Source organism: Nesterenkonia sp. DZ6 (assembly GCF_022565835.1).
Taxonomy (GTDB): Bacteria; Actinomycetota; Actinomycetes; order Actinomycetales; family Micrococcaceae; genus Nesterenkonia.
This window is the reverse complement of the sequence record NZ_JAJOYW010000003.1, coordinates 281896-339566: the sequence shown is the minus strand read 5'-3', so window position 1 is coordinate 339566 and position 57671 is coordinate 281896. Positions and strand designations below refer to the sequence as shown.

The 57671-nt window shown below is 67.8% G+C and carries 52 protein-coding genes (2 of these 52 only partly in view); 12 read left to right on the top strand and 40 right to left on the bottom strand.

All coding sequences use genetic code 11. The features are described 5' to 3' along the window. The 23 genes from LTH93_RS10100 to LTH93_RS09990 all read right to left on the bottom strand — a co-directional run. Nucleotides 1–1829, bottom strand: partial view of an ATP-dependent Clp protease ATP-binding subunit gene (locus LTH93_RS10100; protein WP_241466342.1) — the 5' portion only. It extends 688 nt beyond the left edge of the window; only the first 1829 of its 2517 coding nucleotides appear in the window; it begins with the start codon at nt 1827–1829; its stop codon lies off the left edge, out of view. 225 nt (nt 1830–2054) lie between these two features. Then, entirely contained in the window at nt 2055–2357 is a 303-nt protein-coding gene (locus LTH93_RS10095; protein ID WP_036474614.1) for a histone-like nucleoid-structuring protein Lsr2, read from the bottom strand. Nucleotides 2358–2610: 253 nt separating this feature from the next. Continuing rightward, nucleotides 2611–2799, bottom strand: coding sequence for a hypothetical protein (locus LTH93_RS10090; protein WP_241466343.1), 189 nt, complete (start codon nt 2797–2799; stop codon nt 2611–2613). Nucleotides 2800–2878: 79 nt separating this feature from the next. Further along, entirely contained in the window at nt 2879–4408 is a 1530-nt protein-coding gene (gene lysS, locus LTH93_RS10085) for a lysine--tRNA ligase (RefSeq protein ID WP_241466344.1), read from the bottom strand. 109 nt (nt 4409–4517) lie between these two features. Then, complete coding sequence (locus LTH93_RS10080; protein ID WP_241470878.1) at nt 4518–6518, bottom strand: M13 family metallopeptidase; 2001 nt, start codon at nt 6516–6518, stop codon at nt 4518–4520. A gap of 9 nt (nt 6519–6527) precedes the next feature. After that, nucleotides 6528–7469, bottom strand: a complete 942-nt coding sequence (gene panC, locus LTH93_RS10075; RefSeq protein WP_241470877.1) for a pantoate--beta-alanine ligase — start codon at nt 7467–7469, stop codon at nt 6528–6530. Between the two features lie 93 nt (nt 7470–7562). Further along, the gene (locus LTH93_RS10070) at nt 7563–8489 is read right to left on the bottom strand and encodes a Rossmann-like and DUF2520 domain-containing protein (protein WP_241466347.1); all 927 of its coding nucleotides are present in this window, start codon (nt 8487–8489) and stop codon (nt 7563–7565) included. Continuing rightward, entirely contained in the window at nt 8479–10272 is a 1794-nt protein-coding gene (locus LTH93_RS10065; RefSeq protein WP_241470876.1) for a PH domain-containing protein, read from the bottom strand. Before LTH93_RS10065 ends, LTH93_RS10070 begins: the two co-directional genes overlap by 11 nt. Nucleotides 10273–10280: 8 nt before the next feature. Next, nucleotides 10281–10793: a PH domain-containing protein gene (locus tag LTH93_RS10060; RefSeq protein ID WP_241466349.1), complete on the bottom strand. Its 513-nt coding sequence runs from the start codon at nt 10791–10793 to the stop codon at nt 10281–10283. Then, nucleotides 10774–11322 (bottom strand): DUF3180 domain-containing protein, encoded by a 549-nt coding sequence (locus LTH93_RS10055; protein ID WP_241466350.1) that lies wholly within the window; start codon nt 11320–11322, stop codon nt 10774–10776. Before LTH93_RS10055 ends, LTH93_RS10060 begins: the two co-directional genes overlap by 20 nt. Next, entirely contained in the window at nt 11319–12248 is a 930-nt protein-coding gene (folK, locus tag LTH93_RS10050; protein WP_241470875.1) for a 2-amino-4-hydroxy-6-hydroxymethyldihydropteridine diphosphokinase, read from the bottom strand. The genes LTH93_RS10055 and folK overlap by 4 nt, the downstream gene beginning before the upstream one ends. 4 nt (nt 12249–12252) lie before the next feature. Continuing rightward, nucleotides 12253–13077: a dihydropteroate synthase gene (gene folP / locus LTH93_RS10045; protein WP_241470874.1), complete on the bottom strand. Its 825-nt coding sequence runs from the start codon at nt 13075–13077 to the stop codon at nt 12253–12255. 29 nt (nt 13078–13106) lie between these two features. Continuing rightward, entirely contained in the window at nt 13107–13766 is a 660-nt protein-coding gene (gene folE, locus LTH93_RS10040) for a GTP cyclohydrolase I FolE (RefSeq protein WP_241470873.1), read from the bottom strand. Further along, a complete protein-coding gene (ftsH, locus tag LTH93_RS10035) occupies nt 13759–15720 on the bottom strand; it encodes an ATP-dependent zinc metalloprotease FtsH (RefSeq protein WP_241466354.1) in 1962 nt (653 codons plus the stop codon). Before ftsH ends, folE begins: the two co-directional genes overlap by 8 nt. A gap of 146 nt (nt 15721–15866) precedes the next feature. Further along, nucleotides 15867–17219 carry a 2-hydroxycarboxylate transporter family protein gene (locus tag LTH93_RS10030; protein WP_241466355.1) on the bottom strand — a complete coding sequence of 451 codons (1353 nt, stop codon included), beginning with the start codon at nt 17217–17219 and terminating at the stop codon, nt 15867–15869. Nucleotides 17220–17590: 371 nt separating this feature from the next. Further along, entirely contained in the window at nt 17591–18235 is a 645-nt protein-coding gene (locus LTH93_RS10025) for a GntR family transcriptional regulator (RefSeq protein ID WP_241466356.1), read from the bottom strand. Nucleotides 18236–18275: 40 nt separating this feature from the next. Then, nucleotides 18276–18827 (bottom strand): hypoxanthine phosphoribosyltransferase, encoded by a 552-nt coding sequence (hpt, locus tag LTH93_RS10020; protein WP_241466357.1) that lies wholly within the window; start codon nt 18825–18827, stop codon nt 18276–18278. Between the two features lie 38 nt (nt 18828–18865). Next, a complete protein-coding gene (gene tilS, locus LTH93_RS10015) occupies nt 18866–19942 on the bottom strand; it encodes a tRNA lysidine(34) synthetase TilS (protein ID WP_241470872.1) in 1077 nt (358 codons plus the stop codon). Next, complete coding sequence (locus LTH93_RS10010) at nt 19939–21009, bottom strand: zinc-dependent metalloprotease (protein ID WP_241470871.1); 1071 nt, start codon at nt 21007–21009, stop codon at nt 19939–19941. The genes tilS and LTH93_RS10010 overlap by 4 nt, the downstream gene beginning before the upstream one ends. Nucleotides 21010–21090: 81 nt before the next feature. Further along, on the bottom strand, nt 21091–21228 hold the full coding sequence (locus tag LTH93_RS10005; RefSeq protein WP_241470870.1) for a hypothetical protein: 138 nt from the start codon (nt 21226–21228) through the stop codon (nt 21091–21093). Between the two features lie 97 nt (nt 21229–21325). Then, a complete protein-coding gene (locus tag LTH93_RS10000) occupies nt 21326–21805 on the bottom strand; it encodes an inorganic diphosphatase (RefSeq protein ID WP_241465779.1) in 480 nt (159 codons plus the stop codon). 119 nt (nt 21806–21924) lie between these two features. Further along, nucleotides 21925–23214, bottom strand: a complete 1290-nt coding sequence (locus LTH93_RS09995) for a DNA glycosylase AlkZ-like family protein (RefSeq protein WP_241470869.1) — start codon at nt 23212–23214, stop codon at nt 21925–21927. Then, nucleotides 23207–23932: a GNAT family N-acetyltransferase gene (locus tag LTH93_RS09990; RefSeq protein ID WP_241470868.1), complete on the bottom strand. Its 726-nt coding sequence runs from the start codon at nt 23930–23932 to the stop codon at nt 23207–23209. Before LTH93_RS09990 ends, LTH93_RS09995 begins: the two co-directional genes overlap by 8 nt. A gap of 135 nt (nt 23933–24067) precedes the next feature. On the opposite strand from LTH93_RS09990, the gene LTH93_RS09985 reads away from it, so the two are divergent. Then, nucleotides 24068–25783, top strand: coding sequence for a carbon starvation CstA family protein (locus LTH93_RS09985; protein ID WP_241465583.1), 1716 nt, complete (start codon nt 24068–24070; stop codon nt 25781–25783). Nucleotides 25784–25923: 140 nt separating this feature from the next. On the opposite strand, the gene LTH93_RS09980 is transcribed toward LTH93_RS09985, so the two are convergent. Next, on the bottom strand, nt 25924–26712 hold the full coding sequence (locus tag LTH93_RS09980) for an HAD family hydrolase (protein ID WP_241470918.1): 789 nt from the start codon (nt 26710–26712) through the stop codon (nt 25924–25926). 320 nt (nt 26713–27032) lie between these two features. On the opposite strand from LTH93_RS09980, the gene LTH93_RS09975 reads away from it, so the two are divergent. Then, nucleotides 27033–28403, top strand: coding sequence for an aldose epimerase family protein (locus tag LTH93_RS09975; RefSeq protein WP_241470867.1), 1371 nt, complete (start codon nt 27033–27035; stop codon nt 28401–28403). 77 nt (nt 28404–28480) lie between these two features. On the opposite strand, the gene LTH93_RS09970 is transcribed toward LTH93_RS09975, so the two are convergent. Beyond that, on the bottom strand, nt 28481–29860 hold the full coding sequence (locus tag LTH93_RS09970) for an ROK family protein (RefSeq protein WP_241470866.1): 1380 nt from the start codon (nt 29858–29860) through the stop codon (nt 28481–28483). Nucleotides 29861–29974: 114 nt separating this feature from the next. Here LTH93_RS09970 and xylA point away from each other — a divergent pair, with 114 nt between their 5' ends. Together xylA and xylB are read left to right on the top strand one after the other, a co-directional pair. Beyond that, nucleotides 29975–31156 (top strand): xylose isomerase, encoded by a 1182-nt coding sequence (gene xylA / locus LTH93_RS09965; protein ID WP_241465586.1) that lies wholly within the window; start codon nt 29975–29977, stop codon nt 31154–31156. Between the two features lie 204 nt (nt 31157–31360). After that, nucleotides 31361–32806: a xylulokinase gene (gene xylB, locus LTH93_RS09960; RefSeq protein WP_241470865.1), complete on the top strand. Its 1446-nt coding sequence runs from the start codon at nt 31361–31363 to the stop codon at nt 32804–32806. Nucleotides 32807–32988: 182 nt separating this feature from the next. Here xylB and LTH93_RS09955 read toward each other — a convergent pair whose 3' ends face one another. From LTH93_RS09955 to serS, 6 genes are all read right to left on the bottom strand, one after another. After that, complete coding sequence (locus LTH93_RS09955; protein ID WP_241470864.1) at nt 32989–35355, bottom strand: glycoside hydrolase family 3 N-terminal domain-containing protein; 2367 nt, start codon at nt 35353–35355, stop codon at nt 32989–32991. Between the two features lie 120 nt (nt 35356–35475). Continuing rightward, the gene (locus LTH93_RS09950; RefSeq protein ID WP_241465589.1) at nt 35476–36417 is read right to left on the bottom strand and encodes a carbohydrate ABC transporter permease; all 942 of its coding nucleotides are present in this window, start codon (nt 36415–36417) and stop codon (nt 35476–35478) included. Continuing rightward, nucleotides 36414–37325 (bottom strand): carbohydrate ABC transporter permease, encoded by a 912-nt coding sequence (locus LTH93_RS09945; protein ID WP_241465590.1) that lies wholly within the window; start codon nt 37323–37325, stop codon nt 36414–36416. Before LTH93_RS09945 ends, LTH93_RS09950 begins: the two co-directional genes overlap by 4 nt. An 87-nt stretch (nt 37326–37412) precedes the next feature. After that, nucleotides 37413–38705, bottom strand: a complete 1293-nt coding sequence (locus tag LTH93_RS09940) for an extracellular solute-binding protein (RefSeq protein ID WP_241470863.1) — start codon at nt 38703–38705, stop codon at nt 37413–37415. A 452-nt stretch (nt 38706–39157) separates the two neighbouring features. Further along, the gene (locus tag LTH93_RS09935; RefSeq protein ID WP_241465592.1) at nt 39158–39661 is read right to left on the bottom strand and encodes a Dps family protein; all 504 of its coding nucleotides are present in this window, start codon (nt 39659–39661) and stop codon (nt 39158–39160) included. A 115-nt stretch (nt 39662–39776) separates the two neighbouring features. Beyond that, nucleotides 39777–41066, bottom strand: coding sequence for a serine--tRNA ligase (serS, locus tag LTH93_RS09930; RefSeq protein WP_241470862.1), 1290 nt, complete (start codon nt 41064–41066; stop codon nt 39777–39779). A gap of 124 nt (nt 41067–41190) precedes the next feature. Here serS and LTH93_RS09925 point away from each other — a divergent pair, with 124 nt between their 5' ends. Next, nucleotides 41191–42399 carry a diacylglycerol/lipid kinase family protein gene (locus tag LTH93_RS09925; RefSeq protein ID WP_241465594.1) on the top strand — a complete coding sequence of 403 codons (1209 nt, stop codon included), beginning with the start codon at nt 41191–41193 and terminating at the stop codon, nt 42397–42399. A gap of 126 nt (nt 42400–42525) precedes the next feature. Here the strand turns inward: LTH93_RS09925 and pheA are convergent, their stop codons facing one another. Together pheA and LTH93_RS09915 are read right to left on the bottom strand one after the other, a co-directional pair. Continuing rightward, on the bottom strand, nt 42526–43488 hold the full coding sequence (gene pheA, locus LTH93_RS09920) for a prephenate dehydratase (protein WP_241465595.1): 963 nt from the start codon (nt 43486–43488) through the stop codon (nt 42526–42528). Next, a complete protein-coding gene (locus LTH93_RS09915; protein ID WP_241465596.1) occupies nt 43485–43814 on the bottom strand; it encodes a rhodanese-like domain-containing protein in 330 nt (109 codons plus the stop codon). Before LTH93_RS09915 ends, pheA begins: the two co-directional genes overlap by 4 nt. Before the next feature lie 87 nt (nt 43815–43901). Here LTH93_RS09915 and LTH93_RS09910 point away from each other — a divergent pair, with 87 nt between their 5' ends. Next, on the top strand, nt 43902–45428 hold the full coding sequence (locus LTH93_RS09910; protein WP_241470861.1) for an amidase: 1527 nt from the start codon (nt 43902–43904) through the stop codon (nt 45426–45428). 135 nt (nt 45429–45563) lie between these two features. Here the strand turns inward: LTH93_RS09910 and LTH93_RS09905 are convergent, their stop codons facing one another. Further along, nucleotides 45564–45764: a CsbD family protein gene (locus LTH93_RS09905; protein ID WP_241465598.1), complete on the bottom strand. Its 201-nt coding sequence runs from the start codon at nt 45762–45764 to the stop codon at nt 45564–45566. A 118-nt stretch (nt 45765–45882) separates the two neighbouring features. Next, the gene (locus LTH93_RS09900; protein WP_241470860.1) at nt 45883–47280 is read right to left on the bottom strand and encodes a uracil-xanthine permease family protein; all 1398 of its coding nucleotides are present in this window, start codon (nt 47278–47280) and stop codon (nt 45883–45885) included. A 287-nt stretch (nt 47281–47567) separates the two neighbouring features. Between LTH93_RS09900 and ectA the strand changes: the two genes are divergently transcribed. The 5 genes from ectA to LTH93_RS09875 all read left to right on the top strand — a co-directional run bounded on the left by ectA (nt 47568) and on the right by LTH93_RS09875 (nt 51687). Further along, nucleotides 47568–48113, top strand: coding sequence for a diaminobutyrate acetyltransferase (gene ectA, locus LTH93_RS09895; RefSeq protein WP_241470859.1), 546 nt, complete (start codon nt 47568–47570; stop codon nt 48111–48113). A gap of 119 nt (nt 48114–48232) precedes the next feature. After that, a complete protein-coding gene (gene ectB / locus LTH93_RS09890; protein ID WP_241465601.1) occupies nt 48233–49519 on the top strand; it encodes a diaminobutyrate--2-oxoglutarate transaminase in 1287 nt (428 codons plus the stop codon). Nucleotides 49520–49564: 45 nt separating this feature from the next. Next, a complete protein-coding gene (locus LTH93_RS09885) occupies nt 49565–49963 on the top strand; it encodes an ectoine synthase (RefSeq protein ID WP_241465602.1) in 399 nt (132 codons plus the stop codon). Between the two features lie 296 nt (nt 49964–50259). After that, a complete protein-coding gene (locus LTH93_RS09880; RefSeq protein ID WP_241470858.1) occupies nt 50260–51408 on the top strand; it encodes an ABC transporter ATP-binding protein in 1149 nt (382 codons plus the stop codon). 108 nt (nt 51409–51516) lie between these two features. Continuing rightward, nucleotides 51517–51687 carry a hypothetical protein gene (locus LTH93_RS09875; RefSeq protein ID WP_241465604.1) on the top strand — a complete coding sequence of 57 codons (171 nt, stop codon included), beginning with the start codon at nt 51517–51519 and terminating at the stop codon, nt 51685–51687. Between the two features lie 250 nt (nt 51688–51937). On the opposite strand, the gene LTH93_RS09870 is transcribed toward LTH93_RS09875, so the two are convergent. Then, a complete protein-coding gene (locus LTH93_RS09870; protein ID WP_241465605.1) occupies nt 51938–52324 on the bottom strand; it encodes a PLD nuclease N-terminal domain-containing protein in 387 nt (128 codons plus the stop codon). Between the two features lie 200 nt (nt 52325–52524). Between LTH93_RS09870 and LTH93_RS09865 the strand changes: the two genes are divergently transcribed. After that, complete coding sequence (locus LTH93_RS09865) at nt 52525–54348, top strand: alpha/beta-hydrolase family protein (protein WP_241470857.1); 1824 nt, start codon at nt 52525–52527, stop codon at nt 54346–54348. A gap of 30 nt (nt 54349–54378) precedes the next feature. Here the strand turns inward: LTH93_RS09865 and LTH93_RS09860 are convergent, their stop codons facing one another. The 4 genes in view from LTH93_RS09860 to moeB are tightly spaced (at most 28 nt apart) and all read right to left on the bottom strand, a layout consistent with a single transcriptional unit that may run on beyond the window. Further along, nucleotides 54379–55212, bottom strand: coding sequence for a glycerophosphodiester phosphodiesterase family protein (locus tag LTH93_RS09860; RefSeq protein ID WP_241470856.1), 834 nt, complete (start codon nt 55210–55212; stop codon nt 54379–54381). Continuing rightward, the gene (locus LTH93_RS09855) at nt 55213–56169 is read right to left on the bottom strand and encodes an HAD family hydrolase (RefSeq protein WP_241470855.1); all 957 of its coding nucleotides are present in this window, start codon (nt 56167–56169) and stop codon (nt 55213–55215) included. It lies immediately after the preceding gene. Between the two features lie 4 nt (nt 56170–56173). After that, on the bottom strand, nt 56174–57160 hold the full coding sequence (locus LTH93_RS09850; protein ID WP_241465609.1) for a carbohydrate kinase family protein: 987 nt from the start codon (nt 57158–57160) through the stop codon (nt 56174–56176). 28 nt (nt 57161–57188) lie between these two features. After that, nucleotides 57189–57671, bottom strand: partial view of a molybdopterin-synthase adenylyltransferase MoeB gene (moeB, locus tag LTH93_RS09845; protein WP_241470854.1) — the 3' end only. The gene runs 771 nt beyond the window's last position; only the last 483 of its 1254 coding nucleotides appear in the window; its start codon lies beyond the right edge, outside the window; the stop codon is at nt 57189–57191.

Sequence of the window (57671 nt, the reverse complement as noted above, 5' to 3'; positions counted from 1 at the left end):
CCGCCCTCCTCGTAGCCCACATAGCCTGGAGGGGCGCCGAAGAGCCGGGAGACCGTGTGCTTCTCGGAGAACTCGGACATGTCCAAGGTGATGAGGGCGTCTTCGTCGCCGAAGAGGAACTCGGCCAGGGACTTGGCCAGCTCGGTCTTGCCGACGCCGGTGGGCCCGGCGAAGATGAACGAGCCCGAGGGCCGGTTGGGGTCCTTGAGCCCGGCGCGGGTGCGGCGGATCGCCCGGGAGAGCGACTTCACCGCCTCGTCCTGACCGATGACCCGCTTGTGCAGCTCCTCCTCCATGCGGCGGAGGCGATCGGACTCCTGCTCGGTGAGCTTGAAGACCGGGATGCCGGTTGAGAACGCGAGGACCTCGGCGATCAGATCGGCGTCGACCTCGGCGATCTCGTCGATCTGGCCCGACTTCCAGGCGTCTTCCTTGGCCTGGCGCTCTTCGACGAGCTTCTGCTCCTTGTCACGCAGGCTGGCAGCACCCTCGAAGTCCTGGGCGTCGATGGCGGATTCCTTCTCCCGCCGGACGTCTTCGATCTTGCCGTCGAACTCCTTGAGCTCCGGCGGCGCGGTCATCTTCTGGATCCGCAGCCGGGCGCCGGCCTCATCGATCAGGTCGATGGCCTTGTCCGGGAGGAAGCGGTCGTTGATGTACCGGTTCGCCAGCGAGGCGGCGGCTTCAAGCGCCTCCTCGGTGATGGAGACCTTGTGGTGGGCCTCGTAGCGGTCGCGCAGTCCGCGCAGGATCTGCACGGTGACCTCCACGGAGGGCTCCTCGACCTGGATCGGCTGGAAGCGACGTTCCAGCGCGGCGTCCTTCTCGATGTGCTTGCGGTACTCATCGAGCGTGGTCGCGCCGATGGTCTGCAGCTCACCGCGGGCGAGAAGCGGCTTCAGGATGTTCGCGGCGTCGATCGCACCTTCGGCGGCGCCTGCACCGACCAGAGTGTGGATCTCGTCGATGAACAAGATGATGTCACCGCGGGTGCGGATCTCCTTGAGCACCTTCTTCAGGCGCTCCTCGAAGTCGCCTCGGTAGCGCGAGCCGGCCACCAGGGACCCGAGGTCCAGGGTGTAGAGCTGCTTGTCCTTCAGCAGCTCCGGCACATCGCCGTTGACGATGGCCTGGGCCAGGCCTTCGACGACGGCGGTCTTGCCGACGCCGGGCTCACCGATCAGCACCGGGTTGTTCTTGGTGCGGCGGGAGAGCACCTGCATCACGCGCTCACGCTCGTAGTCACGGCCGACCACCGGGTCCAGCTGCGCTTCGCGGGCGGCGGCTGTGAGGTTGCGACCGAACTGGTCGAGCACCACGGATCCGGCCGGGGTGCCCTCGTTGGCGCCGCCCTGTCCGACGCCGGCGCCTGCCTTCTCCTGGTTGCCCCCGGAGTAGCCGGAGAGCAGCTGGATGACCTGCTGGCGGACCTTGTTCAGGTCGGCGTTCAGCTCCACGAGCACCTGGGCTGCGACACCCTCGCCCTCACGGATCAGGCCCAGCAGGATGTGCTCGGTGCCGATGTAGTTGTGGCCCAGCTGGAGCGCCTCGCGCAGCGAGAGCTCCAGGACCTTCTTGGCGCGCGGGGTGAAGGGGATGTGACCGCTCGGCGCGTTCTGGCCGGGTCCGATCTTCTCCTGCACCTTTTCGCGCACGCCGGTCAGTGAGATGTCCAGCGACTCAAGGGCCTTGGCCGCGACACCCTCACCTTCGTGGATCAGGCCGAGCAGAATGTGCTCGGTGCCGATGTAGTTGTGGTTCAGCATGCGTGCCTCTTCTTGGGCAAGCACAACCACGCGCCTGGCGCGATCAGTAAATCTCTCGAACATAGCCACAGACACTCCTAGCGTTGGTGCTCTGCCTCAAGGCTACGGGCATCGCGCGGTCTAGTCGCCGCTGTTCGCCATAGGGAAAAGTTCTGCCTGCTCCGACGGCTCCCCGGAAGGGTCGCTGCGCCGGGCACGAGCGAAGCCCGGCCGCAGCATCATGCTGCGTCCGGGCTTGAGGCCAACCTCGGTCGGTCGTCTTCGCAGCACCGCAACGGGTGCGCAGAATCAGCGCTTCTTGGCGTTTCGGTAGGCCTCTACGATGTCGCGGTGCAAGCGACCTCGGCTGGAGACCTGATATCCGTTCTTCACGGCCCAGTCACGAATCTGACGGGCTTCATTCTGCGGCGAGGGCGGGGCGATGGCCCGACCCTTGCGGATGTACTTCTTCAGCGTCTCGCGAAGCTCCTTGGCGTGCTCTTCGCTGAGGTCAATCTCATAAAAGCGGGAGTCCAGCCCAAATGTGACCGTCTCCTTTGCTTCGCTGCCGTCAAGATCATCGACGAGAACCACTTCTACCTTCTGGGCCATCTCATACACCTCACTGCTCACTCACACGCCGAGACGCAATGGGCCTCATCTCGCTCGGCGCATTTCTCGCTGCGATAGATCAAGAACGATCTATGTGAAGCCAAGTATTTCAAGAAATACAATTCACGGTCAAGCTGGAGAGATTGTTACTTTTTCGGACCCGGAAGATGATTCTCATATGGAACCAGTTTCTCGGCTGGAGACGGCCATGACAGCGCCATGAGAATCATGGATCCGGCAGCAGATCAGGTGTTCAGCTGTGCGGGCCAGAAGTCGGCTCATCGCGCTGAACTCCCTGCTGAGAGGCCTCTTCGCGCACCTGAATCTCGGCGGCGCGCTCATTCCGATCAGCCCGGAAGATGGCGCGGATAGCCAGCCAGAAGACCAGCCCGACGCCGATGGAGGGGGCAAGAACTTCGAAGTACGTCCAGAAATTTTCCATGGAATTCCTTGCTTACATTCAGGTTAAAAAACTGTCGCTGCCATTGCTAATCATGCTACGTCTTTGCGCGGCATGACGTTCACGCCTGCGCTTCAGGTTTCAGCAGCGGGAAGAGGATCGTCTCGCGAATACCGGTGCCGGTGAAGAGCATCACCAGGCGGTCGACGCCCAGACCGATGCCCCCCATCGGTGGTGCACCATATTCCAGGGCCCGCAGGAAGTCCTCGTCGTGCTGCATGGCCTCGTCGTCACCGGCGGCCGCCATCCGGGCCTGTTCCACCAGGCGTTCCCGCTGCAGCACGGGGTCCACCAGCTCGGAGAAGGCGGTCCCGCGCTCCATGCCCCCGATGATCAGGTCCCAGGCCTCGATGACGCCGGGCTTGTCTCGGTGGGCGCGGGCCAGCGGCTGTGCCGCAGGCGGGTAGTCACAGACGAAGGTGGGCTGGATCAGCGTGGGCTCGACGATCTCGGCGAAGAGCTCGATCACCAGCTTCTGCGCGTCCCAGGCCGGGTCCACGGAGACCTCGCGTGCGGCCGCGACGGCGCGCAGCGTCTCGGCGGGAGTCTCAGGAGTGATCTCCTGCCCCACGGCCTCGGAGAGGCCCGGGTAGACCGAGACCCAGGCCCACTCGCCGTCGAGGTCGATGACGCCCTGATCCGTCGGGATCTGACGGCTCGCCCCGGCGGCATCTGCTGCATTCAGAATCATCTCGCGCATCCGCTCGGCCATGACGTACATGTCCGCCCATGCCTCATAGGACTCCAGCGTGGTGAACTCCGGGGAATGCGTGGAGTCCACACCTTCATTGCGGAAGACCCGGCCGATCTCGAAGACCCGATCGATGCCGCCCACCACGGCGCGCTTGAGGTAGAGCTCGGTGGCGATGCGCAGCGTCATGCCCTGATCAAAGGCGTTGAGATGGGTCTGGAAAGGCCGCGCCTGGGCGCCGCCGTGGATCAGCTGCAACATGGGGGTCTCCACCTCCACGTAGCCGCGTCCGTGCAGGGTCTCGCGGAGGGAGCGGGTGATCGCGGCACGACGGAAGACCATCTGCCGCGCCTCGTCCCGCACGATCAGATCCGCGTAGCGCTGACGCACCCGGGTCTCCTCGTTGAGCTCCGCGTGGAGCACCGGCAGCGGCCGCACGGCCTTGGAGGCGATCTCGAAGGAGCTCGCCATGATGGAGAGCTCCCCGCGGCGCGAAGCGATGACTTCACCGCTGACCCGGACATGGTCACCGAGATCCACGAGCGACTTCCAGTCGGCGAGCGCGGCCTCCCCCACCTCGGCCAGGGAGATCATCGCCTGCAGCCGGACTCCGCTGCCGTCGGGGCCGCCCTCCTGCAGCGTGGCGAAGCACAGCTTGCCGGTGTTGCGCACGAACATCACGCGACCGGTCACCGCCACCGTCTCGCCGGTGGAGGCCCCGGGCTCCAGGTCCGGGAAGCGCTCCCGGACCTCGCTCAGCGAGGCGGAGCGCTCGACGTTCACCGGATAGGGCTGGACCCCGGCGGCGAGCAGGCGCTCACGCTTGTCCAGGCGCACGGCGCGCTGGTCGTGGGTGTCAAGGTCATTGGCGCCGGAGGCGGCGGAATTCTGGGCAGTCACAGTCGGCCATTCTACGTGCCGTGCGCCCTGCCTGAATCGCGGCGGCAGTCCCGTCGCCCCGTCGCTCCGACCGGGCCGAGGCAGCCCTCAGGCAGCCTGGGCCCCGCAGTCACCAGATGGTGACGCGCTCCCGCGGCGACAGGTACATCCCGTCCCCGGGCTGGGTCTCGAAGGCGGAGTGGAAGGCGTCGAGGTTCTTGACCACCTGGGTGGCGCGGAACTCGGCGGGTGCGTGCGGATCGATGCTGATCAGCGTGACCGCCCGCTCGGGGCGGGTGAGGTTCCGCCAGGCCTGCGCCCAGGCGAAGAAGAACCGCTGGTCAGCACTGTAGCCCTCGACGTCGGCGGCCTCAGCCCCCTGTGCCTGCAGCCACACCCGGTAGGCCTTGTGCGCGATGCCGAGCCCGCCGAGATCACCGATGTTCTCACCCAGGGTCAGCTCGCCGTTGACCTTGTGCTCCGGCGCCTGGGAGGGGGTGAGTGCGCTGTACTGCTCCACCAGCTTCGTGGTGCGCTCCTCGAAGGCGCTGCGGTCAGCCTCGGTCCACCAGTTGCTCAGCGAGCCGTCGGCGCCGTAGCGGGACCCCTGGTCGTCGAAGCCGTGTCCGAGCTCATGGCCGATGACGGCCCCGATGGCGCCGAAGTTCTGCGCCATGTCCCGCTCGGCGGAGAAGAACGGGAGCTGCAGGATCGCGGCCGGGAAGCAGATCACGTTCTCCAGCGGCGAGTAGTAGGCATTGACCGTCTGGGGGTGCATGTGCCACTCGTCGGGGTCCGGTCCCTCGTCGAGCTTCGTGATGTCGCGCTCCCATTCGAACGCCGCGGCACGGCGGACGTTTGCCACCACATCGGTCGGGTCCACGTCGACGCGGGAATAGTCGATCCAGCGCTCAGGGAAGCCGACCATCGGCTTGAACGCGTCGAGCTTCTCCAGCGCGCGGCCCTTGGTCTCCTCCCCCATCCAGCTCAGCTCGCTGATGGACTGGCGGTAGGCCTCGATCAGCGCGCTGATCAGCTCGTCCATCGCGGCCCGCGCCTGAGGCGGATAGTGCCGGGCCACGTAGATCTGCGCCACGTCCTCACCCAGGTGGGCGTTGGTCAGCGCGACCCCGCGCTTCCAGCGCTCCTTGAGCTGCTGGGCTCCGGAGAGCCGCTTGGAGTAGAAGTCGAAGTTCTCGTTCACCAGCTCTTCGTGGAGCAGCGGGGCCGCCCAGCGCAGCAGCTGGACTCGCAGCCAGAGCTTCCAGGTGCGCAGCGGCTGCTGAGTCAGCGCCGCCTGCATCCCGGGGAGCACGTCGGGCTGGGCGAGCACGAGCTGCTCGGTGTGCCGCGGCTGCAGCCCCCAGCCGGCGAACGCCTCGCGCAGCAGCGGCATGAAGGTCTCGGCCTCGTCGTCGGTCACCAGGTTGTAGCGCTTCTGCGCATCACGCAGGGTCACCTTGTCCCAGTGCTCGGCGGCGATGACACCTTCGAGTTCGACGACGGCGGCGGCGGCGTCCGCGGCGTCGTCGACTCCGCTGAGCTCAAGCACCCGGACCAGGTGGTCCTGGTACGCCGCCAGGATCTCGGCCAGCTTCTCGTCGCGGTAGTAGGACTCATCGGGCAGACCGAGTCCGGACTGCATGACGTGCCAGAGCATCCGGGTGGGATCTCCGGCGTCGCGCATGGACCCGGCGACGAGGAGCCCGTCCACGCCCTGGCGCTGCCAGGCGGCGGAGAGCCGAACCAGATCCTCCACGCTCCGCACGGACTCCAGCTGCTCCAGCATCGGCTCGATCGGACTCAGCCCGCGCCGCTGAGCGGCCTCGGCATCCATGAAGGAGGTGTAGAAGGCACCGATCCGGGCCGGGACGGCCTCCGCGGCGGCGTCGAGCTGCTCCGCCTTGATCTCTCCGGCCGCGGCCTGCTCCAGGATCTCCCGGACATCAGCCTCGGCCTTGTCGCGCAGCTCATGGAAGGACCCGTAGGCGTCCATGTCCGCGGGGATCTCGGCGGTCTTGAGCCATTCACCGTTGACGTGGCGCTGCAGGTCGTCCTGCGGGCGCACGTCATGATCGATGTACGGGAAGGAGGCGGGTGCGTTCGGGCTGCTGCTCGCGGTATCGGTCATGGTTCCAGCCTACTCCCGGGGCTGTGACCTGCCCGGACTCAGGATCACGTTGTCGATCAGCCGCACCGGTCCGACCCGGGCGGCGATCAGCGCCAGCGCACGCCCGCGCAGCACCCCGTGCTCGTCGAGCAGCGCGTCGCCGGGCTGGAGCTCCTCCAGGGAGTCAGGGTCGACGACGACCAGGTAGTCCAGCTCCACACCCTCGGCAGATCTCAGCTCCTCCACCTGATCGGCCACTCCCAGCCGGCGCTCGGAGGCGGCGTCCTCGCTCAGCGCGAAGAGCGCGGCGGGAATGGCCAGCGCCGCGGAGTAGTCGGTCTCATCCAGGCGCTGGTTCCTGCTGGAAAGGGCCAAGCCGTGCTCATCCCGCACGATCGGAACGGTGCGGATGTCCACGTCGATGTTCAGGTCTGCCTTCATCCGGGTGATGATCGCGACCTGCTCGGCGTCCTTGGCGCCGAACCAGGCCTCGAGCCTCGCGGGCGCCGGGGGGCTCATGATGTTGAAGAGCTTCGCGACCACGGTGACCACCCCGTCGAAGTGTCCTGGGCGCGCGGCCCCCTCCCAGCGGGTTCCGAGCTGCCCGGCGCTGACCCGGACCAGCGGGGCGTGCGAGTCGCCGGGGTACATCTGCGCGAGGTCCGGGCTGAAGATCAGATCGACCCCGTGGGCACCCAGCAGGGCGACGTCGCGCTCTGGCGTGCGCGGATAGTGGAGGTAGTCGGCGTCGTCGTCGAACTGCAGCGGGTTCACGAAGATCGAGGCGATCACGATGTCTGAGGCAGCCCGGGCGGCGTCGACCAGAGCGGCGTGTCCGGAGTGCAGCGCCCCCATCGTGGGGACCAGCCCCACCGCGGGGGCGGCCCCGCGTTCGCGGACGTGCGCGGCGACGGCCTCGGCGAGCGCGGCGCGGAAGCTGGAGACAGTGGTCAGTACCTGCGGTGGAGTCACCGGGACAGTCTAGGACCGCGCGCGGCGCTCGCCCGTCGCCCGTCGCGTCGGTCAGGGGCAGCGGGGCGGGGCGGAGGCTGCGAGAAGCGCGGGTCAGGCGTCGAGGACGTCGAGCAGCTCGGCGGCCTTCGCGGCGGTGATCATGCTGCGATCCAGGGCACGCTGGGTGGTCGCGCGCGCCATGGCCATATACGCGGTGCGGATGTCGGCGGGCAGCTCCGAGGTCGCCAGCAGCTGCACGTGATGCCGGAGCGTGCCGACGTCTCCGCGAGCCACCGGCCCGGTCAGCGCGCCCTCCCCCGAGGCCAACGCGTTGTCCAACGAGGCCTGCATCAGCGGGCGCAGCACGGTCTCGGCGCGCTCCACCCCGATCCGGTGCAGCATCTCGGCTGACTGCCCGGTGATCGTGTTCAGGTGGTTCGAGGCGTGCGCCAGCGCCGCGTGATAGGTCAGCCGGTCGGCCTCGCGGATCACCACCGGCTCCCCGCCCATCTCCACCACCAGTGCCTGCGCGATCGGCAGCACGGGCCCCGGCGCGGTGACCCCGAAGGCACAGGTGTGCAGCTTCTGCAGGTCCATGCTCAGCCCGGTGAAGGTCATCGCCGGGTGGATCGCCAGTCCGATGGCGCCGCTGCGCTGGGCGGGAGCGAGCACCTCGGTGCCGTAGCGGCCGGAGGTGTGCACGATCAGCTGACCGGCCTGGATGTGGCCGGCCTCGGCCAGCCCGGAGACGAGCTCGGCGAGGGCGTCGTCGGGCACCGCGAGCAGGACCAGCTCAGCCCGGCGCATGATCTCCGGGATCTCCAGCACCGGCACCCCGCCCAGCAGGGATTCGGCGCGGTTGCGCGAGTCCTCCGAGACGGCGTGGGCGCCGATCACCGAGTGACCGGCCCCGCGCAGCGCCGCGCCCAGCACCGCGCCGACCTTGCCGGCGGAGATCACGCCGACGCCGAGGCGACCTTCCCGCTGGGAGGGCGGGAGTTCCGCGGCATAGGGATCCACGGGCTGCTCAACGGTCACGGGGGTCCTGTTCCTGGTAGGTCGACGGGGCAGCGGGGTGTGCCGGTCCGGTGGTGCTGGGCTCCTCCGGTGCCGCCAGCGCCTCGGCGGCCTTGCGCTCGAACTCGCGGAGCTCCTCTGCGCGCATCCACTGATTCCGATCGCTGTAGCGGCGGGCCTGGGCGGCATGATCGGACTCGTATTCGAAGAGGTCCTTGACCGCGTCGAGGTCCTGGTTCTTCAGCTTCGCCGCGAACGGGCCGGCCGGGGAGTGGATGAAGATGTCAGCGATCGCTCGCCGGCGCTGCAACGGCCCCTGGGTCAGGCTCAGCGACTGGATCCGCTCATGCGGGACCATCGTCAGCTGCCGCGAAGCCCTTCCGTCGCGGAACATCAGCGCGGTGGGGGTGGTGCGGAACCCGCGACGACGGCGCACGATCGGGTCGAAGAAGCGGGCCCGGCGGGGCACCTCGGTGTAGCCGAGCTTCGTGCCTGAACCGGTGAGCCCGGCGGTGAAGACCTCTTCGGGGTTCTCGACCTGCAGGTCAGGGAACATCTCCGCGGCGGTGACCATCACGTCGTCGAGCCGACCCACGGGCAGCAGCACCGAGCGCTTCTCCCCGATGCCGTAGCCGGCGACGGTGACCACGATCTTGAACCACCTGAACGGGCGCCAGAGCACCGGCTGCTGGATCTGCAGCGCCTGCACCCGACCCGGAGGGATGGTCTGATTGGTGGTCTCGAGCAGCCCGTAGCGCACGCGCAGCCCGGAGCTGGTGGCGGTGGAGGTGAATCCGAAGCCGGAGCTGAACTGCTGGTAGTAGATCGTGATCGCCGCGATGCCCATCGGGATGACGGCCGGGAGTGCGGCTCCGGTCAGCACGGCCCAGATCGACACCGACCCCCCGTCGGAGCCGACCGCGAGACCGATCCCGACGGCGACCACGGCCATGACCACGATGACCAGGACGAAGATCGTCCCCCAGCCGCTCAGCACCGAGCCGATCAGCCGTCCGGTGGGGACCTTCGCGATGAGGCGGTCCTGATGCGCGGCGCGATGCAGACCCGCAGCTGCACGGCCGGTGGGGGTGGGATGAATCGGGGCGTAGGGGTCGTGCGCGGCGTAGGAATCATAGCGGTGGGCAGCCTCCGCGGAGTCGGGATGCGTGAAACCGGCATACGCGGAGCCGGGACCCCCGGGCACCTCCCCGAATCCCTCGACTTCCGCCGGCGACTCGCTCCGGCCGGCGGCGCGGTCCATGATCTCGGAGCGCAGCTCTTCGGCCTGGGACCTCTTCAGGAACGCCAGGGTGGCGGCGGTGCCGTCGCCCTCGGCCACCTCGAACTTCAGCTCGGCGAGGCCGGTGAGCCGGGCGAGCAGCGGCTGGCGCAGGTCCACGGCCTGGACCCGGTCGATCCGGGCCTGACGGTGCTGGCGCACGAAGATCCCGGACTTCACCATCACATGCTCGGCGGTGATCTTGTAGCGGGTGAACCACCAGGAGAGCGCGAAGCCGGCGAAGATCAGCGCGACCACCAGCAGCACGCCGCCGGCGCCGAGCAGGAACGGCATCGGGTTGGACTCCACGTTGCGCTGGATCTCGCCGCTGCGGAACGCCTCCCAGGCATCCATCCAGCTCTGCCAGTTGTAGCTGAGCAGGAGGCCCGGGATGGCGACGACGGCGAGCCCGCCGCGCACGACGGGGCTCAGCGGGTGGACCTTGGTCCAGGTCGCGTCGAACCAGCGCTCGGAGGTGCGCTTCGGCTTCTCGGTGGCGTGGTCCTCGGTGGCTTGTTCGTTCATGCGCCGGCTCACAGACCAGCCAGGCGAGCCTGGCCGCGGACCGAGAGCTCTTCACGCAGCCGTGCGCCCTCCTCGCGGGAGGCGCCCGGGATCACGGCGTCGGTGGCCGCGGCGGCGGTCTTCAGCTGGACCGTGCAGAGCCCGTAGCGGCGCATCAGCGGCCCGGCCTCGATGTCGACGTACTGCAGCCGGCCGTAGGGCACCGCGACGACCCGCTGGAAGAGGATGCCGCGGCGGATCAGCAGATCGTCCTGGCGCTCGTGGTAGCCGATGGCCCTGATCCGACGCGGGATCAGCCAGAGGTCCACGGCCGCCCAGGTCAGCAGCACGGCGGAGACCACGATCTTGATCCACAGCGGGATGCCGCCGAAGACCCCGAGGGTGTCGAGCACGATCGGGGTACCGACCACTGCCAGGGTGATCACCCAGCCGAGGATGCCGGTGATGAACTTCACGGTGATGTACCGCTCGTCCACCCGGGTCCAGGTGACACCTGTGGGATCAATGGGTTCCGCGGGCATAGCCCTCCTCGGGTATCGGTCCTGTGTTGCGTTCGGGCTCTCTGCGGCGCCCCTCGCCCGGTGGATTCTCGTCCGGGGGGATCCTGCAGAGCAGCTCGACGACGAATCCAATGATCACCCAGATCGTTCCTCCCGTGATCATCAGCAGGGATGAGTTCACGTTCGGCGCGGTCAGCGCTGCGGCAGGCACCAGGTCCCCGAGGATACCCGCATGCCAGCCGGCGATCAGCGCCCCGGCGTAGGCGCCGGCCTGTCCGGCGGTGAGGACCCGGACGGCGTGGAGCGGGTGCAGGCTGCGCTGGCTGCGCCGACCCTTCGCCGCCGCGGTCGCGATCCTGCGCTGATCGCGCCAGACCATCAGCCCCAGGGTCAGCACGATCAGCGCGATCCCGAGCAGGGTCACCAAGGAGGTCCGCGGCAGCACCGGGGAGCCCATCCCGTGGGCGGACAAGTAGACGGTGGTGATGAACCCGACGAGGGCGGCGACGGCGCCGATGATCAGCAGGCGCAGCACGGAGAGCCGGCTCATCGCGCACTCTCCAGCGGTTCCACGGCGCCGGCATCGGCGGCATGCCGAGCGAGTTCGGCCACCGACGCTCCGGCCAGCTTCGCCTGCGGGTCCATCCAGGTCCAGGGGACCAGCACGAATCCACGCTGTGCGGCCCGCGGGTGCGGGACCTGCAGCGTCACCGAGGAGATTCCTGCCTGGCCGTAGGTGATGATGTCGATGTCCAGGGTGCGCGGGCCCCAGCGGATCTCGCCGTTCGCGGCGCCGCGGGCCCGGTGGTGTTCCTGCTCGATCTGCTGGGTGCATCCCAGCAGGGCATGCGGGCTCAGCGTGGTGGCGATCTCGATGACCTGGTTGTGGAAGTCAGGCTGCCCGGCAGGCCCGCCCACCGGCCTGGTCTTGGCCACCGGGGACTGCTTGAGCACCCGCACCTGCTCCGCGCGGTCCAGCGCGGCGACCGCCGAGGCCAGCGTCACTGCGGATTCCCCGAGGTTGGATCCCAGCGCCAGCACGGCGGTGACCTCCGCGGCGGGGGTGGCGTCCGGGTCCAGGCCGGGAGCCAGGTCGGCGCGGTCCCGGCGGGCGGTCACCGAGACGTCCTGGAAGGTCTGGGTCAGCGGCGCCTGCGGCTTGTGCACGGTGATCTCCGCGGCGGCAAGGCGCTCATCGCCGGCAAGGATCTCCCGGGCCAGGTGATCGGCGAGGGCCTCGATCAGGTCGAAGGGCTCGCCGGTGATGGCGGCGTGGATCAGCTCGGCGATCTCCACGTAGGAGACGGTGTCGGCGAGGGCATCGCTGCGACCGGCGGCGCGGAAGTCCAGCGTGAGCTCGGCGTCGACCCGGAAGATCTGGCCCTCGCGCTTCTCGAAGTCGAAGACCCCATGGTGGCCGGTGGCCGTGAGTCCGGTGAGCCGGATGGTGTCACGGGAGCTGCTCCTGCTGGACATCCTTCTAGCTTCTCAGCTTGTCGATCACTTGCACAGCATCGCGGCTTCCCTGCACGTCATGGACCCGGACTCCCCAGACGCCGGCCTGGGCCGCCAGCGCCGAGAGCACCGCCGTGGCGGTGTCCCGAGCCTCCCCGGAGGTGACCGGGGCGAGGAATCCCTTGCGGGAGGCCCCGAAGAGCACTCGGTGCCCGAGCCGGACGAAGCTCTCCAGGCTGCGGATCAGCTCCCAGTTCTGCTCAGGGGTCTTGGAGAACCCGATCCCGGGGTCCAGGATGAGCTGTTCGCGGCGGGCACCGGCGTCGAGATAGCGGTCCCGCACGGCGAGCAGCTCGGCGATCACGTCCACGAGCAGCGAGTCATAATCGGTCAGCGACCCCATCGTCTGGGAGTCTCCGCGGTTGTGCGTGATCACCACCTGCGCCCCGGACTCGACGATCAGCTCCGGCATGTCCGGTTCGGTGAGCGCGCCCGAGACGTCATTGATGATGAGCGTCCGCGGGTCGACTCCGCGGCGATCTGCGCATTCAAAGGCGGCCCGGGCGGTCGCCGCGCGGCGGGTGTCCACCGAGACGGCGATCCCGCAGCCCAGCAGCTCCTCGATCACCGGCAGGATCCGGCGCTGCTCCTCGAGCAACGGTGTGGGCTGCGCGCCGGGGCGGGTGGATTCCCCGCCGACGTCGATCAGTGCCGCGCCGGCCTGGGTCATCCGCAGCGCCTCGGTGACCGCGGCCACGACGTCGGGGGTGCCCGCGCCGTCGTCGAACCGGCCGCCGTCGGAGAAGGAGTCCGGGGTGAGGTTCAGAATCCCCATGATGGAAGTGCGCATCTGGCTCTCCGATTCAGTCAGGAGGGTTGCTAGTGGGGCCGGCCGTGGAGCATCAGGCTCATCGCCTCGGCGCGGGTGGCGGCGTCGCGGAGCTGACCGCGCACCGCAGAGGTGATGGTCCGCGCCCCGGGTTTGGAGACCCCGCGCATGGACATGCACAGGTGCTCGGCCTCGACGACGACCATCGCCCCGCCAGGAGCCAGATGCTCGACCAGGGCGTCGACCACCTGAGTGGTGAGCTGCTCCTGGACCTGCGGGCGCTTGGCGAAGATGTCCACCAGCCTGGCGAGCTTGCTCAGTCCGGTGACCTTGCCCTCCGGGGAGGGGATGTAGCCGATGTGGGCGTGGCCGAAGAAGGGCACCAGATGATGTTCACAGGTGGAGTAGAAGGGAACGTCGCGGACCAGCACGAGCTCCTCGTGGCCGATGTCGAAGGTGGTCGACATCAGCTCGGCAGGGTCCTCGCGGAGACCCTGGAAGGCCTCCTCATAGGCCCGGGCCACCCGGGCCGGGGTGCCCTTGAGACCCTCGCGCTCCGGGTCCTCCCCGACGGCGAGCAGGATCTCGCGCACCGCAGCCTCGATCCGCGGCAGATCCACCGAGCCTTCAAGCGGGGTGACCGCACCGGCGGCGCCGACGGAGCGACTGCCCGACCGGTCGGCGGATGGGGTGGGAGGGCGGTCAGGCATCGGAGTTCTCGCCGCCGAACTGGTATTCGGGGTCCCGCTCGTCCTCCGGCACCACCTCGGAGGTGATCGTGACCGGTCGTCCCGGGGAAGATTCCCAGATCTGGCGGACCGGGCGCTTGATCACGTCGTGGAAGATCGCGGCGACCTCCTTGGCATTGAGGGTCTCCACGCGGAGCAGCTCCTCGGCGAGGCGGTCGAGCACATGCCGATTCTCATGCAGCGCGTGGTAGGCCTCGTCGTGGGCCTCGTCGATGATGGCGCGGACCTCGGAGTCGATGACGGAGGCGAGGTCCTCGGAGTACTCCTTGCCCTGGGCCATCTCGCGTCCCAGGAACGGGCTGGTGTCGCCGGAACCGAGCTTCACGGAGCCGACCCTCGCGCTCATCCCATATTCGGTGACCATCCGGCGTGCGGTCTCGGTGGCCTTCTGGATGTCGTTCGCGGCCCCGGTGGAGGGGTCCTGGAAGACGATCTCCTCCGCCACGCGGCCGCCCATGGCGTAGGCGATGGTGTCCAGCAGCTCGTTGCGGGTGGTGGAGTACTTGTCCTCCTCGGGCACGACCATGGTGTAGCCCAGGGCGCGGCCGCGCGGAAGGATCGTGATCTTGGTGACCGGCGCGGAGTAGTTCAGCGCAGCCGCCACCAGCGCGTGGCCGCCCTCGTGATAGGCGGTGACCCGGCGCTCGTGGTCCTTCATCAGCCGGGTCCGCTTCTGCGGTCCGGCCATGACCCGGTCGATGGCCTCGTCGATCGCGCGGTCATCGATCAGGTCGGCGTTGGAGCGTGCCGTGAGCAGCGCGGCCTCGTTGAGCACATTGGCCAGATCCGCACCGGTGTAGCCGGGGGTCTTGCGGGCCACGGCCTTGAGGTCGACGTCGTCGACCATCGGCTTGCCCTTGGCATGGACCTCCAGGATCGCGCGGCGGCCGGCGAAGTCGGGAGCCTCCACGGGGATCTGTCGGTCGAAGCGGCCGGGACGCAGCAGCGCCGGATCCAGCACGTCGGGCCGGTTCGTGGCGGCGATGACGATGATGTTGGTGTTGGCGTCGAAGCCGTCCATCTCCACCAGCAGCTGGTTCAGCGTCTGCTCGCGCTCATCGTTGCCTCCACCCACACCGGCGCCGCGCTGGCGGCCCACGGCGTCGATCTCGTCGACGAAGATGATGGCCGGGGCGTTCTCCTTGGCCTGCTTGAAGAGGTCCCGCACGCGGGAGGCGCCGACGCCGACGAACATCTCCACGAAGTCCGAGCCTGAGATCGAGTAGAAGGCGCCGCCGGCCTCGCCGGCCACGGCCTTGGCCAGCAGCGTCTTGCCTGTGCCGGGGGCGCCATAGAGCAGCACGCCCTTGGGGATCTTCGCCCCTAGGCGCTGGAACTTCTCGGGCTCGGAGAGGAACTCCTTGATCTCATGGAGCTCCTCCACTGCCTCTTCAGCGCCGGCCACGTCGCCGAACGCCACCTGGGGCATGTCCTTGTCGAACATCTTGGCCTTGGACTTGCCGAACTGCATCACCCGGGAGTTGCCGCCGGACATGCGGGTCAGCAGCCAGATGAAGAGCAGCGCGATGATCAGGAAGGGGATCATGAAGCCGAGCATGGAGAGCAGCCAGTTCGACTGCTCCGGCTCATCGGTGTAGCCCTCGAGGTCAGCGTCGGCGATGGCCTCGACCACGGTCTCGGCGCGAGCCGAGGAGTAGAAGAAGTGGACGACGTCGCCGACCTCCTGCCCGTCCTGCTCATACGGGGAGCTCAGGTTCAGATCGACGCGCTGGTCGCCGTCCTCGACGGAGGCCTCGACGACCTCACCCTCGGCAAGGAGCTCCATGCCGACATTCGTGTCCACCCGCTGACCGTTGGCCGAGGAGGAGAACATCATCGGCACGACAAGCAGCAGCAGCACCACCGCCAGGACGATCCAGAACAGTGGCCCGGTGAAGATCTTCTTGAAGTTCATGCAGCTCCGTCAGACGCAGATATACCTAGCATCTAAAGGTACTCGGGCTCGAGGTGATGGGGCTAACCCGGGCTGGACAAGTTCGCCTCCGGGAGAACTCGCCCAGCCGGGAGCGTGCGCCGAACGGAGGGGGCGAAACGACCGGGTCAGCCGATGATCGGGATCAGCAGCGAGACCGTCAGCAGCACCAGGGCCCCGCCGATCCGGGAGGAGACCTGCAGGAACGGCATCAGCTCAAGCCGGTTCGCGGCGGAGACCACGGCGACATCCCCGGTGCCGCCCATGTCGGTCATGCCCATGCCGATGGCGATCGAGGTTTCGGCGTAATACATCTTCACCAGCCAGCCCAGCGCACCGGAGACCAGGATCGCGACCACTACGGCCAGCGCCACGAGCACCGGGTAGCGCCAGTCGGAGAGCAGCCGGCCGAGCTCGTCGAACTCGAAGAAGGTGATCGAGATGCCCACCAGCAGCGCCGGGGTCAGCGTTCCGGAGACGAACCCGAACCAGTTCGAGACGGCGTCCTCGAAGGAGGCTGGCATCAGTCCGAAGATCTTGATGGAGGCAGCCAGCAGAATGGTCCAGGCGTAGGCGTGCAGCCCGGGGACGAACTCCGCGATGATGCTGCCGGCCAGGAAGAGCGTGGCGGCCAGGGTCAGGCCCACGACGAGCACGTTGAAGGATCCGCTGGTGGGCTTCGGCCTGGACTTGAACTGATCAGCGCTGCCTTCGACCCGCACGATCTGCCCGTTGCCGTTGAAGCCGACGAAGAACTGCTGGCCCTTATAGGTGATGCCGTTGAAGATGCCGGCGCAGAAGATGGTCAGCACGTTGGCGATGATCACCGCGGGGATCAGCTGTGCCACATAGGCTCCGGCGTCGCCGCCCATCTGGTCTGAGTAGATCCCGGACATCGGCACGATGCCGGCGCCCACACCTCCGCCCATGATCGGAGCCGCCACGAAGAGCACCGAATCGCGCAGCCCGAAGCCCAGCGCGGTTCCCACCGCGCCGACGACGACGAAGACGGTGATGATGGTGCCGATCAGCGGCACCGCGATCCGCGCGCCGGCCTTGAGCAGCAGCGCTCGCGGCATGCCCAGGATGGAGCCGGCGATGAGACTGGCGACGTAGAAGTCGATGAAGCCGATCTCGGAGCCGTCGGTGAAGATCTCCATGTTCTCCGCAAGCGACTGGGGGAACCAGCCGAAGTGGAGCAGGATCGCCGGGGTCAGGATGCACAGCACGGTGGGCAGGCCGTAGTTGCGCAGGCCGGGCACTCGTCCGCCGAGCCAGTTCAGCAGCGCCCCGACCAGGATGACGACGGCGAAGCCGGCGAGCATCGTGTTCGGCAGCACTCCCAGCGCGGCGCAGAGCAGGATGACGCCGAACAGCAGGGCGAACCATCCGATGGGCAGACCCATGATGCGGGTCCAGCTCTCGGGCCGGTCAAACTCCTCGGCGGCGTCTGCGTGGACCGGCTCGGCCGGCGTCGTCATCCTGTGGGTCTCGCTGGAAGTCCCCTCGCCCGGAAGCGTCTCGGAGGGGGATCCTGCGGGCTGCATTGCCCGCGATTCAGTCTCGCCGCGCACGTGTCTCCTCGAAAGTCTCAGATGCCTGACCGCGCGGGCTCACTGCCTGTGTGTGGCACGTCACCGGTGTGGCCAGCGTTACGCTACTTTGCATTTTATAAAGTATCAACTGAGGCGAGCGGTGCGAGGATTGGCGAGGCGAGCGGTGCGAGGATTGGCGAGGCGAGCGGCACCCTGCATGAGGCGGCGGACGGACCCGGCATGGGGCGGGTGCCGGTGTGCCAGTGGCCCGGGATGCGCCAGGGTCCTCGGGCCGGAGCGGCTCGACGGCCGGAGGCTCAGAGCTTGTTCAGGGCGGCTTCACGGCCGTGTTCGATGTGCTGCGCGGTCAGTGCGGCTGCGGCATCCAGATCCTCGGCCACCAGGGCGTCGAGGATCGCGTGGTGCTCACGGCTGGACTGGGACACCCGCTCCTGATCTGCGTAGAGGCCCAGAGAGGGATAGGGCATGCCGGCCCAGAGCTGGTCGATGAAGCCCATCAACAGGGCGTCTCGGCTGAGCCGATACAGCGCGTAGTGGAAGGCCTCGTTGCGCTGCACGACCTCCAGCGCGGTCTGTGCCTGATCGCAGGCGCAGACGAGCTCGCGCAGATCCTCGAGATCACCTGGGGTCAGCTGCTGCCCGGCCTGGCGCACCGCGAGCGGCTCGAGCACGGTGCGCAGCCGGTAGACCTGCTCGATGCGTTCCGGGGTGAGCTCGGCGATGAAGGTGCTGCCGTGCGGGTCGTGAACCACGAACCCTTCGGCCTGAAGCCGATTCAGCGCTTCGCGCACCGGTGTCAGGCTCATGTCGAGCATGTCGCTCAGGTATCTGAGCGTGATGCGCTCCCCCGGCGCGAGCTCGCCGGCCTGGATGCTGCTGCGCAGGCTGGAGTAGGCGGCCGCGGCCTTGCTCACCGGCCGCACCGGTACGATCTCATCCACAGCCCAGCTCCTCCCGTGTCTGCCGCGGCGAGCGGTCAGCTCACTGGTAGACGTGCGGAGCCAGGATCCCGACACAGTCGAGGTTCCGGTACTTCTCGGCGAAGTCCAGGCCGTAGCCGACGACGAACTTGTTCGGGATGTCCATGCCGACGTACTTCACGTCGATGTCGACCTTCACGGCGTCGGGCTTGCGGAAGAGTGTGCAGATCTCCAGCGAGGCGGGCCCGCGGGATTCCAGGTTGGTCTTGAGCCAGGACAGCGTCAGGCCGGAGTCGATGATGTCTTCGACGATGAGCACATGGCGGTTCATCAGGTCCGCATCGAGATCCTTGAGGATGCGCACCACCCCGGAGGACTTGGTGCCGGAGCCGTAGGAGGACACCGCCATCCAGTCCATGGTCACGTGTGAGCTCAGCGCGCGGGCCAGATCGGCCATGACCATGACCGCGCCTTTGAGAACGCCGACCAGCAGCACGTCCTTGTCTGCGTAGTCACGATCGATGACTGCGGCAAGTTCTTTGATCTTCGCGTCGATCTCATCCTTGGTGTAGAGCACCTCGGTGAGATCTGCACTGACATCCTGAGCGTCCATGGGTGGTGTCCAGCTCCTTGTAGAAGGTCTCGCGTTCCTCAGTTCAGGCGTGGAACGATGACAAGTTTCGCATAGTCCGGGCTCCCCCGCGTCCCGCGGTGCGCGCTGACCCCTCCCTCCAGCTCGATCGGGCCCGCCGATCCGGTCTTCGCCAGGAGCTTCTCCACCGCGCCGAGCCGCTCGAACGAGGGGTTGGCGCCTCCCGCGGCGACGACGGCGAGCGCGATCACCCGGCGTCGGATCGCCGGCGGCGCGCCGAGCAGCGCTGGCAGCGCCATCCGCAGCTGCCCCTGAAGCCCGGGATCTTCGAGCAGCAGCTCAAAGTGGGCCTTCGCCTCCTGGTCCAGGTATGCCGCATCCTCTGCGGCGATCTGTGCGGTGCGCGCCAGCGATTCTCGGATGGAGCTGCTGAGCTGGTCCTCGAGATAGGGCAGGATCTCGGTGCGGACCCTCGAGCGCAGGAAGCGGGGATCCGTGTTCGCGGGATCCTGCCAGGGGCTCAGCTGCGCATGGGCGCAGATCTCTTCGGTCTCGGCGCGGGTCAGCCCCAGCAGCGGGCGCCGGAATGGGCCGCGCACGGCAGGGATCCCGGCCAGGCTGCGGGTCCCCGACCCGCGGGCGAGGCCCAGCAGCACCTGCTCGGCCTGATCATCACGGGTATGGGCCAACAGGATCCGAGTGGCCCCGGTCTGGGCCAGCGCCTGGGAGAAGGCCCGGTAGCGCGCCGAGCGGGCTGCCGCCTCGGGGCCCTCGCCGGAGTCGGGGTCCACGGTCGCCTTCACGGAGATCACCGGGTGCAGCCCAAGGCGTGTCAGCTGGGCCCGCGCCGTCGTGGTGACGGCCTCGCTGTCCGGGTGCAGCTGGTGGTCCACGACGACGGCGCCCACCCGTGCACCGCCCGGTGCGCTGGGGCTGTTGTCAGGGCTGGGGCTGTTGTCAGGGCTGGGGCTGTCCCTGCCGCCGTCGCGGCGCTGCTGGTGGAAGCCGGCGGCAGCGGCCAGGGCGAGCGAGTCGGCTCCGCCGGAACAGGCCACCAGGGTCAGCCCCTCAGGATCAAGGACGGCTTCGACGGCGCGGCGCGCCCGGTTCACCGAGTCGGGGAAGCGGGGGCTCACGCCAGTCCCATGCGCTCGATCCATTCCTGCGGGTGGTGCAGCTCATGCTCGGTGGGCAGGTGCTCGGGGGACTCCCAGATGATGTTGAAGGAGTCCATGCCGATGGCATCCACGATGTGTCCGACGAACTTCTGTCCGTCCCGGTACTGGGCGGCCTTCACGTCGAGCTGGAGCAGCTTGCGGATGAATTTCTCCAGCGGGGTGCGGGTCTTGCCGCGGGCTTCGAAGCGCCGCCGGATGGTCTTCACACTGGGCACGATCGAGGCGTCGACCCCGTCCATGATGACGTTGGCGTGACCCTCGAGCAGGCTCATCACGGCGGTCAGGTGGGACATGGTCTCGCGGTCCTGCGGGGTCTGGATGACCTCGACCAGTCCCCGGCCGGCCCGGACCTGCTCGATGATCTCCCCGAGCCGATCCCCCAGTCCTGAGGCCATACCCATGGTGGAAGAGCTCAGCTCGGTGATCTTGGCCTTGAGATGGTCGGCGAGCCAGGGCGCGGCGGCGAACTGCACCCGGTGGGTCTGTTCGTGCAGGCACACCCAGAGGCGGAAATCCTCGGGCACCACGTTGAGCTCGGTGGTGATCTCCACGATGTTCGGGGCGACCAGGATCAGCCGGTTCTGCGTGAAGGGATCGAACTGCCCCAGCACATTGGCGGAGAGGAAGGCCAGCACCGCGCCGAGCTCGGCGCCGGCGAAGGAGGAGCCGAAGACCTGCGCGTTGGAGCCCTCCTTGCCGAGTTCCGGCTTCTGCTCCAGGGCGACCTTCAGCGCGGGCCCCAGCAGCTCGCGGAAGCTCTCCACATTGGCCTTGGACCACGTGGCGCGGTCCACCACGAGGGTCTCGGCGGGATCGGCGCCCAGGTTCCGGGCCGCCTCAAGCCCGGTGATCCGGTGCACGTGGTCGACAGCCTCGGCGGCTGCGCCGCGCAGGGCGGCCACCTCCTCCTGGACCTGGGCGGCGCTGAACCGGGGCCCCGCCGGGGCCACTCGTGCCGCCGTCGTGGTGGCGAGCTCCCAATTGATCATCAGGTCACTGGCTTGTGCCGTGGAGGTGCTGTTCATCGGTCCATCACACCACAACAACCTCAGCTCCGTGACAGCGCCGCCAGCCGGGCGGCCGGGCTCAGCCCATGGCGGCGACGCTCAGCCCATCACCCGGCCGGTGATCTGGTCCAGTATCTTGTCGCTGAGCATCCGTCGGCCGAAGAGTCCGGCCCAGGCCAGGTGCCCCAGCGCGCAGCGGGTGCTTGGACGCGGCGGGGTCCGCGAGCGCGCGAACACCGCCGCACGCAGCGAGTGGGCGATATGAGCGAAGATCGCCGTCGAAGACGGCGGAAAAGTCGCTCAGATCGCCCACTCGCTGGGAAGTCGGGCTGGGTCAGCCCTTGAAGCGCTCGATGGAGCGGGTCAGCTCGGCCTCAGCCTCTTCGCGACCGGCCCAGCCCTCGATCTTGACCCACTTGCCGGGCTCGAGGTCCTTATAACGGGTGAAGAAGTGCTCGATCTCCTGGCGCGTCCACTGATCCACATCCTCGAGCTCCTGGATGTGATCGAAGCGCTTGTCCTTGGGGACGCAGAGCAGCTTGGCGTCGCCGCCGCCGTCGTCGGTCATGTTCAGCACGCCCACCGGGCGGGACTCCACGACGACGCCGGGGACCAGGTCCACGCCCGGGATCCAGACCATCGCGTCCAGCGGGTCACCGTCTTCACCGAGGGTGTCATCGAAGTACCCGTAGTGGGTCGGGTACTGCATGGGGGTGAAGAGCACGCGGTCGAGCCGGAGACGGTGGGTCTCATGGTCGATCTCGTACTTCACGCGGGAGCCTTCGGGAATTTCGATGGTGACATCGTGAGTCAGGGCCACGGGTTCTCCTAGTGTTGAGCGTCAAGAGCACTGCTGTGCGGCCGCACCGGAAGCCCGTGAAGGATTCTCGCTGCGCGTCCGCTTCCACGGCCAAGCGTACACATTGCGCCCGGTCAACGGTCTCGTGCGGCGTCCCGGAGCTCCACCTCGGTGCCGAGCTGGGCGCCCAGCGTCCCGGCCCCGGCGCGGGCCCGGGCCGTGACCGCGCGGGTGCTGTGTCCACGTTCAGGGAAGATCCGGTTGAGCTGCAGCACCCCGCCCACGCGCTGGAGGTCCACCCGGCCGACCATCTCGGTGCCGGAGAGCACCGCCATGACGTAGTGGCCGTAGAGCCGCTTGTCCTTGGGCACGTAGGCCTCGAAGCTGTAGTCGAAGTCGAAGATCCGGCGGGCCCGACCGCGGTCTCGCAGCAAGGGGTCGAAGGGGCCGATGAGTCGGGACTGGGCTGCCGGTGCGGTGCCGAGCGGCGAGGTGGTGTGTGGGGAGGGCTGCGGAGTGGCGTCTGCCTCAGGGGCGGCGCGATCGGGCACCGGGTCCAGCAGCTGTGGGTGGCAGTAGGCGAGGTCCTTCCATCCCTGGACCTGCAGCGCGGTGAGCCCGGCGAGCGCGATGCCACGGGCGGCGTCGGCGGTGGAGAGGTGGTAATGGTGGGCGAAGTCGGCCGCGGTCATCACCGCGAGGGTTCCGGCGGCCCGGCGGGCGAGATCGGCGCGCAGCTGATCCCTCGGGAGGTGTGCCGCTTCGAGGATCGGTGCAGGCAGCGCGCGTTCAGGCAGGTCGAAGAGCCGGATGATCCCGTTGCGCGCGGTGATCACCAGCTCCCCGGTGCGGACCATGAGCTCGGCGGCGTGCTTGATCTCAGACCAGTTCCAGCCGGTGGTGCGCGTGGCGCCCATCGCGGCTTCGATGGCGCCGATCTGGGCGCCGCTCTCCGCCGCGGCGACCACCTCGCGGATCTGCGCGCGCATCTTCGGATCGAGGCTCAGCGCGTAGGTCTCGCGGACGCGTTCGCGGCGCAGCTGCAGCAGCGGCCAGTCCTCGATCGGGAACACGCAGGCGACCTTGGTGAAGGCCTCGAAGGAGACCGGCGCCCCGTGCAGCGGAGCTCCCGCCGGCCAGAGCGAGGAGTCGATGTCCTCGGCCCGGGCGCTGCGCGGCAGCCGGGTCAGCGTGGTGAGCCGCTGCGCGGTGGAGACCCGGGTGAGCGGGTCCAGCTGGATCAGCCCGATTCCGCGCAGGACTCCCGCCGCGCTGGCGTAGAACCCGGGGCCGGCCGGGGCAGGGATGTGCTGGGCACCTGTGACGACGGCGCGCACCCAGTCGGTGCTCACGGGCAGCGCGGGCGTCGTCGTCGCCGGGGGTGCCGGCGTCGAGCGCGCGGGGCCTGCCTCTGACTCAGTCATGACCGAAGAAGCCCCTGAGTCGGTCGTTGCCGGTGACCTGGATCTGCCAGGGCGGGCGGAGCAGGTCGTTCTTCGGCAGCCGGAACATGTGCTCCCATTCGGGCTTCTCGCCGTGGGCATCCGGGACCCGACGGGTGCCGGCGGTGAAGTAGCCCAGCGTCTCGGCGACCCGCCGCGAGCGCTCGTCCCAGGTGGAGGCGCCGGACTCGGCGTATTCCGCGCCGAAGTGGTCGAAGGCCCACAGCAGCATCGCGGCGTGAGCCTCGGTGCCCAGGCCCTGGCCCTGCCGGTCGGCGCGCAGCCAGCTGCCGGATCCGATGGTGCGCAGCACGGACCAATCCTCGGCGCGGCAGTCCTGCATCCCGATGAGCTCACCGGGCTCTTGGGTCAGGCAACCTTCGGCGCTGCCGGCACCCTTGAGGAAGATTCCGAGCATCAGACTCCACTGGTCTGGGCCGATCTCGGATCGAGTGGACCACAGCCGCGGCAGCGCACTCTTCGGAAGTTCTGCAGCTTCCTGCTCGTTCCTGGCATGGCGGAACGGATTCCTGCTGGTCTGGGTGACCCCCGATGTCGCGGCGTCCGCATACGCAGGAAAGTCGGTCTCGCGCACGACCCGCAGCTCGATCCGTGCGGATTCGATGCGCAGGGCGAAGGGCGGCCAGAGCTCCTCCAAGGTCAGTGCGGGGGTCACCGGGCGCTCGCTGGGCTGGGGCATCTGATGATCCTAGTCGCGCGTCACGACTCGGCGGTGTCCTCGCTCACACAATCTGCGTACTATGTCTGCCATCACATCACTCGCACCGTAACCGGCGCCTGCCCTCATGCAGGCGCCCCCAATGAGGAGGTCAAGATGGACGGAGTCAACTCTCTGGTCATCGCCGCGATCGGCGTCGCTATGATGCTCAGCGGCTATTTCCTGTATTCGCGGTTCCTCGCGAAGAAGGTCTACAAGCTCAACGCGGAGTTCAAGACGCCCGCGCATCAGTTCAACGACGGCGTGGACTACGTCCCCACGAACCGTTACGTGCTCTGGGGCCACCACTTCACCTCGGTGGCCGGCGCAGCGCCCATCGTGGGCCCCGCCGTCGCCGTCATCTGGGGCTGGCTCCCGGCGTTCATCTGGGTCACCGTCGGCACCGTGTTCATCGCGGGCATGCATGACCTCGGCGCACTCTGGGCCTCCCAGCGCAACCGCGGCCAGTCGATCGGCACGCTCTCGGGTCGCTACATCAGCGCCCGCGGCCGCAACCTGTTCCTGGTCGTGGTCTTCCTGCTGCTGCTCATGGTGGTCGCAGCCTTCGCCGTGGTGATCTCGAACCTGCTGGTCTCCCAGCCGGGGGCGGTCATACCCACCTGGGGCGCGCTGATCGTCGCGCTGCTGGTTGGTCAGGCGATCTACCGGTTCCGCTGGAACCTGCTGGCAGTCACCGCAGTCGGCGTCATCGCGCTCTACAGCCTGATCATCCTGGGCAACGCGTACCCGATCGAACTGCCGGAGAGCACCTTCGGCCTGGCGCCCAACGGCGTCTGGATCATCGTGCTCTTCCTCTACGCCGGCATCGCCTCGCTGCTGCCGGTGTGGGTGCTGCTGCAGCCACGTGACTACATCAACGGCGTGCAGCTCTTCATCGGTCTGGGCATCCTCTACGGCGCAACGATGTTCGCCACTCCGACCATCGTGGCTCCGGCGATCAACACGAACCTGCCTGAGGGCACCCCCTCGATGATTCCGCTGCTCTTCGTCACCATCGCCTGTGGCGCGATCTCCGGCTTCCACGGCACCGTCGCCAGCGGGACCACCTCGAAGCAGCTGGACCGGGAGACCGATGCGCGCTTCGTCGGATACTTCGGAGCCGTGGGCGAGGGCCTGCTGGCCCTGGGTGCGATCATCGCCACCACCGCCGGCTTCCAGACGCTGACCCAGTGGGAAGAGGTCTACTCCTCCTTCAACGACAACCCGGTCGGGAACTTCGTCGCGGGCGGCGGCGCGATCGTCAACGCGGGCCTCGGGATCCCGGTGGGCCTCTCGGCCACCATTCTGGCGACCATGGCCGTGCTCTTCGCGGCGACGACCATGGACACCGGCGTGCGCCTGATGCGCTTCGTGGTCCAGGAGATCGGCGAACTCGCGAAGATCCGGATCGGCGTCATCACGGCGACCATCGTGGTGATCGTGATCGGTGGCGGGCTGACCTTCTCGCAGGGCGCCGACGGCTCCGGCGGCATGCTGATCTGGCCGCTGTTCGGCACCACCAACCAGCTGCTGGCCTCGCTGACCATGGGCATCATCGTGGTGATGCTGATGCGCAAGAACCGCCCGTTCCTGCCGGTGCTGATCCCGATGGCGTTCGTGCTCGTGATGAGCTCCTACGCCGCTGTGGTCCAGGTGTTCAGCTTCCTCGAGAACGGCGAGTGGCTGCTGTTGACGATCAACGTGGTCATCATCTTCGCCGCGGTCTGGGTCCTGGTGGAGTGCATCATGTCTATGAAGCGGGCGTGGAGCGGGGAGAAGGAGCCCGAGGACGACGTCGCGCTCACCGCAGACGAGAAGCTGCCCCTGCGCTGACCTAGCTTCCTAGAGCCCCACCCTCATCGAGTGGGCGATCTGAGTGATTCTCCGGGCCGGAACGGCCGTTGAATCCACTCAGATCGCCCACTCGATGTGTTTGTGGGGCGGATTGGGCGCGGGGTGACCGCCCCCGCGCCTCAATCCTGCTTCAGAATGCTGCGCAGAACCGGCACCAGTCCGTCTTCCTCGACCGGGGCGGTGAGCTCGTCGGCGACGTCGATCACTTCTTGGGGCGCCTGCCCCATGGCGACGCCGCGGGCGGCCCAGCCGAGCATCTCGATGTCATTGCGCCCATCACCGACGGCGACCGTGTCCTTGGCGGGCACCTGGAGCCGTTCGCGCAGCGCCTCCAGGGAGGACCCCTTGCTGACTCCGGAGGCGGCGATGTCGAGCCACGCCGACCAGCCCACCGAATAGGTGACCCCGTGCAGGCCGATGCTCTCCACCGCGGTGGCGAAGTCCTCAGCGGTGGACTCGGTGGAGTTGACCACCAGCCGGACGGCCTCGGCCTCCTTCATCTCCTGGAAGCTCACGCCGCGGGCATCGAGGCCGAAGGACATGTCCTCGAAGCGTTCGGTGGAGAGGAAGTCGCCGACGGAGGTCTCGATGGCGTAGCGGGCATTCGGCAGCCGCTCCACCAGCGCGTCCAGCGCGGGAGCGGGGTCAAAGATCCGCCGGTCCAGGACCTCGTAGCCGTCCTCGAGGGACACATCGATCCGCACGGTCACTGCGCCGTTGCTGCACACCGCGTAGCCGTGTTCGATGCCGAAGGTCTCGACCACGGGAAGCGTCGCCGGCAGGGACCGGCCGGTGGAGACCACCACCGTGTGCCCCTCGGCCACCAGGGCGCGACCGACCTCCTTCACGGCGCCGGACATCCGACCGTCGTGGAAGACGATCGTGCCGTCCACGTCCAGGCAGACCATCTTCTTCCCCGGGGTATGGGAGAAGCTGCCGCCTGCGCCGGCCGCCGGGATCGAGAATTCTTCAGAAGTCGTCACTGCAGATGTATTCATTGTCATCACACTCGCTCGGAAGGGGTAACCGGTCATTATGCCTTATGGGTCAGTCTTGCACCCCCGCACCCCGAGGTTCGGCACGAATAGGCCGGACTATCGCCTTTTGGGTACTGTTGCCATACATGTAACTCTGCGTTTCACTGCCACCGTCCGCCTGGTCTTCAGCCGGGTCGGGGCAGTGTCAGGGAAGCGCAGAGAATTGCGACGCTTCGTAGGAGGCACCACAAATGGACGCGATGAACTCGGTATCCATCACCGGCGGCGGATACACGGCAGAGGTCAGCCTTCTCGGCGGCCAGCTGCTCAACCTCACACATCACGAGGACGAGCTCATCGTGCCCGCCGCGAAGACCGACGGCTCCTTCGCCGGGGCCGTGCTGGCTCCGTGGCCCAATCGGACCAAGGGTGGCAGCTACACCTACAACGGGGTGGAGCACCTGCTTCCGGTCAACGAAGAGGCCACCGGTGCCGCCCTGCACGGACTGCTCATCGACCTGCCGCTGCGCGTGATCTCCGAAAAGGAGTCCGAGGTGCAGCTGGCGGGCTGGCTGGAGAGCTCGGAGGGATACCCCTTCGGCCTGGACATCGCCCTGACCTACCGGGTCTCCGCCGACGTCGGCCTCGCCGCGACACTGATGGCGCGCTACCGCCCTGAGCAGCTGGAGGACGGCGCCCCGGAGACCGAGGCACCTCTTGTCGAAGCTGATGACAGCGTTCTGGCCGCAGACGGCGTCGAAGCCGGTGATCTTGAAGCCTCAGAAGGCGCGAGGGACGACGACGACGACGTGAGCCCCGGTGCCGACGAGCCCGACAGCGCAGGCCTCAGGGCAGCCGAGCCCGACAGCGATACGCCTGACGCCGACGCTGCAGACGCCCTCGCCGCAGACAGCGACACCCCTGACGGCGACACCCCCGACGGCGAAACAGCCGAGGACGAGGATCTCAAGCACGACCTGGCTGCCTCCGCCAGCGAAGACCAGGAGAGTGCGGCCCCAGACGCCGCGGTCGCCGATGCCGACGCGACAGACACCGAAGTCGCCGACACCGACGTCCCCGACGGCGAAGCCTCAGAAGCCGAAGTCCGCGACGCCGACGCCCCTGATGCTGACATCGATGGCACCGACGCGACCCCCGCCCAGGTCCCGCAGACCGCGCCCTTCGGCGCCGGCTTCCACCCCTACCTGACTGCTGGTGGGGCCTCGCTGAGGGAATGCCGGCTGCGGCTCCCCGCCCGGACGATGCTCAAGACCAAGGCCGATGGCACTGTGACCGGCCGCAAGTCGGTCTCTCAGGACTTCGACCTCACCAACGGCCCGCTGCTGGCCGGGCGCAACATCGATCACGCCTTCACCGATCTGCCCGAGGAGGGCTGGACCGCGGAACTCATCCACGGGCCCTCAGGGTTCGTGGTGCGCATGATCGCCGACTCGCCCTGGGTCCAGGTCTACACCGGGGAGCGGATCGATCGCGCCGGGGTGGCCGTCGAACCGATGACCTGCCCGCCGAATGCGCTCAACAGCGGTGAGGACCTGATCCACCTGGAGCCCGGGAAATGGTTCCGCATGGGCTACAGCATCGAAGCCATCCGAGCCGACTGACACCCCTCAGCTGCGGCGCTCCACTCATGGGCACACGCTGCCCGGGGTCATGCAGGCTCGGTTCATGCAAGCTGGGTTCACCCGGGCTGGGGGACCCACTGCAGCGGCGCGTCCACCACGCAGCGCATCGCGCGCAGCGCACCGCCGGTTGCCGCCGGTGCCGACTGGCTCGAGGCGGTGCGCACCCGGAAGGTGCTCCACTGCGCGGAGAGCACCCGGGAGTTGAGCTCCTTCCCGATGCGCGGACGCAGCATGTCCGCGAGCGGGCCGTAGACCCCGCCGAGCACGATGTCGTGGACGTCGAGCAGGTTCATCGCCCCGGCCAGCGCCACGCCGAGCGCCCATCCGGCGCGGTCGATGGCCTGGCAGGCGGTCCGGCCGGCGTCGTCGTCGCGCTGACTGAGCTCCACCAGGTCCTGCGCGGTGGCGGTGCGCTCCATCCCGGCGGCCGCGAGCAGAGAACGCTTCCCGGCGTAGGTCTCCAGGCAGCCCAGCGCTCCGCAGCCGCACTGCGGCCCCTCCGGTTCCACCGAGATGTGCCCGATCTCTCCGGCCCAGCCGTGCTGTCCGACGTCGACCACTGATTCGATGACCACGGCGGCCCCGATGCCCATCTGCGCGGAGACGTAGAGGAAGGTCTGCTCCTGCTGATCAGCCGCGGCCAGCTCCTGCGCCACCGCAAGCGCTGCGAGCTTGGCCTCGTTCGCGGCATGGATGAATCCACCAAAGGCGTCACGGTGCTCACCGACCAGCAGCGGCACGGCGTCCACGCCGCGCCATCCGAGGTTCGGGGCCAGCACCAGCGAATGCTCGTCGGCGCCGATCAGGCCCGGCAGTGCCAGGACGGTGCCCACCACGCGCGCGCCTCGGGCGGTGGCCTGCTGGGCCACCCGCAGCGCCATCGCACCAGCCCGAGGCAGCACGGCTTCTGGATCCGAGCCGCGGAAGTCTCCGTCGATGATCTCCTCGGCCAGGGTCTCCCCGGTCAGATCCAGCGCACGGGCCGCCATGAAGTCCACGCTGATCTCCACGCCGAGCCCGGCCAGGGTCGCGCGCGCAGGGTGCAGCGGCACGGCCGGCCGGCCGCGGGAGCCCCCGCCGACGGCCGGGGAGCCTTCGCGGATGATCCCGGCGGCGAGCAGGTCATCGACCAGCCGCGAGACGGTGGAGCGGGTCATGCCGGTGCGCATCGCCAGGTCAGCCCGGGAGAGCGGCTCGACGGCGGAGAAGATCTCTTCGGTCAGCAGCAGCAGGTTGGATTCGCGCAGCGTCTCTTGGCGGGCGCCGGGGCGGGAGGACTGGTCGCTGGCCGCTCCGTCTCCGCGCGGGGCGCGGGAGAAGTCGCCGTGGTCGTCTCCGGAGCTGCGGCCCAGCCGGGCGAGCGAGCCGCGCGAGGTCACGCCGAACGCCGTACTGGGGCTCGGTCCTGCCGTCCTGCGGGGAGTGTCTCGGTTCACGGACTTGATCTTAGCCCCAATAGGATTTAGGTTACATCTAGAAACAAAATGAGTGCCGGGTCACAGCTTTCCCGGTGCACCCGGAACCATTCCTTTTCCTTGCAGGAGGCCCCCATGGCATCGACGCCAGCATCTGACTACAAGCTTTCCTTCGGTCTCTGGACCGTCGGATGGACCGCGCAGGACCAGTTCGGTTCGGCCTCCCGCCCTGCGTTCGAGCCCTGGGAGTACCTGCCGAAGCTGAAGGAGGCCGGCGCGTCCGGCGTCACCTTCCACGACGACGACGTCGCCCCCTTCGGCACCGACGACGCCGAGCGCGAGAAGTACTTCACCCGGTTCAAAGAGGTGGCGGACGAGGTCGGTCTGAAGGTCGAGATGGTGACGACCAACACCTTCTCCCACCCGGTCTTCAAGGACGGCGGACTCACCTCCAACGATCGCTCGGTGCGCCGCTTCGGCCTGCGCAAGCTGCTGCGCAACGTCGACCGCGCCGCGGAGTTCGGCGCCGAGACCTTCGTGATGTGGGGCGGCCGTGAAGGCGCTGAGTACGACGGCTCCAAGGATCTCTTCGCCGCCCACGAGCGCTACGCCGAGGGCGTGGACACCATCGCCAGCTACATCAAGGACAAGGGCTACGATCTGCGCATCGCACTGGAGCCCAAGCCCAACGAGCCACGCGGTGACATCTTCCTGCCGACCATCGGTCACGCGCTTGGCTTCATCGCCCAGCTCGAGCACGGCGACATCGTCGGGCTGAACCCGGAGACCGGTCACGAACAGATGGCCGGACTGAACTTCACCCACGGCATCGCGCAGGCGCTGTGGGCGGGCAAGCTCTTCCACATCGATCTCAACGGTCAGCGCTCCATCAAGTATGACCAGGACCTGGTCTTCGGCCACGGTGAACTGGCCTCGGCGTTCTTCACCGTCGACCTGCTGGTCAACGGCTTCCCAGGCGGCGGACCGAGCTACGACGGCTGGATGCACTTCGACTACAAGCCCTCCCGCACCGATTACGTGCAGGGCATCTGGGACTCGGCCAAGGCCAACGTCGAGATGGTCACCATGCTCGCCGACAAGTCCAAGGCCTTCCGTGCGGACCCCGAGGTCCAGGCTGCGTTGAAGGACTCAGGCGTCTACGAGCTCGGCGAGTCCACCCTGGCCGCCGGCGAGTCGCTCACCGACTTCCTCGCCGACACCTCCAGCTACGAGAAGTTCGACGTGGACAAGGCAGCCGAGCGAAACTACGGCTTCGTGAATCTCAACCAGCTGGCCATGAAACACCTGATCGGCTGATCCTCACCAGTTCGGCCGGGCCTCGGCCGAACAGCTGAGCTTCACCGCGTGGCCGGTCGCATCAGGACACTGGAGCGGCCGGCCACCGCTGTGGGACCCTCGAGAAACGACCCCAGACCATCCCCCACGCCAGCTCCCCCGCCAGCGCCAAGGGCCGACCCTGACCGGCAGCCTGCCCGGGCGAGCGTCACGAAAGGACACCGCATGCCCACTCTGGTCGCCGGTATCGATTCCTCCACCCAGTCCTGCAAGGTCGTCATCCGTGACGCGCACACCGGAGAGCTGGTCCGCACCGGCGCCGCGAAGCACCCCGAGGGCACCGAGGTCGCCCCAGCCGCCTGGTGGGCTGCGCTGATCGACGCCATTGCGGCCGCCGGCGGGCTCGCCGACGTCGCCGCCGCCTCGGTGGGCGGGCAGCAGCACGGGATGGTCGCCCTCGATGCCCAGGGCGAGGTCATCCGGGACGCGCTGCTCTGGAACGACACGCGCTCAGCCGATGCCGCGGCCGAGCTGATCGCCGAATACGGCGGCGGGACCGAGGGTGCCGCAGCCTGGACAGCGATGACCGGCTCGGTGCCGGTGGCCTCGCTGACCGTGACCAAGCTGCGCTGGCTCGTCGATGCGGAGCCGGAGAACGCCGCCCGCTTGGCCGCCGTCGCACTCCCCCACGACTGGTTGACCTGGAAGCTCTCGGGCTCCACCGAGCTGGCGGACCTGGCCACCGATCGCTCCGACGCCTCCGGCACCGGCTACTTCGACACCGCCGCCGGCAGCTACCGCTATGACCTGTTGGCCCGCGCCCTGCGGATCTCCGAGGACGCCGCCCGGGAGATCATCCTGCCGCGCGTATGCGGACCGCGGGAGCAGGTGGGCACCGGGGACCCAGCCCGCGGCTGGGAGCACCTGCTGCTGGGCCCCGGCGCCGGGGACAACGCCGCCGCGGCCCTGGGTCTGGGCATGAGCACCGGCGACGTCGCGCTCTCCATCGGCACCTCCGGCGTGGTCTCCGCGGTCTCGCCGGAGCCCATCCAGGACCCCTCCGGAATGGTCACCGGCTTCGCCGACGCCACCGGGGAGTTTCTGCCGCTGGCGGTCACCCTCAACGGATCGCGAGTCCTCGACGGCGCCGCGAAGATGCTCGGTGTGGACCACGCCGGGCTCGCGGAACTCGCCCTGGCCGCACAGCCCGGCGCCAACGGGCTGACCCTGGTGCCCTACCTCGAGGGGGAACGCACTCCGAACCTCCCCTACGCCACCGGATCCTTCATCGGGCTCACGCTGGCCTCGATGAACCCGCAGGACGTCGCGCGCGCCGCCGTGGAAGGCCTGCTCTGCGGCCTCGCCGACGGCCTGGAGGCGATGACCTCCCAGGGCGTCCCGGTGGAGTCCATCACGCTGATCGGCGGCGCTGCCCGCTCCGCGGCCGTCCAGCAGATCGCCCCGGCGATCCTGGGCCGCGAGGTCAGCGTCCCGGCTCCCGGCGAGTATGTCGCCGACGGCGCCGCCCGTCAGGCCGCCTGGGTGCTCTCCGGAGCGCCCAAGCCACCAGCCTGGTCCACGGTGGAGACCCAGACGATCACCGCCACCCCGACCCCGGAGGTCCGCCAGGTTTACGCCGCCCGCCGCGGGCTCATCGCCGAGAAGCACTGAGGCGCTCGCTCCGTGCCGAGCGACCCTGATCCGGATCACGGACCCGTGGCACATCGTCTGGCTGCACGAGGTGAGCCGCCCCTCCCCCAGAGCCCCGATGAGGGAAGCCCCCGACGCTGATGCGCCGGGGGCTTCCCTCATCCCTCGCTGATGCCTCGGCCGCCGGCCAGCTGAGCGTGGACCTAGCTGACGCGTGTCGGAGTGGTCAGCACGCGCTGGCCGTTGATCTCCCGGATGTCCCCGATCAGCGTGACTTCGGCCTGCAACGGCAGCTCCCCGACCGAAGGACCTGCGTAGAGGTCGATCGCCCCGGGCTCCACGATCCGGCGGTAGTGCACCCCGGTGAAGGAGAACCGGTCGGCGTGGACCTCGAAGGTCACGGTGCGGCTCTGCCCCGGAGCCATCTGCACCTTGGCGTAGCCGAGCAGCTGGCGCACCGGACGAGCCACGGAGGCGACCCGGTCACCGAAGTAGAGCTGGGCCACCTCCTCGGTGGGCCGGTCTCCGGTGTTGGTGAGCGTCATCGAGACCTCCACGGTGCCGTCGACCGGGATCTGTGCGCCTGAGACGAGGAGATCCGAGTACTCCACGGTGGTGTAGCTGAGACCGTGGCCGAAGGGGTAGAGCGGGGTGGGATCGAGGTTGGACACGCCCTGGCTGTTGAGGCCGAGCGGGGCCGCGATGTAGCCCGAGGGCTGTCCACCCGGGTGGACCGGCACGCCGATCGGCAGCCGCCCGGTGGGCTCGATGGCCCCGCTGAGCAGGTCCACGATGGCCGGGCCGCCTTCTTCTCCGGGGAAGAAGCCCTGCACGATCGCCGCGCAGCGCTCCGCCAGGCCGCCCAGGGCGTAGGGGCGGCCGGAGATGACCACCAGCACCACGGGAGTGCCGGTGGCCAGCACGGCTTCGACAAGCTCGTGCTGGGCGCCCGGAAGCTTGAGGTCTGCGACATCGCAGCCTTCGCCTGAGGTGCCGGCGCCGAACATGCCGGCCAGGTCGCCGACGGTCACCACGGCCAGGTCTGCCGCGGCCGCGGATTCAGCGGCCGCGGCGATCTGGGAGTCGTCGTAGCTCACGATCGGGGAGCCATAGCTGTAGGTGACCTCGGCCTGGGGGTAGGTCTCACGCAGAGATTCCAGCACCGAGGGCATCGGCACGCCGATTCCCTTGTGCGGGAAGGTCCCGGCGGGGTACTTGGCCAGCACGTGGTTGGGGAAGGAATAACAGCCCATCATGGTGCGCGGCTCGTCGGCGGAGGGCCCGACGACGGCGATCCGCCTGCCGGCCAGAGAATCGGCGGTGACCGGCAGGACGCCGTCGTTCTTCAACAGCACCAGGGACTTCGCGGCCACGGTGCGAGCCAGGGCCCGGTTGCTGTCTGAGTCCAGGTTCACCGACTCATCGATGCTGGGCTCCCAGTCGGCGTCGTGCGTCCGGCGGTCGAGCAGGCCGAGCTCGGCCTTCTGTCGCAGCACCCGGCGCACCGAGGCGTCCAGGATCGATTCCTCGAGCAGCCCGTCGCGGACCTGCTGAGCCAGCGTGCGGTAGCCGCTGGTGTGCGGCAGCTCCACGTCGAGCCCGGCGGAGATGGCCAGCCGCGCGGCCTCGGCCTGGTCGGCTGCCACGTGGTGCATCTTCTCCAGGAACGCCACCGACCAGTAGTCGGCGACCACGGTGCCTTCGAAGCCCCACTGCTCGCGCAGCACCTCGGTGAGCAGCCAGTGCGAGGCGGCCGGGGCTTCGCCGTCGATGTCGGCGTAGGAGTTCATCACCGAGCCGACCTTGCCCTCGCGCACGGCGAGCTCGAAGGGGTAGAAGATCATGTCGATGAGTTCACGTCTGCCCATGTGCACCGGGGCGTGGTTCCGGGCCGCCCGGGAAGCGGCGTAGCCGGCGAAGTGCTTGAGCGTGGCGATGATCCCGCTCCCCTGCAGACCCTTGACGTAGGCAGTGGCCAGCGTGCCGATCACATAGGGGTCCTCGCCGATGGTCTCCTCCACCCGGCCCCAGCGGGCGTCGCGGACGACGTCGAGCACCGGGGAGAGCCCCTGCTGGACGCCGGTGGCGGCCATGTCCGCGCCGATCGCGGCGGCCATCTCTTCGATGAGCTCCGGGTCGAAGGTCGCACCCCAGGCGAGTGAGGTCGGGTAGATCGTGGCCTGATAGGCGGTGTAACCGGTGAGGCACTCTTCGTGGGCGATCGCGGGGATGCCGAAGCGGTTTGCGGCGACCACTGCGGCCTGCCGCTGCCGCAGATCCGCGGCACCTTCGGGCACCGAGAGCGCGACGGTGCCGTAGGTGCGGGTCAGGTGCCCCTCGCCGTCGAGGATCTCGGACTCGAAGGGCAGCTTGCCCGAGGACATGGCGTCCTCCATCGGCGCGACCTCACCCTGGGCGTCCTTGTCCTCGCGCATCTCCCAGTGCGAGCCGAGCTGGGATACCTTCTCCTCCAGCGTCATCTCTTCCAGCAGCGCCTCGGCGCGCGTCGCCGCCGAGAGGGAGGTGTCGTTCCAGGGGCCGGTGATGCGTTCGGTCGTGGGGTTGCTCATGTGTGAACTCCTAGGGATATCGGCGCAGCGCAGCTGTCGCGGTCAGTCGAGGAACAACAAAGCTGCCGATCGAGAAGGACCGGCAGCTTCGCCGAGGGGATCAATGCGTGGTGCCGAGTGTCACTTGCCGAAGCCGGCGGTCAGACCGGCCACGATGTGGCGGCGGGCGAACATGTAGACCACCAGCAGCGGCAGCGCGGAGAGCACGACGGCGGCCAGGGTGGCCGGCACGTCGATGCCGAACTGGCCGCTGTACTCCCACAGCGAGAGCGGCAGGACCCGCACGTCGCTGCTCTGGGTGAGCACCAGCGGGAACAGGAAGCCGTTCCAGACCTGCAGCGCCTGGTAGATTCCCACGGTCATCAGGGCCGGCTTGGCCATGGGAAGCACCAGCGCGGTGAGGATCTTCCACTCTCCGGCGCCGTCGACCTTCATCGACTCGAAGAGCTCCATCGGGATGTCGCGGACGAAGTTCACGATGATCAGCACGCTCAACGGGATCGCGAAGGCGATCTGCGGCAGGATCAGCGCCCAGAGGGTGTCATAGAGCCCCAGCTGCTGGATCAGGTAGTACACCGGGATGATCGTGGCCTGCACCGGGATCGCGATGCCCAGCAGGATGATTTGAAACAGTCGCTTCCCGCCCAGGGTGGTGGACCGAGCGATGTAGTAGGCCGCCATCACTGAGACGGCGAGCACGACGGCGACCGTCGAAAGCGTCACGATCAGCGAGTTGGTGAAGTAATGGAAGAAGTCGTTCTGGATCACCCGAATGAAGGGGGCGATCGTGGGATTCGTGGTGGGCAGCAGCTGGTTGGACGAGCGCAGATCCTCGCTGGTGCGGAACGAGGTGATGACGATGTAGTAGATCGGCAGGATGATGATGGCCAGCCAGAGCCAGCCGCCGAGGCCGCCGAGGATGTTCGGCTTCTCTCCCGGGGCGCCGGTGCGGCGGACCTTGTTCTGCTTCACGTCGCGGCGCTCGAAGCCGGGCACCTCGGGGGCGAGGGCCATGCCGGCGTCGGGGGTCGCGGATTGGGTGCTTGCGGTGGGAGTCATCATGCGCCTGCCTTGTCGCTCTCCATCTTGGATGAACCGGAGATGATGTTCAGCGCCAAGGAGAGAGTCAGTCCGATGGCTACCAAGATCACCGCGATGACCGAGGCGTAGCCGAGGTTGTATGAGCTGAAGCCGGTCACGTACATGTCCAGCGGCAGGATCCGCACCGCGTTGGCGGGCTGGCCGCCGGTGAGCACGAAGATCAGGTCGAAGTAGGTCAGTGAACCGACCAGCATCAGCGTCGAAGAGGTGATGATCGTGTAGCGCAGCTGCGGGATCGTGATCGAGAAGAACTGCCGCACCCGGCCGGCGCCGTCGATGGTGGCGGCCTCATACATGGACTGGGGAATCTGGCGCACCCCGGCCTGGTAGAGCAGACCATGGAAGGGCACGAAGCACCAGCCGACCACGAAGATCATCACCCACATGACCAGGTCGGAGTTCGCCAACCAGTCATTGGGCAGCCAGTCGAAGGGCAGGGCTGCGGAGAGGCCGTAGTTCGGGGAGAACAGCGACTGAAAGGTCAGGCCCACGGCCACTGAGGAGAACAGCAGCGGCAGGAAGTACAGGACCGCGAGCAGCGCGCGGTAGCGCTGCTGTCCTGCCATGAAGACGCCGAGCAGCAGGGCCACGGGGGCCTGGAAGAGGTAGGAGCCGATGACGAAGGTGATGGTCAGGCCCAGAGCGGTCCAGGTGAAGGGCCGGTCGAAGAGCACCGCCTGCCAGTTGCTCAGACCCACCCAGGTGGGCGAGCCCAGAACGTTCCACTCCATGAAGGAGATCACGACCACCCCGAAGAGCGGTATCAGTGCGAATATTCCGAAGAACAGAACAGCCGGCAGCGCCATCAGGAATGAAGGTCCCTTATGGCCCAACCCGGTCGTCCTGCTTCGAGCAGCGGTTTCAGTCATGAGCTCGATTCAGATTCCTGTTGTCGGTGCAGGGCAATCGGTCCGGGGCGGCTGATGGAGCCGCCCCGAACCGATTGTGGGGGTACATCAGAGCGAGTTCATCGCTTCGACGAACTGCTCGGGGGTCATGTCCCCGCGGAGGATCTGTGACAGGTTGTCCGTCAGCGGCTGGGCCACCTCAGGAGCGACTGCCTGATCCCAGGAGAGCTGGAAGTGATTGGCTTCGCCCACCAGCCCGCTGGAGAACTCGAGGAAGTCCGCGTCATCGGTCTCCGCGATCTGATCCTCGATGTCGGACAGCGGCGGCAGCGAACCGGCTTCCAGCATGGAGGTCACGGTCTCCTCGTTGTAGAGGTTCTCGCTGATGTAGTCGAAGGCGATCTGCTGCTCCTCCTCCGAGGCGTCAGCAGAGACCGACCAGAAGTTGGCGGGGTTGCCCACGATGTTCGAGGGATCACCGGCGCCGTCCTCCAGAGTTGGGAAGGAGGTGAAGCCGAAGTCACCGGACTCCGCGAACTCCGGGAAGTCCTGATGGATCGTGGAATAGACCCAGGAGCCCTGCAGCAGCATCGCGGCCTGTCCATCGGCCAGCAGCTGGGCGTCCTCGTTCTGGTCAGCGGTCACCGAGTTGTAGGTGTCGATGAAGCCGCCGTTCTCACCCAGGTCCTGCATGGTCTCGAGCGCGAAGAGGATGGACTCGTTGTCCCATGCACCCTCTTCACCCTCGACCACGGCCTGGAAGACCTCTTCGCCGCCGTGGCGATCGGTGAGGTACTGCAGCCACATCAGTGCCGGCCAGACGGAGCCGCCGGCCAGCGAGAAGGGAGCGACGTCGTTCTCGTTGAAGGTGTCGATGGCGGCTTCGACGTCTTCCCAGGTCTCAGGGATCTCCACGCCTGCCTCATCGAAGACTGACTGGTTGTAATACATGACCACTGGCTGCACGTCGTTGAGCGGCACCGCATAGGTGCTGTCGTCGACCTGACCGTTCTGCCAGACCGAATCGAAGACCCGGGACTCCAGCTCGCCGGTGTGCTCGCTGAGGTCGACGATGCGCTCTTCCTCGGCGTATTCCAGCAGCGCGCCGCCGGTCCAGGACATGATCAGCGTGGGCGCCTCGCCGGAGCCGACCGCCGTACGGATCTGACCCTTATAGGAGTCGTTCTCGATGGCTTCGGTGTCGATCTGAGCATCTTCGTTCGCTTCGTTCCAGCGGTCGAAGTCCTCCTGGATGGCCGGCCAGCCGCCGCCGGTGAGAATCCATGCGTCAGCATCGGCATCGCCGCCACCACCGCCGTTGTCGTCGCCGCCACAGGCCGAGAGCGCCAGGAGGGATGTCACTCCGAGGCCTGCAGCGGCCACTCGAGTTGTTCTGCGCATCGTTGCGTCCTTTCTCATCAGTGCGAGCCCCAGCTCTGTACCGGTACCTCGCCAAGGTCTCCCCAGCACTCCGGATCGGCCGGACGGGTGACTCAGCAGTACAGCGCCAAAGTCCGAACCAGATCCGGTCCTGAAGCCAGAACGGGCCTGGTTCAGACTGTGATCTGGATTTCGTCTTGCCGTAAGACTAAATAGGCCCTGGGTGTGTGTCAAGACACACCACATGACCGCTGTCACAGTCGCGCAACACGGATGACCACTGTCTTCGGCGACTTCACAGGCCCCTTGCCTCGGCCACCAGGGGTCTGAGCCCGCACGTTAAATTCACGGGTGGCCAGACCCCCTTGAGCTGAAGCGTCCAGGTGTCAGTCGGTGGGCTGACGCAGAAGAGCCCCCGTCGGCACCGGAGAGGTGCTGACGGGGGCTCTTCGAGGGAGCTCAGGCTCAGTCGATCAGGAGGCTGCGCCTGCCTTGTCCAGGTGGGAGCGGATGAACCACTGGAACAGCTCGAGCTCCTTGACCTGTCCGACGAGAAGATCCTCGGTGATCGGGTCGAGCTCGCCGACCTTGTTGAGCACATCGCGGTGATCGCCGATGACGCCGTCGTAGACCTTCTCCAGCTCGGCCAGGTGCGAGGCACCATCGGCCTTGAACAGCGGGTAGTCCTCCCAGCTGCGCTTGGTGACCAGCTCGCCGCTGAGGCCCGAGGGGGACCCGCCGAGGGTGGCGATGCGCTCTGCCACCTCATCGGCGAAGCCTCGGACGACCTCGGTCTGCGGGTCGAGCATCTCGTGGATGGCGATGAAGTTCGGGCCCACGACGTTCCAGTGCACGTGCTTGAGCACAAGGTGGAGGTCGTTCAGGGCGTAGAGGCGGTTCTGCAGCAGACCGGCGATCTCGTGACCGTTCTCCTGCGCCAGACCTGGCGCGGTGTAGTCGGAGTACTTCTGAGTCATGTGACACTCCTTGTGCTGTTGAGGCAATTGGCGCTGTTCGGCGCCGACCCTCTTGATACTAATGATTCAGAAAAGCGCTGGCTAGGCAGACGAGCCTATCCTCAGTCGAGTTCGGTCACACCACCGGCTCGATGACCTCCAGGCCGCCGAGGTATGGGCGCAGCGCGGCAGGGACCCGGACGGTGCCGTCGGCCTGCTGGTGGTTCTCCAGGATGGCCACCAGCCACCGCGTGGTGGCCAGGGTCCCGTTCAGCGTGGCCAGCGGCGTCGTCGGCCCCTTGGAGCCGTCTTCCTTGAGCGTGCGCTCGCGGATGTTGAGCCGGCGCGCCTGGAAGGTGGTGCAGTCCGAGGTAGAGGTCAGCTCGCGGTAGGTCTGCTGCGAGGGCACCCACGCCTCGCAGTCGTACTTGCGGGCGGCTGAGAGGCCGAGGTCTCCGGCCGCGATGTCGACCACCCGGTAGGGCAGCTCCATCTTCTGCAGCATCTGTTCCTCCCAGGCCAGCAGCTTGGCGTGCTCGGCGGCGGACTGCTCGGCGGTGCAGAAGGTGAACATCTCCAGCTTGTTGAACTGGTGCACGCGCAGGATCCCGCGGGTGTCGCGGCCGTGGGAGCCGGCTTCGCGGCGGTAGCAGGTGGACCATCCGGCGATCCGTTCCGGCCCCTTCGCGAGGTCGAGGATCTCATCGGAGTGATACCCGGCGATGGCCACCTCGGAGGTGCCCACCAGGTAGAGGTCGTCGCGCTCGAGCCGGTAGATCTCGTCGTCGTGCTCCACATCGAAGCCGGTGCCGGCCATGGTCTCCGGGCGCACCAGGGTGGGGGTGATCATCGGGGTGAAGCCGGCTTCGATCGCCTGGTCCATGCCCATCTGCATCATGGCAAGCTCCAGGCGTGCACCGATGCCCTTGAGGAAGTAGAACCGTGACCCGGAGACCTTGGCTCCGCGCTCCATGTCCAGCGCGGCGAAGGACTCGGCGAGTTCGAGGTGATCCTTGGGCGTGAAGCCCTCCGCGGCGAAGTCGCGGGCGGCACCCTCTTCGCGCAGCACGATGAAGTCCTCCTCGCCGCCGGCGGGGACCCCTTCGTGGATGAGGTTGGGGAAGGCGGCCTGAAGGCGGCGCAGCTGCTCCGCGGCGCCCTGGGATTCTGCCTCGGCGGCCTTCACCTGGTTCGAGAGGTCCTTGACCTCGGCGAGGAGCTGCTGCTTCTCCTCCCCGGCGGCCTGTGCGACCTTCTTGCCGAAGGACTTCTGCTCCGCGCGCAGCGTCTCGAAGCGCGTGATGGCGGCGCTGCGTGTCTGCTGCGCGGCGATGAGCGAGTCCACTGCGGACTCGTCCGCCTGACGTGCGCGCTGGCTGGCCCGGTACTTCTCGGGATTCTCGATGAGGTCCTTGATGTCGATCACGCCCCCAGCTTATCGCCACCGGCGCCCCTGGGGAGCTCATCGATCAGCCGCCCCCCGCCGAGGGTGAAGATGACTCCGGACAGCACCGGTTCCCCCTGGAACCGGCCGCAGTAGACTGAAGATGATGACTACCGCCACGCTCAGCGCCCTCCTCTGGTCCACGCTCGCTCTTGCTGCGATCCTGCTCGTCGCCGTGGTCTGGCTGGGCATCGCCCACCACCGGCTGCGCCGGAGCACGGCCGAACTCACCCAGGAGCTCGAAAGCAAGCCTGCGGTTCACCCCTCGGTGACTGCCGATGGCCCCGGGCGACTGGTGGCGGTGGTCGTGAACCCCACCAAGGACCCCGCCGACGACGTCGTGCGCCAGATCCACTCCGCCTGTTCCCGGGCGGGAATGCCAGCACCCCTGGTGATGGCATCCAGCGCGGAGGACCCCGGCCATGAGATGACCCGGCGGGCACTGGAGGCCGGCGCCGTCACCGTCATCGCGGCCGGAGGGGATGGCACCGTGCGCGCTGTGGCCGCCGAGATCGTCGGCACCCAGACGGCGCTGGGCATCGTGCCGCTGGGCACCGGAAATCTCTTCGCCCGCAATATCGGGCTGCCGTTCCAGGACCTCCGGGCCTGCGTGGATGAGGCCATCCACGGCCGCAGTCACCGTGTGGACACCCTTGATCTGAGCCTTGAACGACCGGACGGGCGCACCGACGAGGAGAACTCGCTGGTCATCGCCGGTGGCGGTCTCGACGCTGAGGTCATGGGAGACACTCGGGACGCCCTGAAGCAGCGCGCCGGCTGGCTCGCCTACGGCGAGGCCGGGCTGCGCCACATCATGGGCTCCCGCTCCGCCATCTCTGTCTCCATCGACGACGGCGCCGCACAGGCCTACCGGGTGCGCTCGGTCCTGCTCGCCAACTGCGGCTCGCTGCAGGCCAACATGCTGCTGGTGCCCTCGGCGAAGTTCGACGACGGACACATGGATGCGGTGCTCTTCACCCCCCGCCACGCGTGGGACTGGGCGAGGATCATGGCCAAGACCGTGACCCGCTTCGCCGCCGACATCCCCGTGATGACCGTGCGCCAGGCCAAGCGCGTGAAGATCACGATGGCCGAGCCGATGCCGTTCCAGATCGACGGCGACGCCATGGGCGAGGTCATCAGCGTCTCAGCACGGGTCCGCCCGCGTGCCTTGGTGGTCAACGGCGTCTCCGTCCGGGGCATCCAAGACATCGAGGCCGCGCACGAAGACTCCGAGGCGGACCAGGCCAGCGATCATGCTGAGCAGCCGAGGCTCACCGAGGGTCGGATCACCAAGGAGCCCCAGGGGGGCTGATCAGACCGGCTTCGCCGAGCGCGGGGCCCGCGCCGGGTTCTCTTACGCGTGGTGCAAGCGAGCTGATCCCGTTCACCCGGCTCCCACCCTCGGCTTCGCCGAGCGCGGGGCCCGCGCCGGGTTCTCTTACGCGTGTCTCAGCGAGCTGATCCACGCGGAGGCGGCGGTGAAGGCTTCGTCGGAGACTTCCGCCGTGGTCTGCTGGGGCTTGCGATCGGCTCGGGGGTAGGAGCCCAGGAACCGGATCCCCGGGGCGATCCGGTGGATCCCGGCGAGCGCATCTGCCACGCGCGCCTCGTCGATATGACCCTCGAGGTCGATGGAGAAGTAATACTGCCCAAGACCATCGCCGGTGGGTCGGGATTCGATGCGGCAGAGGTTGACCCCGCGGGTCGCGAAGTGCTCGAGCAGCTCCATCAGGGCTCCTGCCCGGTCCTGCGGCAGCGGAATCATGATCGTCGTCTTGTCCGCCCCTGTCATCGGCGGGGTGACCCCGGGCCGGGAGACCAGCACGAACCTGGTCACCGCACCGGTCACGTCTTCGATGCCGCGCTGCAGCACGTTCAGGCCGAGCTGCTCGGCCACCAGCGGGGAACAGACCGCCGCGTCGGCCAGGGGTGCGTCTGCCTGCAGCCCACGGGCCGCCGCTGCGGTGGAGGAGGCTGGGACGAACTCCGCACCCGGGATTGCGGACTCGGCCCAGCGGCGCACCTGGGCCCACCCATGGGTGTGGGTGGCCACGGTGCGGATCTGCTCCAGGGGCAGCGGGGCCGCGGAGGCCAGCACGAAGCTGATCTTCACCAGCTCCTCGCGCAGGATGTGCAGCTGATGCCTCACCGAGATGGCATCCAGGGTCGCAGTGACCCCACCCTCCACTGAATTCTCGATCGGGACCATGGCGGCGTCGACCTCGCCGGATTCAACCATGTTCAGCGCGGTCAGCACCGAGCCGGCCGGCACTCGCGCGGCGTGGTCCGAGCCGGGCACCTGCAGCAGCGCGGCCTCGGTGAAGGTGCCGGCGGGCCCGAGGAAGGAGTACCTCGGAGCACTGGCCTGAGACTGCGCAGAGGGGTTCGTAGAGGTATTCATCGGACCTTGGGTGCTTCCCCGGTGGAGGACCTCATCGGACGCCCGGCCTCGAGCCAGCCGCCCATGCCATCGGCGACGAAGACTGCGGAGTAGCCCTGAGAGGTCAGCCAGGCGGTGATCCGCACCGAGCGACCACCGGTGCGGCAGATGACGTAGTAGTCCTCGTCCGGATCGAGCTCAGCCTCGAACCGTCCGGGGATCTCGTCGACTGGAATGTGCAGAGCCCCCGGGGCGTGCCCCTCGGCGAACTCGTAGCCCTCCCGCACATCCAGCAGGGCGGCGTCGGCGGGGACGTCTGCGGCGCGGACGGTCTCGAAATCTGCCATCTGCGGCCTCCTTCAGAGCGGAACAAACAGGTCTGGTGCGCTGTCAAGACTATCGCCTGCCCAGTTCAGTCCACATAGAGTGAGCCCATGGTGCATCCCGCTGATCCTGCCCCACTCGCCCCGGCACCCTCCACAAGCCAATCGTCTCCGCTGGTCGACTTTCGCGCCGCCAGCGCCGTGCAGTGGCGCCACGACTTCGTCGCCGGTGAGATCTCTGCGGTGGAGCTGACCACCACCGCGGTCACCGCCGCCACAGCCCAGGCCGAGCTCGGCGCCTTCATCCACCTCGACCCCGAGTCGGCTCTGCTGCGAGCGGCTGAGATCGACCAGGTCCGCCGCGCCGTGCTCGATTCCCGCACCGGTGCCGCACGAAGCGCCGCCATGCAGGAACTCGCAGCGCGCGCGCCGCTGCTGGGAATGCCCACCGCCTTCAAAGATCTGGTCGACGTGGCGGGAATGCCCACCACCCGCGGCACGGCCGCACTTCCCGCCAGCATCCCGGCCCACGACGACCCACTCGCACGCCGCGTCCACATGTCGGGGATGATCAGCATCGGCAAGACGCAGGTCCCCGAGTTCGGGCTGCCCTGCTACTCGGAGAACGAGCTCGCACCAGCGGCCCGGAATCCCCTGGCGCCGGAGCGCACCGCGGGAGGATCCACCGGAGGTGGAGCCGCCGCCGTGGCGGCAGGCATGCTTCCGCTGGCGCCCGGCAGCGACGGCGGCGGCTCGGTGCGCATCCCGGCGGCGGCCTGCGGTCTGATCGGGCTGAAGCCAGGGCGTGGACGGCTCCCCGATGACGAACAGCGCAGCAGTGTGCGCAACCTGGCGGTGGCTGGACCGATCGCCCGCACCGCGGAGGACGCCGCCCTGCTCTTCGACGTGATGGCCGGTCACCGTTTTCGCCCAGGTCCTGCCCCCGAGGACCTCCCGGCAGGGCCCGCGCTGCGCCGGGTGCGGCAGGCGCTGCACCAGGGGATGGACCAGCTGAGCATCGGGGTGATCACGGAATCGCCGTTCTCCCCGGAGCTGGACATCGTCCTGGCGGAATCGGCAGTCCTGGCCCTGGAACAGGGGCTCTCGCTGCTGGAACAGCGCGGTCACATCCTGCAGGGCAGCAGCCACTGCACCGGTGCGGAGGCGTTCTGGCCCCCCGATTACCACCGGCATTTCCAGGCCCTGTGGACCACCCCGCTCGGCGAACTGGATCCGCCCGCCGAGCAGCTCGCCGCCATGGCCCCGCTGACCCGTTATTTCATCGAACTCGCGAAGAGCCGCCCGGAACAGCAGACCCGCGAGTCGATCGCCGCGCTGGAGGACTTCGCGGACGACCCCGAGGCCTTCATGGGCCCCTGGGATGTCCTGGCCACACCGATGCTGGCCTACGCCCCGCCGGAGATCGGGTGGTTCGCGAGCCTGACCCCCGAGGAGAACTACCGGGAACAGTGCCGCTTCACTCCCTACAGCTCGGTGGTCAACGTGATGGGCCTGCCGGCGATCAATGTCCCGACCCATACCGACGCCGAGGGTCTGAGCTGGTCGATCCAGCTGATCGGACGCACCGGGTCAGAGGAGCAGCTGCTCGCTCTGGCCGCCACCATGACGCAGGCCTGAGCGGCCAGGAGCTGCGCCCAGGGTCCGCCGGAGAACGGCAGAACACACAACAACGCCGGGTCCGATTTCTCGAACCCGGCGCCGGGAATCTCTCACCTGCGCTCCGCGGTGAGCGGAGCCTCAGAGAGGTCAGATTCAGTTGTCCTTCTTCAGACCTTCAGCAAAGCCCTTGACGCTGTCCTTCGCGTCCTGAGCGACATCTTTCGCCTTCGCCTGGTTCTTCTGGCCCTTGCCCTCCGCCTCGGCCTCGCGATCGCCGGTCAGTTTGCCGAAGCCTTCCTTGGCGGAGCCGGTGGCTTTTTCGGTCTTGTTGCTGGCCTTGTCATCGAGTCCCATAGGTGATTCCTTTCGTCGGCGGACAATTCTCTTGTCACGCTACCGACCACACTGGGCACTGTCACCCTGATTAGGCATTTTCCAGGGAACTCCCAGTGAACCGATGCCGCACCGCAACCTATGGCTTGCGGCGATCCGGCTCAGCCGCAGGCACGTGATCCGCTTCCTGGGCGGCCAGGTCATCGGCATTGAAAGGGGTGGCCAGGGCGTCGTCGTCGTCCGTGGCGAAGCCGACGTCAGTGCCGCGCCAGCGGGCGATCGCGCTCATCACGTGGTGGATCGCCAGGGCCGCGAAGCTGCCCAGGGCGATGCCCTCGAAGACGATCTCGCCGAAGACCATGGTGAAGTTCGCGATCGCGATGATCAGCGGCACGCCTGCGACGGCGAGGTTGATCGGGTTGGCGAAGTCAACACGATTCTGCACCCAGATGCGCACCCCGAGCACCCCGATCATGCCGTAGAGAACGGTGCCGGCACCGCCGAGCACACCGACCGGCACGGTGGCGATGAGGGCGCCGAACTTCGGCAGCAGGGCCAGCGCGATCGCGAAGAGACCGGCCACCCAGTAGGCGGCGGTGGAGTAGACCCGCGAGGAGGCCATCACGCCGATGTTCTCGGCGTAGGTCGTGGTGCCGGAGCCGCCGCCGGTGCCGGCCAGCATGGTCGCAGCACCGTCGGCCATCAGCGCGCGCCCGGTGACCGGATCGAGGTCCCGCTTGGTCATCAGGGCCACCGACTTCACGTGCCCGACGTTCTCGGCCACCAGCACCAGCACCACCGGGATGAACAGGCCCAGCACGCCGATGTGGAAGGTCGGGGTGGTGAACTCGGGCAGTCCGAACCAGCCGGCGGAGCCGATGCCGGAGAAGTCCACCTCGCCGCGCAGCACGGCCACGACATAGCCGACGACCACGCCGACCAGGATGGAGAGCCGCCCGAGAAGACCGCGGAAGAGCACTCCGGCCAGCAGCATGGACACGATCGTGATCGTGGCGGTGACCGGGGCCTCGTTGACGTTGTTCCAGGCAGCCGGGGCGAGATTCAGCCCGATCAGCGCCACGATCGCGCCGGTGACCACCGGGGGCATCACTCGCTGGATCCAGTGGCTGCCGGCGAAGTGGACGATGAGGCCGACCACCACCAGTCCGAGCCCGGCCAGGAAGATCCCGCCGAGCGCACCCGACATCCCATACTGCGCGGTGGCGGCGCCGACCGGAGCGAGGAAGGCGAAGGAGGAGCCGAGGTAGCTGGGGATGCGACCGGCCGTGATGATCAGGAACAGTACGGTACCGACCCCGGAGAAGAACAGCGTGGTCGAGGGCGGGAAGCCGGTGATCAGCGGCACCAGGAAGGTGGCTCCGAACATCGCCACCACATGCTGCATCCCCACGCCGGTGGTCTGCAGCCAGCCCAGCCGCTCGTCAGGGGTCACCACCGCACCGGGTCGAACCGTCTTGCCGTCACCGTGGAGCGTCCATCCGAAACCTGGGAGGCGGCTCTTCTTCTGCGTAGTCATCACAGCAACCTTAGCTTCACCTGAGCACCGTCACACCAGGCGCTGAGCATGGGACCCATCACGTCCTCAACTTTAGGCAATCTTAAAATTAATCACATAATGATTACATTCGTCGTATTTCGTTGCGAAGAAGTGGCCGATCTCCTCCTGCCCTTGCCGTACATGGCATCCAACGCTACGCATAACTCTGAGACTAAACTTTTCTGGGCACTCTGAACCGCGATTTCACCCGGTATTCGCGGAGTTCTCGGTTGAATCTCAATGTTGGCTCACTACTGTGGAGATCGATGGCTAATACCGCAGACACCCCTGCCCAGAACTCCGCCGATGCCTCCACGGGCTCGGAACGAGTTGAGATCCGCACGCCCTCCGTGGCCGACGGCACCTCCCTGTGGAGGCTCGCTGCCGGAACCGGCGTACTGGATGTGAACACCCCCTACGCCTACATCCTGTGGGCGCGGGACTTCGCCGAGACCTCGGTGATCGCCGAGGTCGATGGAGAGCCCGCGGGATTCATCTCCGGATACCGCCGCCCCAGCGACCCAGAGACCCTGTTCATCTGGCAGGTCGCCGTCGACTCCCGCTTCCGCGGACGCCGACTGGCCTCCCGGATGCTCGGCACCCTCGTAGACTCGGTCGCTCCGCACCGGCTGGAGACGACCATCACCTCCGACAACGCGGCCTCGATCGCGCTGTTCACCGGTCTTGCGCGAGACAAGAACGCCGAGATCACCACCACGGCATTGTTCTCCGAAGCAGTCTTCCCCTCAGCCGACGAGTCTGGAGAAGTACATGCCGCCGAGGACCTCTACACCGTGGCCCCACTGAGCTGACCGGTCACGCACACACCGATGAGTGCACCCGCTTCGCTGCGCAGCCCAAGCCGGCCACGCCGTCGCGCTGAGTGAATATCCACCCCGACTTCCCCGGAACGTAAGGACAGATGAGCACCATGCCTACAGATATCTTTGACACACGCGAATCCCAGGTCCGCAGCTACTGCATGAACTGGCCCGCCACCTTCGCCAAGGCCTCCGGCCCCTACCAGTGGACCGAGGACGGCACCCGCTACCTGGACTTCTTCTCCGGAGCCGGCGCCCTGAACTACGGGCACAACCACCCCGAGCTGCGCGATCTGATCGTGGACTACGTCGCCAACGACGGCGTCACCCACTCCATGGACATGAAGACCCCGGCCAAGCGCCGCTTCCTGGAGACCTTCGAACGGATCATCCTGGAACCGCGCAACATGGACTACAAGGTCATGTTCCCCGGCCCCACCGGCACCAACACGGTCGAGGCCGCGCTGAAGCTCGCCCGCAAGGTCACCGGCCGCCAGCACATCCTCTCCTTCACCAACGCCTTCCATGGAATGACCCTGGGTGCGCTCTCGGTGACCGGCAACTCGATGAAGCGCCGCGGTGCCGGCATCCCGCTGACGAACTCCTCGAAGATCCCCTATGACGACTACTTCGACGGCGACATGCCTGACTTCCTGTGGCTGGAGAAGATCCTCGAGGATTCCGGCTCCGGCGTGGACAAGCCCGCCGCGGTGATCGTTGAGACCGTCCAGGGCGAGGGCGGCCTCAACGCCGCCCGGATCGACTGGCTCAAGTCACTGGCCGATCTGCTGCGCCGGCACAAGATCCTGCTCATCGTCGATGACGTCCAGGCAGGCTGTGGACGCACCGGCCGCTTCTTCTCCTTCGAGGAAGCCGGCCTCTACCCGGACATCGTCTGCGTCTCCAAGTCGATCTCGGGCTACGGCCTGGCCATGGCGCTGACCCTGTTCAAGCCCGAGCTTGATGTCTGGGAGGGCGGCGAGCACAACGGCACCTTCCGCGGCAACAACCTCGCCTTCGTCACCGCCGCACGGGCACTCGAGCTCTTCTGGGCCGATGACACCTTCCAGAACCAGCTCGCGGAGCGCATCACCGAGCTCAACGAGGGACTCAAGCGGATCGCGGAGCATGTTCCGGGCTCCTCGATCCGCGGCCGCGGATTCCTCACCGGCATCCACTTCCCGAACCCCGACACGGCCGGCAAGGTCGCTGCCGAGGCGTATAAGCGTAATCTGCTGGTGGAGACCTCCGGACCGCAGGACGAGGTCATCAAGCTGATGCCCGCGTTGAACATCGAGTCCGAAGATCTGCAGAAGGGCCTGGGCATCATCGAGGAGTCACTCCTCGCGGCCACCGGGAACCTCGGAGAGCCCTCCCGCCTGCGAGCACCCCGGTAGAACCCTTCGTCCCCGCAATAGAGCAGCCACTGATCGGAGATCTGCGTGTACACCTTGAACATCAACGCCCTCAACGGCACCGACCGTGACATCCAGCAGGAGAACTGGCGTTCCCGGCGCATGGTGCTGGCCAAGGAGAAGGTCGGCTTCTCGCTGCATGAGACCACCCTCTACGCCGGCACCACCAATGAGTTCTGGTATGCCAACCACGTGGAAGCCGTGTACTGCGTGGGCGGCAAGGGCACGTTGACCGATCTGGAGACCGGAGAGAAGTACACCATCACCGATGGCTTCCTCTACATGCTCGACGGCCAGGAGAAGCACCGCGTGGAGGTGGAGGAGGAGATCCGCGTGGTCTGCGTCTTCAACCCCCCGGTCACCGGCCGCGAGGTCCACGACGAGAACGGCGTCTACCCGCTGATCCTCGAGGACGACAACGCCTGATCTGCGCAACAGCTGACCTTCTGCTCAGCTCAGCCACAGCGCGCGACGGCGCCTGCTCACCTCACCACGGATCACACCGTGCGCGAGGCGGGCGGGCGCCGTCGTCGTGTCTGGGGGTCGATATGCCGGGGTCCGGCGGAGGTCCGCACTGCGAAGAGGCGGTCTTGGACTTCTGCCTGCCGCTGTGATGTGATGCACAGGAGATGTGGCCCATCACACGTGAGCCGCGTGTCACCACAATCACCTTCACAACGGATCGTCGGGCACGTACCTGCCCGTGAAAGGGACATATCACCATGGCTTCTGTGACCTATGCCTCCGCCAGCCGGATCTACACCCCCGGCGCGCGACCGGCCATCAATCAGCTTCAGCTCGAGATCGCCGACGGCGAGTTCCTGGTCCTGGTGGGACCCTCCGGCTGCGGCAAGTCCACTGCACTGCGAATGCTCGCCGGCCTCGAAGAGGTCAACGAGGGAGCCATCATGATCGGCGGCGAGGACGTCTCCCACGTCTCCCCGAAGGACCGCGACATCGCGATGGTCTTCCAGAACTACGCCCTCTACCCTCACATGTCCGTGGCCGAGAACATGGGCTTCGCGCTGAAGATCGCCGGCGTCTCCAAGGAGGAGCGGGCCGAGCGGGTCAAGAAGGCCGCCGAGATCCTGGACCTGGTCCCCTACCTGGAGCGCAAGCCCAAGGCGCTCTCGGGCGGTCAGCGTCAGCGTGTGGCCATGGGCCGCGCGATCGTGCGCTCCCCCAAGGTCTTCCTGATGGATGAGCCGCTCTCGAACCTGGACGCCAAGCTGCGTGTCCAGACCCGCACCCAGATCGCCGCGCTGACCCGCGAGCTGCAGACCACCACCGTCTACGTCACCCACGACCAGGTCGAGGCCATGACCATGGGCGACCGCGTCTGCGTGCTCAAGGACGGCGTGCTCCAGCAGGTCGACTCCCCGCGCAACCTCTACGACAACCCCTCCAATGTCTTCGTCGCCGGCTTCATCGGGTCCCCCGCGATGAACCTGTTCCAGGTCAAGGTCCAGGGGCAGGGCATCGTCGTGGGCCAGGACGTCATCCCGATCCCTGACGGCCACCTCGACAAGGCCCACGGCGACCAGGTCACCCTGGGCGTTCGACCCGAGGACATGGAGCTCACCTCCGACGGGAGCGGTCTGCCGATGACCGTGGACCTGGTCGAGGAGCTCGGCGCAGACGCCTACATCTTCGGCACGCCCGACGGCATCAAGACCTTCCAGCCCTTCATCGTCCGGGTCGACGGCCGCCGTCCTCCCATGCGCGGAGAGCGGGTCACGATCAAACCGAACCCGAACCATGTGCACCTGTTCGACATCGAGAACGGGCTGCGCCTCAACGGCTACGTCCCGGAGCACACCCCCCACGCCTCGCTCTCCGACGTGGAAGCACTGGCCGACGCCGAAGACTGACAGCCGCAGATATCACCCCAGGTCAAGACGGCTTACGTGTTGCCCTGACCCGGGCAGAGACCCCGGTACCCAGCAACTGCACAGGTAAAACCCCGTAAAGTGGGGGTCATGGCCAATAGAGCACTGTCTATTGTCATTTCCATTGTGCTGGTGCTGGTGTTCCTACGGATCGCCCTCTGGCTGTTTGGCGTCGTTCTGAACCTGTTCTTCAACATCGTTCTCGCGATCCTGGTGGTGGTGGGGATTCTCTTCATCATCAGGGCAGTGACCCGACGTTAGCGCAAGACAGTTCACGACCGACACAGACGAATCATCATCGAAAGGCAAGACACAACATGGGACGTATTCTTCCAATCAGCCTCACCGCCATCCTGCTCATCGTGATCATCGTGATCCTGGTGACGTGATCCGCTGAACCGAGCAACACCTGAGAGGGCGGGATCCGAGTATTCGGATCCCGCCCTCTTGCTGTGCACGGAGGACTTCGATCCCGATCGCACCGAAGGCGCGCCTACCCCCGGCCTGGGAGTCAGTCAGCAGCGGCGTCGGCGTCGTCGCCCCGTCTCGATCCGCGCCGGTCTTCGTCCCGGCGGGCCTCTTCTCGGCGGGCCTCTTCTCGGCGCTGCGCCACCTCTTCGGGGGCATACTTCTCCACCATGCCCTTCTCCGGGCGGCCATGCTCACGGTGGTACCGCACGGTCTCCCAGATCAGGTAGAACGCAGGGCCGATGATCGGGATCATGAAGATCACCACACCCCAGATCGCGGCGCGCCTGCCGGGCTTGCCCGTGTCCTGGACCAGCACCATCAGCGCCGCCACCAGCAGCCCCACCGCGGTGACCGCGATGGCCCAGGCCCAGACGGGGTTGCTCTCGGTGAGCAGGCGTGCGGCGAGGACAGCGTTGGAGGGATTCACGTCCCCAGTCTAGAAGCCGCACCTGAGCGGGTCCTCATGCTGCGGGACCAGATCAGCGCTGATGTTCCACCGGGCTTCATCCCTGAGCCCTCCCGCAACCGACCCCCGCGCGCTTAGACTGCGCTCACAGAGTGACCTGGAAAGCCTGCAGAGCCCCTCCCTGGCCACCGAGTGGTGTCGTCAGCGCGGAGGTGATCGGCATGATGAGCCTCGCTGCACGTTGCGCCGGCTTCCTGCGGGCGCATCTGATCAACCTGGTCTGCGCCCTGGCGCTGGCGTCCCTCGCGCTGACCCCTTCACTGGTGCCCCGTCCGACGGTGTTCCAGGGAGTCATGGCGGGACTGTGGTTCATGGTCGGCTTCCAGCTCGGCTTCGCGGTGCGCCGTGGGGGGCGGGCTCTCGCACGGCGTTTCGGGAAGCAGCGTTTCGACGACCAGCGGGTCGGTGACCAGCTTCCCGGCAGCCAGCCGACCAGGCGTGGGGTCGCATCGTCGCACGCTCGTCGAGCTCCCAGACCTGGAGGCGCGCCTCCCTCTGCCGGCATGCAGCAGCGGTCACCGCGTCGCACCGTGCGCCTCACCGGTGCCCTCGTCGTGGCGCTTCTGGCCTATGTGGTCGGCTATGGGGCGCTCGTGGTGTCCTGGCAGAACGAGGTCCGCGAACTGGTGGAGATGGAACCGGTCGACGGGGCCGGTCACGTCGCCTTCGTGGCGAGCATGGTCGTCACGATGGGTCTGCTCCTCGGGATCGCCAGGGGGATCACCGCACTGCGGAGCGCGGTGGGACGGTGGGTGGTCCGCCGGAGCGGTTCCGAGCGACGGGGCCGCTGGGCGTCACGGGCCACGGGGGTGACTGCAGTGCTCGCCCTGATCCTCGGGCTGGTCGGCGGCGGGCTCGGCGTCGTCGGCCAGGTCTATCACGACCGGGACGCCGGCACGCTCGAGGGCAGCTCTCCCCCGGTTCTTCCTGGCCGCTCCGGTGGGCCCGGCTCGGCCGCAGAGTGGGACGGGCTGGGCCGACAGGGCCGAGCCTTCGCCGGCGGCGGACCGAGCGCGGCGCAGATCGCGCAGGTCACCGGCGCTGAGGCAGAAGAGCCGGTGCGGGCCTACGCCGGGCTCTCGCAGGGGGAAGACCCGGCGGCCCGCGCGGCCCTGGTGGTGGAGGAGCTCGAACGCCACGGCGGGTTCGACCGTGAAGTGCTGCTCGTCGCTACGCCGACCGGCTCCGGCTGGCTCGAGCCGCAGGCCATCGCGTCCCTGGAACACCTCTATGCCGGAGACACCGCCACCGCCTCGATGCAGTATTCGGTGCAGCCCAGCTGGGTCCCCTTCCTGTTCGACCCGGATCTCCCGAAAGATTCGAGCCGGGCGCTCTTCGACGCGGTCCATGCTCGGTGGCAGGAGCTGCCAGAGGCGGACCGGCCCCGGCTGGTGGTCTACGGGCTGAGCCTGGGCGCGCTGGGAATGTCCGGCAGCTTCTTGAGCCTGGAGGATCTGTTGGCGCGCACCGACGCCGCCCTGTTCACCGGACCGCCGGCGACCTCCGAGCCGTGGCGCACCCTGCAGGCGAACCGGGATCCGGGCAGTCCCATCTGGCGGCCGGTCTACCGGGACGGTGAGCAGGTGCGCTGGCAGTCCAAGCCCGGCGACTTCGCCGCACTCGGGGGATCCTGGCGGCAGCCTCGCCTGGGCTACCTCCAGCACGCCACGGATCCGATCACCTGGCTCGACCCTGCCGTGATCGTCCGGTCCCCCGAGTGGCTGCAGGGACCTGCGGCCTCGGGCGGACGGGGTGCTGATGTCAGCGACTCGATGCGCTGGATCCCCGGCGTCACGTTCCTGCACCTGGTGGCAGACATGCTGGTCAGCGAGGCGGTCCCGCCGAGCCACGGCCACAACTTCGGAGACGTCGCGGTGGACGGCTGGGCCCAGGTGCTGCCCGGTCATGGACGCAGCCAGGAGCAGCTGGACGCGATCCAGTCCGTCATCGAGCAGATCGACACCCACGACCCGACCTGGGAGTGAACTGTGGGGTGACGTCTTCTTCGGACCAGGTCAGCGCTGCGGCCAGACGGAGCGTTCGCGCATGACCTCGGCGAGCGCCTCGGCGTCGTCGGTCATCAGACCGTCCACGCCCATGTCCAGGAGCTCATGCATCTGCGCGGGGTCATCGACGACCCAGACGTGGACCTGCAGGCCCGCCTGGTGGCAGCGCTGCACGAAGCGCGGGGTCACCACGCGCAGCCGGCCCTGGGAGACCGGGACCTGCACGCAGTCGATCTCGGCGATGCGCCCGCCCAGCCGGCCCATCAGTCCGAGCGGTCCCATGAGCACGATCAGCGCGGTGGCGGCCCAGCCGCCTGAGGCGGCGACCGGCCGGGTCAGCCGACGTCGAACGCGGTGCCGGCGGGCGTCGTTGAAGCTCGCGGAGAGCACCCGGTCATGAGCCTGGTGTAAGTCCACCAGCCGGGCGAACTCGGTCACCGCGGCGGAGTCCTTGAGGTCGACGTTGAGGTGGACGTCATCCCAGGCGTCCAGCAGCTCCTCGAAGCGCACCAGTGGTTCGGTGAACTCCTCGCCGGCGCCCACGCGCAGCTCGGCGAGTTCAGCCCAGGTCTTCTCGCCCAGCGGGCCGCTGCCGGTGGTGACGCGGTCCAGCTCCTCGTCGTGGAAGACCACCAGGGTGCCGTCGGCGGCGGTGCGCACGTCGATCTCCAGGTATCGGTACCCCAGCTCCACCGCATGGCGGAAGGCGCCCATGGTGTTCTCGCGGCGCGGATCGGCGCCGCGGTGGGCGAAGGCCAGCGGCCGGTGGTGCAGCGGCCCGGGCCGGGAGTTCAGCAGGTACGCCACGTCCCGATAGGCGTGCCTGCGGTAGGGCTTGGGCATCTAGAGCTCTCCGGCGAGCAGCTTCTCGATCACCTGCGCGACGCCGTCCTCGTCACAGGATGCTGCGGTGTGGTTCGCGGCGGAGCGGGCCTCCGGGTGGGCCGAGCCGACGGCCCAGGAGGTGCCGGCCCAGCGGAGCATCTCGATGTCGTTGGGCATGTCCCCGAAGGCGACGACGCGTTCCCGGTCGATCTGGTGGGAGGCGGCGTAGCGTGCGAGGCCGGCGGCCTTGTTCACGCCGCGGGCGGAGAGCTCCAACAGGCTGACCCCGGGGGCTGAGTGGGTGACGGTGAGCAGGTTCCCGACCTTCTCCTGGACCCGGCCGAGGAACTCATCCGGGGCCATGGTGTTGGTCTTGCAGAGCAGCTTGACCACCCGATCCGTCACGTGGGCGCTGGTGACGTCGCTCCCCGGGGTCCGGACCGCGTGGGTGAGCCCGTCGCGCTCCAGGGTCTCGTCCAGCGGCCCGAGCCGCAGGTCTTCCTCGGTGACGCCGGCGGCGCGGCGGCGGTCCTCTTCGAAGAACAGCGAACCGGCGATGAAGGGCTCCTCCATGTGCACGTGCTGGAGGGTCTCCGCGGCGAAGGAGGCCCGCGGATCGATCTGGCTGATCATGTCCTTGACGCTGAACAGCGCCTCGGCGTTCAGGGCGGCCTCGTGGATGAGCCGGTCGCCGGCGAGGTCGTAGATGACTGCGCCGTTGGAGGCGATCACGGTGCCCAGTGCGCCGAGGGTCTCGCTGATGTGTTTGAGCCAGCGCACCGGGCGTCCGGTGACGAGCACGACCCGGACACCTGCCGACTGGGCGGCTTGGAACGCCTCGACGGTGCGCGCGGAGACCGTGCCGGACTGGGTGTGGGTGTAGCTGAGGATGGTCCCGTCGATGTCGCTGGCGATCAGGTGCACCGGCCCACCGGTGAGCGTCGGAACGGAGGCGGGGAAGGAGAGCTCGGTCATCTGATCAGCTCTTGAGAGCCTGGGTGAGCTCATCCGCAGTGGGAGGCTGGGCGCCGAAGCGGGAGGAGTTGATCGCCGCGGCCCGGGCGGCGGTGCGCAGCACGGTGGCGAGCTGGTCGGTGCTGATCTCGCGCAGCGCTGCCCGCCGGGAGGCACCGAGCAGGTTCATCCCGCGCAGCGTGGAAAGCGTGGCGGCCATGAAGGAGTCTCCGGCGCCGACCGTGTCAGCGACCTCGATGGAGAAGGCCTCCTGCTCGGCGAAGCCTGCGCGGGTCAGCCCCATCGCCCCGGAGGGTCCTCGGGTGACGATGACCAGGGCGGGACCCAGTTGCAGCCAGGCCTCCATGGTCTCGCGGTGGCTGCGCTCGGGGTAGAGCAGATCCAGATCGTCGGTGGAGGCCTGGATGACGTCGGCGCGGGCGATGAACTCCTCGGCCTGCAGGCGGGCTTCCTCGCGGTTGGGCACCAGAGTGGGGCGGTAGTTCGGGTCATAGGAGATGGTCGCGACCCCCCGCGCCCGGTCCAGCACCCCCTTGACCGTCTCGGCGCCGGGCTGGAGCATGGCCCCGATCGAACCGGCGTGGAGGTGCTCCAGCGGGCCGGTGTCGTCGCCGTTCTGGGCGGCGGGCTTGGTCTCCCGGGCCAGGGCACAGAACTTCTCTTCCAGCTCGTCAGCGCTGGGAAGCGTCCAGTCCAGGGTGAATTCGTAGCTGGCCTGTCCGGTGGGGTCCAGGGTGGCGCGCGCCACGGAAGTCGGGGAGGCGTCGGCCTCCAGCAGGGCGGTGATGCCCTGGGCGCGCAGACTGCGCGCGATCATCCGTCCATAGTCGTCGTCTCCGCGGCGACCGGCGAAGACCACGTCGTGCTCAAGCCGGGCCAGTCCCACCGCGACATTGAACGGCGAACCTCCGACGTGCGCTTTGGGGGCAGATGTCTCCGAATGGACGACATCTACCAGGCATTCTCCGATGACCGCCAGGTATGCACTCACACTACTAAACTACCGCACCCAAGAAAGCTCAGAGCTGTTTGTAAAGCTCATAGCCTCCGATGAGGTTGCGCAGCTCCGCCTCCGGGTGGCGCTGGCGCAGGACTTCAAGGGCCTGGCGGGAGCGGACCCCTATCTTGCAATAGAGCACCACCGGCTTTCCGGTGACGTCGTCGAGACCGGAGACCCCGGCGTCGTCGTGCCAGAGATCCCCCAGCGGGATGTTCACCGCGCCTTCGATGGTGCCCATCTGGTGCTCCCACGGCTCCCGGACATCGACGATGCCGCCGATCGCTCCGGCCTCCAGGAGCTCACGCAGCTGTTTGGGGGTCAGCTCATCGTCGAGCTTGGGGTCCCCGGTGAAGGGATTGAAGTCGAGATCGTCGACGGCGGCCGGCTCGGCTGCCGGTTCCGGTTCAGACTGCCCGGTGGCGGACTCGGTCGCGGGCGCCGCAGCGTTCGGGGCGGCCGCCGCGGCGGGGGCGTCGGCGCTGAACCCGCCCAGTCCGGCGAC

Bases quoted from the DNA above. Each gene is read 5' to 3' on its own strand.
- LTH93_RS10095 (WP_036474614.1), bottom strand. From the start codon at position 2,357: ATGGCCCAGAAGGTAGAAGTGGTTCTCGTCGATGATCTTGACGGCAGC.
- LTH93_RS10090 (WP_241466343.1), bottom strand. From the start codon at position 2,799: ATGGAAAATTTCTGGACGTACTTCGAAGTTCTTGCCCCCTCCATCGGC.
- LTH93_RS10080 (WP_241470878.1), bottom strand. From the start codon at position 6,518: ATGACCGATACCGCGAGCAGCAGCCCGAACGCACCCGCCTCCTTCCCG.
- LTH93_RS10065 (WP_241470876.1), bottom strand. From the start codon at position 10,272: ATGAACGAACAAGCCACCGAGGACCACGCCACCGAGAAGCCGAAGCGC.
- LTH93_RS10060 (WP_241466349.1), bottom strand. From the start codon at position 10,793: ATGCCCGCGGAACCCATTGATCCCACAGGTGTCACCTGGACCCGGGTG.
- LTH93_RS10055 (WP_241466350.1), bottom strand. From the start codon at position 11,322: ATGAGCCGGCTCTCCGTGCTGCGCCTGCTGATCATCGGCGCCGTCGCC.
- folK (WP_241470875.1), bottom strand. From the start codon at position 12,248: ATGTCCAGCAGGAGCAGCTCCCGTGACACCATCCGGCTCACCGGACTC.
- folP (WP_241470874.1), bottom strand. From the start codon at position 13,077: ATGCGCACTTCCATCATGGGGATTCTGAACCTCACCCCGGACTCCTTC.
- folE (WP_241470873.1), bottom strand. From the start codon at position 13,766: ATGCCTGACCGCCCTCCCACCCCATCCGCCGACCGGTCGGGCAGTCGC.
- ftsH (WP_241466354.1), bottom strand. From the start codon at position 15,720: ATGAACTTCAAGAAGATCTTCACCGGGCCACTGTTCTGGATCGTCCTG.
- LTH93_RS10030 (WP_241466355.1), bottom strand. From the start codon at position 17,219: ATGACGACGCCGGCCGAGCCGGTCCACGCAGACGCCGCCGAGGAGTTT.
- hpt (WP_241466357.1), bottom strand. From the start codon at position 18,827: ATGGACGCTCAGGATGTCAGTGCAGATCTCACCGAGGTGCTCTACACC.
- LTH93_RS10010 (WP_241470871.1), bottom strand. From the start codon at position 21,009: ATGAACAGCACCTCCACGGCACAAGCCAGTGACCTGATGATCAATTGG.
- LTH93_RS09995 (WP_241470869.1), bottom strand. From the start codon at position 23,214: ATGACTGAGTCAGAGGCAGGCCCCGCGCGCTCGACGCCGGCACCCCCG.
- LTH93_RS09990 (WP_241470868.1), bottom strand. From the start codon at position 23,932: ATGCCCCAGCCCAGCGAGCGCCCGGTGACCCCCGCACTGACCTTGGAG.
- LTH93_RS09985 (WP_241465583.1), top strand. From the start codon at position 24,068: ATGGACGGAGTCAACTCTCTGGTCATCGCCGCGATCGGCGTCGCTATG.
- LTH93_RS09980 (WP_241470918.1), bottom strand. From the start codon at position 26,712: ATGGTCTGCCTGGACGTGGACGGCACGATCGTCTTCCACGACGGTCGG.
- LTH93_RS09975 (WP_241470867.1), top strand. From the start codon at position 27,033: ATGGACGCGATGAACTCGGTATCCATCACCGGCGGCGGATACACGGCA.
- xylA (WP_241465586.1), top strand. From the start codon at position 29,975: ATGGCATCGACGCCAGCATCTGACTACAAGCTTTCCTTCGGTCTCTGG.
- xylB (WP_241470865.1), top strand. From the start codon at position 31,361: ATGCCCACTCTGGTCGCCGGTATCGATTCCTCCACCCAGTCCTGCAAG.
- LTH93_RS09955 (WP_241470864.1), bottom strand. From the start codon at position 35,355: ATGAGCAACCCCACGACCGAACGCATCACCGGCCCCTGGAACGACACC.
- LTH93_RS09950 (WP_241465589.1), bottom strand. From the start codon at position 36,417: ATGATGACTCCCACCGCAAGCACCCAATCCGCGACCCCCGACGCCGGC.
- LTH93_RS09945 (WP_241465590.1), bottom strand. From the start codon at position 37,325: ATGACTGAAACCGCTGCTCGAAGCAGGACGACCGGGTTGGGCCATAAG.
- LTH93_RS09940 (WP_241470863.1), bottom strand. From the start codon at position 38,705: ATGCGCAGAACAACTCGAGTGGCCGCTGCAGGCCTCGGAGTGACATCC.
- LTH93_RS09935 (WP_241465592.1), bottom strand. From the start codon at position 39,661: ATGACTCAGAAGTACTCCGACTACACCGCGCCAGGTCTGGCGCAGGAG.
- LTH93_RS09925 (WP_241465594.1), top strand. From the start codon at position 41,191: ATGACTACCGCCACGCTCAGCGCCCTCCTCTGGTCCACGCTCGCTCTT.
- pheA (WP_241465595.1), bottom strand. From the start codon at position 43,488: ATGAATACCTCTACGAACCCCTCTGCGCAGTCTCAGGCCAGTGCTCCG.
- LTH93_RS09915 (WP_241465596.1), bottom strand. From the start codon at position 43,814: ATGGCAGATTTCGAGACCGTCCGCGCCGCAGACGTCCCCGCCGACGCC.
- LTH93_RS09910 (WP_241470861.1), top strand. From the start codon at position 43,902: ATGGTGCATCCCGCTGATCCTGCCCCACTCGCCCCGGCACCCTCCACA.
- LTH93_RS09905 (WP_241465598.1), bottom strand. From the start codon at position 45,764: ATGGGACTCGATGACAAGGCCAGCAACAAGACCGAAAAAGCCACCGGC.
- LTH93_RS09900 (WP_241470860.1), bottom strand. From the start codon at position 47,280: ATGACTACGCAGAAGAAGAGCCGCCTCCCAGGTTTCGGATGGACGCTC.
- ectA (WP_241470859.1), top strand. From the start codon at position 47,568: ATGGCTAATACCGCAGACACCCCTGCCCAGAACTCCGCCGATGCCTCC.
- ectB (WP_241465601.1), top strand. From the start codon at position 48,233: ATGCCTACAGATATCTTTGACACACGCGAATCCCAGGTCCGCAGCTAC.
- LTH93_RS09880 (WP_241470858.1), top strand. From the start codon at position 50,260: ATGGCTTCTGTGACCTATGCCTCCGCCAGCCGGATCTACACCCCCGGC.
- LTH93_RS09875 (WP_241465604.1), top strand. From the start codon at position 51,517: ATGGCCAATAGAGCACTGTCTATTGTCATTTCCATTGTGCTGGTGCTG.
- LTH93_RS09865 (WP_241470857.1), top strand. From the start codon at position 52,525: ATGATGAGCCTCGCTGCACGTTGCGCCGGCTTCCTGCGGGCGCATCTG.
- LTH93_RS09860 (WP_241470856.1), bottom strand. From the start codon at position 55,212: ATGCCCAAGCCCTACCGCAGGCACGCCTATCGGGACGTGGCGTACCTG.
- LTH93_RS09855 (WP_241470855.1), bottom strand. From the start codon at position 56,169: ATGACCGAGCTCTCCTTCCCCGCCTCCGTTCCGACGCTCACCGGTGGG.